At 73.8% G+C, this 56,427-nt stretch carries 51 protein-coding genes and 1 pseudogene; 26 read left to right on the top strand and 26 right to left on the bottom strand.

From position 1 onward, the window contains the following. The first annotated feature begins 207 nt into the window (after positions 1 to 207). Together IH45_RS1000000145080 and IH45_RS0106960 are read left to right on the top strand one after the other, a co-directional pair. Positions 208 to 651, top strand: coding sequence for an ATP-binding protein (locus IH45_RS1000000145080; protein WP_050514599.1), 444 nt, complete (start codon positions 208 to 210; stop codon positions 649 to 651). Next, a complete protein-coding gene (locus IH45_RS0106960) occupies positions 648 to 1,505 on the top strand; it encodes an RNA polymerase sigma factor SigF (RefSeq protein ID WP_030663010.1) in 858 nt (285 codons plus the stop codon). The genes IH45_RS1000000145080 and IH45_RS0106960 overlap by 4 nt, the downstream gene beginning before the upstream one ends. Before the next feature lie 91 nt (positions 1,506 to 1,596). Here IH45_RS0106960 and IH45_RS1000000148600 read toward each other — a convergent pair whose 3' ends face one another. Further along, a complete protein-coding gene (locus tag IH45_RS1000000148600) occupies positions 1,597 to 1,803 on the bottom strand; it encodes a DUF5133 domain-containing protein (RefSeq protein WP_030663009.1) in 207 nt (68 codons plus the stop codon). 289 nt (positions 1,804 to 2,092) lie between these two features. Between IH45_RS1000000148600 and IH45_RS0106950 the strand changes: the two genes are divergently transcribed. Together IH45_RS0106950 and IH45_RS0106945 are read left to right on the top strand one after the other, a co-directional pair. Continuing rightward, positions 2,093 to 3,310, top strand: coding sequence for an FUSC family protein (locus IH45_RS0106950; protein ID WP_158812952.1), 1,218 nt, complete (start codon positions 2,093 to 2,095; stop codon positions 3,308 to 3,310). Beyond that, on the top strand, positions 3,282 to 4,283 hold the full coding sequence (locus IH45_RS0106945; RefSeq protein ID WP_050514598.1) for a PP2C family protein-serine/threonine phosphatase: 1,002 nt from the start codon (positions 3,282 to 3,284) through the stop codon (positions 4,281 to 4,283). The genes IH45_RS0106950 and IH45_RS0106945 overlap by 29 nt, the downstream gene beginning before the upstream one ends. Positions 4,284 to 4,310: 27 nt before the next feature. Here the strand turns inward: IH45_RS0106945 and IH45_RS0106940 are convergent, their stop codons facing one another. Together IH45_RS0106940 and IH45_RS0106935 are read right to left on the bottom strand one after the other, a co-directional pair. Then, positions 4,311 to 4,829 carry a DinB family protein gene (locus tag IH45_RS0106940; RefSeq protein ID WP_030663005.1) on the bottom strand — a complete coding sequence of 173 codons (519 nt, stop codon included), beginning with the start codon at positions 4,827 to 4,829 and terminating at the stop codon, positions 4,311 to 4,313. Positions 4,830 to 4,946: 117 nt separating this feature from the next. Next, positions 4,947 to 8,714: an nSTAND1 domain-containing NTPase gene (locus IH45_RS0106935; RefSeq protein ID WP_078897314.1), complete on the bottom strand. Its 3,768-nt coding sequence runs from the start codon at positions 8,712 to 8,714 to the stop codon at positions 4,947 to 4,949. Positions 8,715 to 9,034: 320 nt separating this feature from the next. Between IH45_RS0106935 and IH45_RS0106930 the strand changes: the two genes are divergently transcribed. Beyond that, entirely contained in the window at positions 9,035 to 10,318 is a 1,284-nt protein-coding gene (locus IH45_RS0106930; protein ID WP_030662999.1) for a DUF6986 family protein, read from the top strand. A 7-nt stretch (positions 10,319 to 10,325) separates the two neighbouring features. Here IH45_RS0106930 and IH45_RS1000000148595 read toward each other — a convergent pair whose 3' ends face one another. Next, positions 10,326 to 11,495 carry a TolB family protein gene (locus IH45_RS1000000148595; protein ID WP_030662996.1) on the bottom strand — a complete coding sequence of 390 codons (1,170 nt, stop codon included), beginning with the start codon at positions 11,493 to 11,495 and terminating at the stop codon, positions 10,326 to 10,328. A 320-nt stretch (positions 11,496 to 11,815) separates the two neighbouring features. Here IH45_RS1000000148595 and helR point away from each other — a divergent pair, with 320 nt between their 5' ends. The 5 genes from helR (at position 11,816) to IH45_RS0106900 (ending at position 17,670) form a co-directional block, all read left to right on the top strand. Next, positions 11,816 to 13,987: an RNA polymerase recycling motor ATPase HelR gene (gene helR, locus IH45_RS0106920; RefSeq protein WP_030662993.1), complete on the top strand. Its 2,172-nt coding sequence runs from the start codon at positions 11,816 to 11,818 to the stop codon at positions 13,985 to 13,987. 173 nt (positions 13,988 to 14,160) lie between these two features. After that, complete coding sequence (locus IH45_RS0106915; RefSeq protein ID WP_234440444.1) at positions 14,161 to 14,958, top strand: alpha/beta fold hydrolase; 798 nt, start codon at positions 14,161 to 14,163, stop codon at positions 14,956 to 14,958. 196 nt (positions 14,959 to 15,154) lie between these two features. After that, positions 15,155 to 16,345, top strand: coding sequence for a TolB-like translocation protein (locus tag IH45_RS0106910; protein WP_030662987.1), 1,191 nt, complete (start codon positions 15,155 to 15,157; stop codon positions 16,343 to 16,345). An 81-nt stretch (positions 16,346 to 16,426) separates the two neighbouring features. Further along, a complete protein-coding gene (locus tag IH45_RS0106905) occupies positions 16,427 to 17,170 on the top strand; it encodes an alpha/beta fold hydrolase (protein WP_030662985.1) in 744 nt (247 codons plus the stop codon). Beyond that, positions 17,167 to 17,670: a hypothetical protein gene (locus IH45_RS0106900; protein WP_030662983.1), complete on the top strand. Its 504-nt coding sequence runs from the start codon at positions 17,167 to 17,169 to the stop codon at positions 17,668 to 17,670. Before IH45_RS0106905 ends, IH45_RS0106900 begins: the two co-directional genes overlap by 4 nt. Positions 17,671 to 17,704: 34 nt before the next feature. Here the strand turns inward: IH45_RS0106900 and IH45_RS0106895 are convergent, their stop codons facing one another. Then, positions 17,705 to 18,748 (bottom strand): LacI family DNA-binding transcriptional regulator, encoded by a 1,044-nt coding sequence (locus IH45_RS0106895; protein WP_030662981.1) that lies wholly within the window; start codon positions 18,746 to 18,748, stop codon positions 17,705 to 17,707. Positions 18,749 to 19,070: 322 nt separating this feature from the next. Here IH45_RS0106895 and IH45_RS0106890 point away from each other — a divergent pair, with 322 nt between their 5' ends. Beyond that, positions 19,071 to 20,027, top strand: a complete 957-nt coding sequence (locus IH45_RS0106890) for an ROK family protein (RefSeq protein WP_030662979.1) — start codon at positions 19,071 to 19,073, stop codon at positions 20,025 to 20,027. 73 nt (positions 20,028 to 20,100) lie between these two features. Continuing rightward, a complete protein-coding gene (locus tag IH45_RS0106885; protein WP_078897312.1) occupies positions 20,101 to 21,942 on the top strand; it encodes a serine/threonine-protein kinase in 1,842 nt (613 codons plus the stop codon). 135 nt (positions 21,943 to 22,077) lie between these two features. Here IH45_RS0106885 and IH45_RS0106880 read toward each other — a convergent pair whose 3' ends face one another. Further along, entirely contained in the window at positions 22,078 to 24,183 is a 2,106-nt protein-coding gene (locus tag IH45_RS0106880; protein WP_030662973.1) for an NPCBM/NEW2 domain-containing protein, read from the bottom strand. A gap of 269 nt (positions 24,184 to 24,452) precedes the next feature. Between IH45_RS0106880 and IH45_RS0106875 the strand changes: the two genes are divergently transcribed. The 5 genes from IH45_RS0106875 (at position 24,453) to IH45_RS0106855 (ending at position 29,114) form a co-directional block, all read left to right on the top strand. Further along, on the top strand, positions 24,453 to 25,712 hold the full coding sequence (locus IH45_RS0106875) for an ABC transporter substrate-binding protein (RefSeq protein WP_030662970.1): 1,260 nt from the start codon (positions 24,453 to 24,455) through the stop codon (positions 25,710 to 25,712). A 13-nt stretch (positions 25,713 to 25,725) separates the two neighbouring features. After that, positions 25,726 to 26,676, top strand: coding sequence for a carbohydrate ABC transporter permease (locus tag IH45_RS0106870; protein WP_394298660.1), 951 nt, complete (start codon positions 25,726 to 25,728; stop codon positions 26,674 to 26,676). Beyond that, positions 26,673 to 27,578, top strand: coding sequence for a carbohydrate ABC transporter permease (locus tag IH45_RS0106865; protein ID WP_030662961.1), 906 nt, complete (start codon positions 26,673 to 26,675; stop codon positions 27,576 to 27,578). Before IH45_RS0106870 ends, IH45_RS0106865 begins: the two co-directional genes overlap by 4 nt. A gap of 134 nt (positions 27,579 to 27,712) precedes the next feature. Beyond that, complete coding sequence (locus IH45_RS0106860) at positions 27,713 to 28,006, top strand: hypothetical protein (protein ID WP_030662958.1); 294 nt, start codon at positions 27,713 to 27,715, stop codon at positions 28,004 to 28,006. A gap of 73 nt (positions 28,007 to 28,079) precedes the next feature. After that, on the top strand, positions 28,080 to 29,114 hold the full coding sequence (locus tag IH45_RS0106855; RefSeq protein WP_030662955.1) for an NUDIX hydrolase: 1,035 nt from the start codon (positions 28,080 to 28,082) through the stop codon (positions 29,112 to 29,114). A gap of 81 nt (positions 29,115 to 29,195) precedes the next feature. Here the strand turns inward: IH45_RS0106855 and IH45_RS0106850 are convergent, their stop codons facing one another. Continuing rightward, a complete protein-coding gene (locus IH45_RS0106850; protein ID WP_030662952.1) occupies positions 29,196 to 30,569 on the bottom strand; it encodes a dipeptidase in 1,374 nt (457 codons plus the stop codon). Positions 30,570 to 30,778: 209 nt separating this feature from the next. On the opposite strand from IH45_RS0106850, the gene IH45_RS0106845 reads away from it, so the two are divergent. From IH45_RS0106845 to IH45_RS0106835, 3 genes are all read left to right on the top strand, one after another. Continuing rightward, positions 30,779 to 31,984, top strand: a complete 1,206-nt coding sequence (locus IH45_RS0106845) for a geranylgeranyl reductase family protein (RefSeq protein ID WP_030662949.1) — start codon at positions 30,779 to 30,781, stop codon at positions 31,982 to 31,984. Between the two features lie 151 nt (positions 31,985 to 32,135). Beyond that, on the top strand, positions 32,136 to 33,533 hold the full coding sequence (locus IH45_RS0106840; RefSeq protein ID WP_030662947.1) for a sensor histidine kinase: 1,398 nt from the start codon (positions 32,136 to 32,138) through the stop codon (positions 33,531 to 33,533). Next, entirely contained in the window at positions 33,530 to 34,195 is a 666-nt protein-coding gene (locus IH45_RS0106835) for a response regulator transcription factor (protein ID WP_030662944.1), read from the top strand. Before IH45_RS0106840 ends, IH45_RS0106835 begins: the two co-directional genes overlap by 4 nt. Before the next feature lie 39 nt (positions 34,196 to 34,234). Here IH45_RS0106835 and IH45_RS0106830 read toward each other — a convergent pair whose 3' ends face one another. From IH45_RS0106830 to IH45_RS0106815, 4 genes and pseudogenes are all read right to left on the bottom strand, one after another. Next, positions 34,235 to 34,480, bottom strand: a complete 246-nt coding sequence (locus tag IH45_RS0106830; RefSeq protein ID WP_030662941.1) for a DUF6332 family protein — start codon at positions 34,478 to 34,480, stop codon at positions 34,235 to 34,237. 176 nt (positions 34,481 to 34,656) lie between these two features. Further along, on the bottom strand, positions 34,657 to 35,091 hold the full coding sequence (locus IH45_RS0106825; protein WP_030662938.1) for a hypothetical protein: 435 nt from the start codon (positions 35,089 to 35,091) through the stop codon (positions 34,657 to 34,659). A gap of 196 nt (positions 35,092 to 35,287) precedes the next feature. Further along, a pseudogene (locus IH45_RS01000000143215) lies at positions 35,288 to 36,043 on the bottom strand (maleylpyruvate isomerase family mycothiol-dependent enzyme). Further along, on the bottom strand, positions 36,030 to 36,413 hold the full coding sequence (locus IH45_RS0106815; RefSeq protein ID WP_030662936.1) for an SCO4225 family membrane protein: 384 nt from the start codon (positions 36,411 to 36,413) through the stop codon (positions 36,030 to 36,032). Before IH45_RS0106815 ends, IH45_RS01000000143215 begins: the two are co-directional and overlap by 14 nt. A gap of 348 nt (positions 36,414 to 36,761) precedes the next feature. Between IH45_RS0106815 and IH45_RS0106810 the strand changes: the two genes are divergently transcribed. After that, the gene (locus IH45_RS0106810) at positions 36,762 to 37,997 is read left to right on the top strand and encodes an ROK family protein (RefSeq protein WP_030662933.1); all 1,236 of its coding nucleotides are present in this window, start codon (positions 36,762 to 36,764) and stop codon (positions 37,995 to 37,997) included. Positions 37,998 to 38,018: 21 nt separating this feature from the next. Here the strand turns inward: IH45_RS0106810 and IH45_RS0106805 are convergent, their stop codons facing one another. From IH45_RS0106805 to IH45_RS0106780, 6 genes are all read right to left on the bottom strand, one after another. After that, positions 38,019 to 38,282 (bottom strand): VOC family protein, encoded by a 264-nt coding sequence (locus IH45_RS0106805; RefSeq protein ID WP_030662931.1) that lies wholly within the window; start codon positions 38,280 to 38,282, stop codon positions 38,019 to 38,021. Between the two features lie 18 nt (positions 38,283 to 38,300). Beyond that, on the bottom strand, positions 38,301 to 39,032 hold the full coding sequence (locus tag IH45_RS0106800) for an aspartate/glutamate racemase family protein (protein WP_030662927.1): 732 nt from the start codon (positions 39,030 to 39,032) through the stop codon (positions 38,301 to 38,303). A 148-nt stretch (positions 39,033 to 39,180) separates the two neighbouring features. Further along, the gene (locus IH45_RS0106795) at positions 39,181 to 40,212 is read right to left on the bottom strand and encodes a phosphotriesterase family protein (protein WP_030662925.1); all 1,032 of its coding nucleotides are present in this window, start codon (positions 40,210 to 40,212) and stop codon (positions 39,181 to 39,183) included. Further along, positions 40,212 to 40,793, bottom strand: coding sequence for a DUF4865 family protein (locus IH45_RS0106790; protein ID WP_030662922.1), 582 nt, complete (start codon positions 40,791 to 40,793; stop codon positions 40,212 to 40,214). Before IH45_RS0106790 ends, IH45_RS0106795 begins: the two co-directional genes overlap by 1 nt. A gap of 35 nt (positions 40,794 to 40,828) precedes the next feature. Beyond that, positions 40,829 to 41,221, bottom strand: a complete 393-nt coding sequence (locus tag IH45_RS0106785) for a (R)-mandelonitrile lyase (protein ID WP_030662919.1) — start codon at positions 41,219 to 41,221, stop codon at positions 40,829 to 40,831. A gap of 38 nt (positions 41,222 to 41,259) precedes the next feature. Beyond that, positions 41,260 to 41,841, bottom strand: coding sequence for a TetR/AcrR family transcriptional regulator (locus IH45_RS0106780; RefSeq protein ID WP_107058585.1), 582 nt, complete (start codon positions 41,839 to 41,841; stop codon positions 41,260 to 41,262). 253 nt (positions 41,842 to 42,094) lie between these two features. Here IH45_RS0106780 and IH45_RS0106775 point away from each other — a divergent pair, with 253 nt between their 5' ends. Continuing rightward, positions 42,095 to 42,409, top strand: a complete 315-nt coding sequence (locus IH45_RS0106775) for an SHOCT domain-containing protein (protein WP_030662912.1) — start codon at positions 42,095 to 42,097, stop codon at positions 42,407 to 42,409. A gap of 70 nt (positions 42,410 to 42,479) precedes the next feature. Here the strand turns inward: IH45_RS0106775 and IH45_RS1000000145075 are convergent, their stop codons facing one another. Continuing rightward, positions 42,480 to 43,028 (bottom strand): ATP-binding protein, encoded by a 549-nt coding sequence (locus tag IH45_RS1000000145075; RefSeq protein WP_234440443.1) that lies wholly within the window; start codon positions 43,026 to 43,028, stop codon positions 42,480 to 42,482. A gap of 171 nt (positions 43,029 to 43,199) precedes the next feature. After that, positions 43,200 to 43,490, bottom strand: coding sequence for a hypothetical protein (locus tag IH45_RS0106765; protein WP_030371383.1), 291 nt, complete (start codon positions 43,488 to 43,490; stop codon positions 43,200 to 43,202). A 244-nt stretch (positions 43,491 to 43,734) separates the two neighbouring features. Here IH45_RS0106765 and IH45_RS0106760 point away from each other — a divergent pair, with 244 nt between their 5' ends. After that, positions 43,735 to 44,892: a PLP-dependent cysteine synthase family protein gene (locus IH45_RS0106760; protein ID WP_030662906.1), complete on the top strand. Its 1,158-nt coding sequence runs from the start codon at positions 43,735 to 43,737 to the stop codon at positions 44,890 to 44,892. A gap of 46 nt (positions 44,893 to 44,938) precedes the next feature. On the opposite strand, the gene IH45_RS0106755 is transcribed toward IH45_RS0106760, so the two are convergent. Further along, positions 44,939 to 45,781, bottom strand: coding sequence for a DeoR/GlpR family DNA-binding transcription regulator (locus IH45_RS0106755; RefSeq protein WP_030662903.1), 843 nt, complete (start codon positions 45,779 to 45,781; stop codon positions 44,939 to 44,941). Positions 45,782 to 46,019: 238 nt separating this feature from the next. Here IH45_RS0106755 and IH45_RS01000000143205 point away from each other — a divergent pair, with 238 nt between their 5' ends. After that, complete coding sequence (locus IH45_RS01000000143205) at positions 46,020 to 48,401, top strand: membrane protein (protein ID WP_032916925.1); 2,382 nt, start codon at positions 46,020 to 46,022, stop codon at positions 48,399 to 48,401. 7 nt (positions 48,402 to 48,408) lie between these two features. Here the strand turns inward: IH45_RS01000000143205 and IH45_RS0106745 are convergent, their stop codons facing one another. Continuing rightward, entirely contained in the window at positions 48,409 to 50,865 is a 2,457-nt protein-coding gene (locus IH45_RS0106745; RefSeq protein WP_030662900.1) for a right-handed parallel beta-helix repeat-containing protein, read from the bottom strand. A gap of 224 nt (positions 50,866 to 51,089) precedes the next feature. Beyond that, positions 51,090 to 51,698, bottom strand: coding sequence for an Rv1733c family protein (locus tag IH45_RS0106740; RefSeq protein WP_234440442.1), 609 nt, complete (start codon positions 51,696 to 51,698; stop codon positions 51,090 to 51,092). 252 nt (positions 51,699 to 51,950) lie between these two features. Here IH45_RS0106740 and IH45_RS0106735 point away from each other — a divergent pair, with 252 nt between their 5' ends. Next, positions 51,951 to 52,676 carry a CBS domain-containing protein gene (locus IH45_RS0106735; RefSeq protein ID WP_030662894.1) on the top strand — a complete coding sequence of 242 codons (726 nt, stop codon included), beginning with the start codon at positions 51,951 to 51,953 and terminating at the stop codon, positions 52,674 to 52,676. A 51-nt stretch (positions 52,677 to 52,727) separates the two neighbouring features. Here IH45_RS0106735 and IH45_RS0106730 read toward each other — a convergent pair whose 3' ends face one another. The 4 genes from IH45_RS0106730 to IH45_RS0106715 form a co-directional block, all read right to left on the bottom strand. After that, complete coding sequence (locus tag IH45_RS0106730; protein WP_050514608.1) at positions 52,728 to 53,165, bottom strand: ATP-binding protein; 438 nt, start codon at positions 53,163 to 53,165, stop codon at positions 52,728 to 52,730. A 14-nt stretch (positions 53,166 to 53,179) separates the two neighbouring features. Next, entirely contained in the window at positions 53,180 to 54,022 is an 843-nt protein-coding gene (locus IH45_RS0106725; RefSeq protein ID WP_234440441.1) for an MEDS domain-containing protein, read from the bottom strand. Between the two features lie 205 nt (positions 54,023 to 54,227). Continuing rightward, positions 54,228 to 55,067, bottom strand: a complete 840-nt coding sequence (locus IH45_RS0106720; protein WP_030662885.1) for an MOSC domain-containing protein — start codon at positions 55,065 to 55,067, stop codon at positions 54,228 to 54,230. Positions 55,068 to 55,160: 93 nt separating this feature from the next. Continuing rightward, positions 55,161 to 55,613, bottom strand: coding sequence for a DUF6643 family protein (locus IH45_RS0106715; RefSeq protein WP_030662884.1), 453 nt, complete (start codon positions 55,611 to 55,613; stop codon positions 55,161 to 55,163). A gap of 259 nt (positions 55,614 to 55,872) precedes the next feature. Between IH45_RS0106715 and IH45_RS0106710 the strand changes: the two genes are divergently transcribed. Beyond that, on the top strand, positions 55,873 to 56,427 hold a 555-nt coding region (locus tag IH45_RS0106710; RefSeq protein WP_032916923.1), incomplete at its 3' end, for a TerD family protein.

Raw genomic sequence — 56,427 nt, 5'->3', positions numbered from 1 at the left:
TGAAACCTGGGGCCCGTACGCACACCGCGTACGGGCCCCAGGCGCGTTCCGGGGTGACGACGGGCGGGCCCGCGGCCGGGTCCTAGGTCCCGCACGCGGGGACACAAGCCCCGGGTTTCGCGTGCCCCGGCGGGCACACCGAGGGTGCCGGACACCAACCGCGGAATCCGGAGCGGAGCCCGCGGAACCCGAAGGAAGGCCCGCACGATGTCCCTGCCCGAAGCCCCGGCCGACTCCTGCGTACGCGCCCTGCGCATGCGCCTGCCGACGAACCTCCAGGCGCCCCGCCTGGCCCGCGAATCGGTCTGCGCCGTCGTGGACCCCGACCGCTACGCGCTCGGCGACGGCGAGACCTGCCTGTCCGAGGTGGTGGCCAACGCCGTCCAGCACTCCGCCGCCCCCGACATCCCGCTGATGCTGATCGGGGAGGCGGACGGCAGCCTCTTCGCGGCGGTCAAGGACACCGCCCGAACGGTCCCGATGGCCGCGGGCGACGGGGACGGGCCGCTGTCCGAGGACGGCCGGGGCCTGGAGGTCCTGGGGGCGCTCGCGGACGGCTGGGGCTTCGACCGGACACGTTCCGGGAAGTGGGTGTGGTTCCGCGTGCGCCACCCGCGCTCGGACGCCGCCGAGGGGAAGGTGGCCGCGTGAACACCGCACTCACGTCCGTACGGGAGAGATCCGCGACCGGACCGGCCGGGCTGCCCCTGCTGGAGGACGCCGGCGCGGTCACCCCGGAGGACGCCCGCGAGGTGTCCCAGCTTTTCTTCGAGCGGCTGGCCGGGCTGCCGGAGGGCGACGCCGCCCACGGGTACGCGCGCGACTGCCTGATCGAGATGAATCTGTCCCTGGTGCACTACGCGGTCCGCCGGTTCCGCAGCCGGGCCGAGGAGACCGAGGACATGGTCCAGGTCGGCACGATCGGGCTGATCAAGGCGATCGACCGGTACGACCTCGCGCGCGGCACCCCGTTCAGCGCCTTCGCCGTCCCGTACATCGTCGGCGAGATCAAGCGGTTCTTCCGGGACACCAGCTGGGCGGTCCACGTACCGCGCCGCCTCCAGGAACTCCGTATCGACCTGGCCAGGGCCCGCGAGAAACTCGCCCATGAACTGAACCGCGCGCCCACCACCTCGGAACTGGCCCGGTACCTGGAAATGGACCAGGAAGAGGTCATCGAGGGCCTGTACGCCGGAAACGGGTACTCCGCCGATTCCCTCGACGCGCCGCCGGAGGAGGGCGACGCGCATTCCGCGGGCGGAACCCTGGCCGCGCGCCTGGGCGGCGAGGACCCCGCCCTGGAAAAGGCCGAGAACATCCAGGCGCTCAAACCGCTGCTGGACGGCCTGGAAGAGCGGGACCGGCGGATTCTGCACATGCGGTTCGGTGCGGAGATGACACAGACACAGATCGGTGAATCCCTCGGCATCTCCCAGATGCAGGTGTCGCGGCTGCTGACCCGCATTCTCGCGAGCCTGCGGGAGGGGATGCTGGAGGTGAATTGAGGAACGCCGACGAAACCGACGATGGGCCCGCCTCCTGCCATATGGCAGGAGGCGGGCCTTTCCTGTGCCCAGGTGCGCCCAGGACCCGTGCTCAGGCCGCCCGCCGGTATTCCGCGTCATGCGCGCGCAGGAGGCGGCGGGCCTCGCGGAGAGCGGTGGCCGGGTCGCGGTGGCCGGTGTAGACGCCGAGGGTGTAGGAGATGTCGTCGAGGCGGGCGGCTGCCGGGGCGCCGCCCCGGGTGAGGTGCTGGTGTTCGTGGACGAGGTCGCGCAGCACCTGGTAATTGATCAGTCGCATGGGGTTCCCTTTTCTGTGCGGGGAGAACGGGGTGATCGTCGCCGGTAAATGCAGATCCATCCGCCTGCTGCTTTTCCGGTGCCCCGCGAGGGGAGGGAGCGGCGGGACTTCGGGCCCCTTGTCCGTGGGACTTCCGTCGGTACGGGGAAGGCGAACGGCACCTTTTCCCGCCGCGCCCATAATTTGTCGCCGAGAGCCGCATAACCCGTGTACGTGACGGACACACCATGGTCTCGGAGGCCGTCATCGAAGGCCGGAAAGGCCGATGCGGCGGACGGAAGGGGAGCATGTGCGGGAGAAGAGGACGGCGCGCTGGGCGGGTGCCGTGCGCCCGGCGCGCCTGCGGGACGGGCCCTGGGCCGTACGGTGGCTGGTCGCGGTCCGCGCGAGCGTCGCGGCCGCCCTGGCCTGGCAGCTGTGCTCCAGCGTGTGGGGGACGCCGCGGCCCGCCCCGGCGGTCGTCGCCGCGCTGCTCGTCGTCCACCCGACGGTGTTCCGGTCCTGCACGGCGGGCCTCCAGTACGCGGCCGGGTGCTCCCTCGGCGCGCTGATCGCGCTGCCCGCCGCGGTCCTCGTCGGGCCGACCTGGCTGAGCATGAGCGCCGTACTCCTGCTGTCCCTGCTGGCCGCCGGGCACGAACGGCTGGGCGCGCACGGCCTGCACGTACCGATCACCGCGGTGTTCGTCCTCCTGCTCGGACCGAGCCACGCGCGGGAGATCGGGCCGCACCTGCTGCAGATCGGGGTGGGCATCTCCGTCGCGGTCCTCTTCAACGCCCTGCTGCCCCCGCCGCTGCGGCTGCGCGCCGCCGAGACCGCCCTGGACCGGCTGCGCGCCGAACTGGCGGGGGTGCTGGACGGGGTGGCCGACGCGGTACGCAAGGCCCGGCACCCGGACGATGTGCTCGACCCCGACTGGCGCGATCGCCTGGCGGAGCTCACCGCCCAGGCCCGCAGCGCCCTCGGCCAGGCGCACGAGAGCCTGCGCTGGAACGTGCGCGCGCCGAACCGGCACACCGTCTGGCACCTGGACCAGCGGGTCCTGGAGAGCCTGGAGCGCGTCGCGCACGACGCGGAGGCGGTCGTCGCGGCGCTCGACGACCTTGCGGCGCAACGCCCGGCCGCCGTGGCGCCTGATCCGTACGGCACAGCGCGGACCGACGCCTGGGACCAGGAGTTCCGGGCCGGGTACGGGCGGCTGCTGACCTGTCTGGCCCTGTGCGTCCGCGGCTGCCGGGGCGGCAGCCCGCACCCCGTCCTGCCCGCCACCCGCCGCGTCTGGCGGGAACTCGCCGAACGCTGCGGCGACCGGCACGACAGCCTGGACGCACGGCTGGCCGAGTGCCGCCTTCTGATGCTCCTCGACCGGTCGCTCCAGCACGTGGCGGGCGGGCGCCACCGTACGGCGCGTGCGCCCCGGAGCCGTACCGCCACCGCCGAACTCACCGTCGTTGCCGGGGAAACCAGGGAAGAGACCCATGCGCAAGCTGATGCCCGGCACCGCTGAGCATCCTGCCGGACACACCCGCACCCGGTGCGCGCTCCTGCTGCCGCGCGCGCTGTTCGTCCTGGCCTTCGCCCTGTTCGTCCTGGCCATCGTGGCCGTGTCGATCGGCTCGCCGAATCGGCTCACCACCGGGCCGGTGTCCGAAGCGGCAGTGTGTACGGCACTGGCCGTCGCGCCGGTGGCCGTCGTCGGCGAGGCGGTACGGCAGCGGCGACGGCGCGCGCTGAACCGGGCGGACACCTCGGCCGCGACCGCGCAGCGGGTCCTGCTGCGGCCGCTCCCCGGCCGGATCGGGGACCTGCGCCTGCGCGGCACCTACCTCCCGGCCCGGACCGCGCCCCGCAGCGGCGGCGATCTCTACGACGCGGTGCGCAGCCCGTACGGCACCCGGCTGCTCATCGGCGACGTACGCGCCAAGGGGATGCTCGCGGTGGAGGCGTCGGCGGTGCTGCTGCGCGCGTTCCGCGAAGCGGCGTACGAGGAAGAGACGCTGAGTGAGGTGGCCCGGCGGCTGGAGGGCGACGCGCGGCGGCACATTGCGCGGCTGCCGGGCGCGGAGACACCCGAACGGTTCGCCACCGCCCTGCTGGTGGAGATCCCGTCCGGGCCGGTGGCCCGGGTGGTCCACTGCGGGCACCCGGAACCCCTGCTGGTCCGGGACGGGCGGGTACGGGTCTGCCCGCCGGAGCGGCCCGGTGCCCCGATCGGCATGGCCGACCTGGTGGGCGCCGGGCACGCGGTCCATACGCTGCCGTTCCGGGCGGGGGAGCGGCTGGTGCTGTACACCGACGGGTTCACCGAGGCGCGCGATGCGGCGGGGCGCTTCCTTCCCTTCGCCGAGCGGGTCGCGGAGCGGGCCGCCGCGCCGCTGGACGACCTGGCCGACGGGCTCCGCGCGGACCTGGTCCGGCACACGGGCGGGGAACTGCGGGACGACGCGGCGCTGCTCGCCGTCGAGCGCGTCCCCGGGTGAGCGGGCCCGCCCGTCCGGGTCCGGCCGCTACTCGCCCGTCGCGCCGTCGATCCGCTCGCGCAGCAGGTCCGCGTGCCCGTTGTGCCGCGCGTACTCCTCGATCATGTGGACGTACACCCACCGGAGGCTGATCGTCCGGCCGTCCGTCGTGGTGAAGGTGTCGTCCAGGCTGCGGTGGGCCACGGCCTGGTCGGCGGCGTCGATCTCGGCGCGCAGGGTGGCGAAATCGGCCTCGGCCCCGGCGGTGTCGAGCACCTCGAAATCCGTGTCCGGCCGCTCGTCGGTGTAGTACAGGGGGCCGACCTTCTGGCCCGCGACCCGGAAGCGGAACCAGCTGCGCTCCACCTCGGCCATGTGCCGGACGAGGCCGAGCAGCGTGAGGTTCGACGGTTCGGCGCTCGGCCGGACGAGCTGTTCCGGCGTGAGGCCGGCGCACTTGCTCAGCAGGGTGTCGCGGTGCCGGTCCAGCCAGCCCTGCAGCATCGTGCGTTCATCCGCCACGTACGGCTCGGTGCGGCGGTCAACTTTTGGTGCGGTCCATGTCATGCCGGAGAGTGTCACCTGACAGGTGCGCGGAACGCCACACCTTATTTTCCGGGCGTCCGGGACCGCCGTGGCGGCAGAGCCCGGGTACCGAACTCCGGCCGGTGTGCATCCAGGTTCTCAGGGGTCGCAGATCGGCTCGTACGGCACATTGGGCAGCAGCTCCTGCCAACGCGCGGGCCCGGTCCTGCCCACCAGCGGGCAGATGCGCCCGGCCACCCGGTTCGCGTCCAGGTCCCACAGCCGCACCGAGCCGTCCGCGCCGGTGGTCGCCAGCGTCCTGCCGTCCGGCGCGTAGGCCACCGACCACAGCACATCGGTGTGCCCGGTCAGGGTGGCGGTCTGCGTACGGGCGGCGGTGTCCCAGATCCGTACGGTGCTGTCGAAGCCGACCGTGGCCAACTGCCGCCCGCGCGGGGCGAAGGCGATGCCCCGCACCGACCCGGTGTGGCCGCGCAGCACACCGGTGCCCCGCTGCCGGCGCACATCCCACAGGCGCACCGTCCGGTCGTTGCCCGCCGAAGCGAGCGTGCGCCCGTCCGCGCTGAACGCCACTGCCCACACCGCGCCCGTATGCCCGCGCAGCACCCCGGCCCGACGGTGCGTGGCGACATCCCACAGCCGGACCGTACGGTCGTCGCTCGCGCTCGCCAGCAGCCGCCCGTCCGGGCTGAACGCCACACCGTTGACGAAGTCGTCGTGGCCGGTCAGGACGGTGGACCGGCCCCGCGTGAGGTCCCACAGCCGGACCGTGCCGTCCTCGCTCGCCCCCGCCAGCAGCCGCCCGCCGGGGGCGAAGGCGACCCCGAACACCGAACCGCCCGGCCCCGTCAGCAGCCGTTTGCGGGCGCCGCTCGCCGCGTCCCACAGGCGTGCGGTCCCGTCGGCGCCCGCGGTGGCGAACGTCCTGCCGTCCGGGGCGTAGGCCAGGTCCCGCACCGGCCCGTGGTGGGCGCGCAGCGGCGGCCCCAGCTGCGTACGCGCGCGGACGTCCCACCGCTGGACCGTGCCGTCGACGCCCGCGGCGACCAGCCGCCGCCCGCCGGGGGCGAAGGCGACGGCGGAGCGGCCGGACACCGGGCGGGCGGTCAGCGCGGCGCCGGCCGGGTTCCACAGGGCGATGGTCCGGTCGAAGCTGCCGGTGGCCAGCGTGTGGCCGTCCGGGGAGAAGGCGACGGCGAGGACGTAGTCGCTGTGCCCGGTGAAGGCGGCGACGGTACGGCGGGTGGCGACCTCCCACAGGCGCGCGGAGCCGTCGCCGGACGCGGACGCGAGGGTGTCGCCGTCGGGGCAGAACGCCAGCGCGTTGATGTCGTCGTTGTGGCCGGTGAGCCGGGCGCGGACGGTCATCCGGCGGGTGTCGTAGAGCGTGACCGTACGGTCCGTGCCGCCGACGGCCAGCGTCGCGCTGTCCGGGCTGAAGGCCACGGCCACGACGCCGTCGCCGTGCCCGGAACGGTCGGCGAGGACGGTGGGGGCGGCGGGACGGCCGGTGGCGGACAGGGCGCTGCCGGGGGCCGACGCGGTCAGCGACGGCGGCAGCCGCCAGACCCGGAGCCGGCCGCCCGCGTCCCCGCGGGCGAGCAGGCGGCCGTCCGGGCTGAACGCCACCTTGCCGGTCCCGGCGCCCCCGCGGCCCGGCAAGCGGGCCATCGGCCGCATGCGGGGCGCGTCCCACAGGGTCACGCTGCCGCCGGGGCCGGTGGAAGCGAGCACGTCGCCGCGGGCCGCGCCGCCGCGGCCGGCGGGCGCGAAGGCCACCTCGCCGCCGTCACCGTCGCCGGGCACGGTGACGGCGGGCGTACGGCGGGCGGTGTCCCGGACCCGTACGGAGCCGTCCGCGGCGCCCGCGGCCAGGAGGCGGCCGTCCGGGCTGAAGGCGACACCGCGGATCCGCGGCGCACCGGTGGTGAGGGCGGTGACCGGCGGGCGGCGGGTGCGCCGGTCCCAGAGCCGGACCGTGCCGTCCGAGCCGCCGCCCGCCAGGAGCCTGCCGTCCGGGCTGAACGCGGCGCCGTTGACCGGCCCCTGAATGCCCGTCAGGCGCCCGGCGAACGGCCGGGCCTGCGTGCTCAGCAGTGCGCTGCGGGAGGCGGGGGAGGGGCGCATCCGGTATGCCTCGGCGGCGAGCAGCATGGCTGCCTCGGGCTGCCCGGTGGCCACCTGCCCTGAGCGGGCGGCCAGTTCACCGGCGTACGCGTCGCGGCGCCCGGCCTCCGCCGTACGCCACTGCTGCACCGCCAGCACCCCCGCGCACACGGCGAGCACGAGCAGCACGGCGAGGGTGCCCGCGAGCCTGCGGCGGCGCCGCACCCGGCGGCGGCCGGCCCGGGCCGCGGCCGCCTCGCGCTCCTGCGAGGCGTGCAGAAACTCCTCCTCCAGCGGGCTGAGTCCGGCGTTCTCCCCCTGCTGCCCGGCCCACTCGCGGGCCACCGCCAGCCGCGTGCCCCGGTACAGCGCCGCGGTGTCCCGCCCCTCCCGCTTCCAGGCCCCGGCCGCCTCCGTGAGCCGCTGGTGGACGACGAGCCCGGCCCGGTCGGCGCGGATCCAGCCGCGCAGCCGCGGCCAGGCCCGCAGCAGCGCCTCGTGGGTGATCTCCACGGTGTCCGCGTCGAGGGTCAGCAGCCGGGCGCGGACGAAGACGTCGATCACGGCGGCGGTCTTCTCCGGGTCCGGCAGATGCTCCAGCAGGCGGTCGTGCGGCACCCGGCGGCGCGTCTCGCCCGCGATCTCGCCGACCTGGACCAGCCGCAGCAGCACCTGCCGCGCCGTGCGCCGCTCCGCCGGGTCCAGGCCGGCGTGCACCCGCTCGGCGGTGGTGGCGACGGCGCCGTGCAGACCGCCGGTCAGCCGGTAGCCGGCGACGGTGAGGGTACGGCCGGAGCGCTGCTGCCAGGTGGCGAGCAGGGCGTGCGCCAGCAGCGGCAGCGCGCCGCCGGCCACCGGCTCGTCGTCCCCGTGGATGCCCAGGTCGGACAGGAGCAGCTCTTCGAGGCCCGCCTCCAGCTCCAGCGCGGCCTCCCGGGCGGGCCGGGTGATCGCCGCGCGGACTTCCCGTACGGACATCGGGCGCAGCGCGAACACCCCGGCGGACAGGGCCGGGGCGAGCGCGGGGTGGTCCAGGCACTGGCCGTAGAAGTCGGCGCGGACGCCGAGGACCACGGCGCACGGGGCCTCCCGGGCGGCAGCGCACAGCGCCGTGACGAAGGCCCGCCGCTCGTGGGCGTCCTCGCAGGCGGTGAAGACCTCCTCGAACTGGTCGACGACGAGGACCAGGCGGGGACGGGAGCCGAGCGCGGCGCGTACGGCGGCGGGGCACTGCTCGGGAGCCCCGGACAGCTCCTCGGCGGTGACGGCGGGGGCCGTGCCCGGGGCCGCCGGTCCGGCCAGCGCCGCGGCCAGTTCGGTGAGCGGGTGCGCGCCGGGCGTCAGGACGCGGACCGGCCAGTGCCGGGAGCCGGGCAGGGCCCCGGCGCGCAGGGCGGGCAGCAGTCCGGCCCGCAGCAGCGAGGACTTGCCGGCGCCGGACGGGGCCGCCAGAACCAGCGGCCCCGCGCTGTCCACGCGCTCGGCGAGGCGGCCGACCAGGGCTGCGGTGGCCCGCTCCCGGCCGAAGAACCACGGGGCGTCCGCGGCGGTGTAGGCGGCCAGTCCCGGATACGGGCAGCGGTCGCCGGGGGTACGGGCGGCCAGCAGCCGGCTGAGCGTGCCCTGCGCGGCCAGGGCCGCGTCGCAGCGGCGGGCCACGTCGGCGGTCGGCGGCTTCTCACCGTTCTCGATCTTGCTGAGGTAGCCCTTGCTGTAGTGCACCAGCTGGGCGAGAGACCGGAGGGAGACCTCCCGCTCCCGCCGCAGCCGCCGCAGCGCGTCCCCGAACTCCTCCGGCATGCAGCCCCCCACGCCTCGTGCGGGCGGCCGGGCTCCCGGCCACCCGCACCGCGCCGGTGATGCTACGCACGGGCGTTCCGGCCCGGCCGGTGATCGCGGGGGAAGCACTGAAAGGGGTGAAACGGGATACCTCGGTACGCGGGCGCACGGCGCGCGAGACGGGGAACGCTCCCCATGCGGTGCCTGCTCGATCCGCTCGCCGAAGGGTGTTGACCTGCGGTCTAGGCCCGGATAACTTCGCTCTACGGATTGTTGATTCCGTAACGCGGAAACGTGCGGAAACTCTGCGGGGCGGGCGCGAACCACTGGGAGGGTGTCGGATGGGGCAGCACGAGACGGTGGCGACGAGCCTCGCGCCCACCGTACGCGAGGAGATAGGAACCGCACTCGCGGACGTGGACGCGGACCTCGCGCGGCGCTACCCGGGCGACCCCGGCACCCGGCAGCCGGTCCACACGGTCTACGTACCCGGCGACGCCGTCACCGCCGGCACCCTCCGCGAGTGGGGCGATGCCGCCCTCGCCGCGCTCGACGAGCACGCGCCGGACGCCGAGGCGTTCGCCGGCGTTCTCGGCCTCCCGGACGACCTGGCGGAGCCGGTGTACGAGCGGGTCCGGGCCAAGCTGGAGCGCGAGCCCGTCGAGGACCTGCGCATCGACTTCGAGGACGGCTACGGGCCGCGCCCCGACGCCGAGGAGGACGAAGCGGCCGCCCGCGCCGCCGCCCTCGTCGCGGGCGCCTTCAAGGACGGCACCGCGGCGCCTTACATGGGCATCCGCATGAAGTGCATGGAGGCCGCCGTCCGCGACCGCGGCATCCGCACCCTCGACATCTTCCTCACCGGCCTGATGGCGGCCGGCGGCCTCCCCGACGGGCTGGTCCTGACCCTGCCCAAGGTCAGCTATGCCGAGCAGGTCACCGCCATGGCGCGGCTGCTGGAGGCGTTCGAGAAGACGCACGCGCTGCCCGACGGCCGGATCGGCTTCGAGATCCAGATCGAGACCCCCCAGTCGATCCTCGGCGCCGACGGCCGCGCCACCGTCGCCCGCATGATCGAGGCCGCCGGGGGCCGTGCCACCTCCCTGCACTACGGCACCTTCGACTACAGCGCCTCCTGCGGCGTCAGCGCCGCCCACCAGGCCCCCGACCACCCGGCGGCCGACCACGCCAAGGCCGTCATGCAGGTCGCCGCGGCCGGTACCGGCGTGCGCCTGTCCGACGGCTCGACCAACGTCCTACCGGTCGGCGCGACCGCCCGGGTGCACGACGCCTGGCGGCTGCACCACGGCCTGGTGACCCGTGCGCTGGCCCGCGCGTACTACCAGGGCTGGGACATGCACCCGGCCCACCTGCCCACCCGCTACGCCGCCGTCTACGCCTTCTACCGCGGCGGACTTGAGCAGGCCGCCGCCCGGCTCACCGCGTACGTCTCCAAGGCCGGCGGCGACGTGCTGGACGAGCCCGCCACCGCCAAGGCGCTCAGCGGTTACCTGCTGCGCGGCCTGGACTGCGGCGCCGTGGACCCGGCCGAGGTCGCCCGCCTGACCGGACTCACCCGCGCCGACCTGGACGCCCTCGCGGGCCGCCCGGCACCGGCCGCCTGACGGCCCGTCACCAGCGGCGTACGAACACGTCGTACGCCGCGTTGGTGTCCCCGGGCACCAGATCGGCCGCGTCCGAACTGAACGCCACCGCCCGGCCCTCGCCGTCCACCGCCCCGCTGCCCGCCCGGTCGCCCGGGCCCACGTCCCGGCGCTGTCCGTTCCGCGCGTGCACGAGGACCAGCCGGCCGCCCTCCGCGACGAGCACCCACCGGCCGTCCCCGCTGACCGCCTTCGCCACCGCGCCGTCGCCCGCCACCTGCCAGGTGCGTCCCGCGCGCAGGTCGCGGACGTAGGCATGCGGGCCGGGCTTGGTGCCGCCGGGCACGACGTTGCCGGCGGTGGACGTGAAGGCCGCGAACCGGCCGTCGGCGCTGAGCTGCGCGAGCCGCGCCGGGCCGTCGGCCGGGGAGCCGTCGTGCGTGGTGTCCACCTGCTCGACCTCGCCGGTGTCCCGGTCGCGCACGAACACGTCACCGGTGTCCGGGCCGCTGCCGCCGCGCCGGTGGATGCCGTACGCCGCCACCCGGCCGTCCCCGGAGAGCGAGCCGCCGTCGGCGAGCGGATAGCCGGAAGGCCCGGCGGGAGTGAGGAGTTCGTCGGTGCCGCGGTCCAGGTCGCGGACGTACAGCAGCACGGGGGCGTTGCCGTGCCGGTTGGTGATGGTGTACGCGAGGTGCCGCCCGTCGGCGCTCAGCCCGGCGACGTCGCTGATCTCGCTGCCGACCGGCGGGTCCTTCGGGCGGACCTGCTCCGTCGTCCCAGTGCGGCGGTCGTGGACGTACGGGAGCGGATAGCGCGTCCCCGTGGAGAACGCGACGTACCGCCCGTCCGCACTGATCGCCAAGGGCCCGCCGCCGTACCCCTGCGGCTTCGGGACCTGCGTGAGCTGCCCGGTGACCGTGTCCTTGACCAGGAGCACGGGGAAGTAGCCCGCGCCCAGATTCGGGGCGGCGGACCAGAAGACGACGTAGCGCCCGTCCGCGCTGACGGCGGCGGGCCCGGATGCGCCGTCGGCCTGCGCACCGTCGGAAGCCGTGCTGACCCGCTGGACGGAGGACGCGGGCGCGGCGGCGGTGGATGCGGGCGCGGCGGCCCGCGCCGGGCCCGGGGCGCACAACCCCACCACGGCGGCACCCACCGCACCGACTCCGACGACCGCACGCACCGACCGTGACATGCCTCGCCCCATGCCCGCCCCCAAGCCCGCCCCAAAAAACGAAAAAGCAAGGAGTTGCCCACTCCTTGCCACTCTCAACTTATAGCGCACAGGGGGGCTTGCGGCAAGGCCCCGGTCATGCCGCACAATCGCTCGCCGAAGGGCCAGAACCTGCGGGAATAGGAGATAAGCGAAGTACGTACGGGGATGTCGGCGTACGGGGGGTGCGGTGACGGCGGGCCGACGGGGGAACCCGCGCCGCGGTCACAGGTCTCCGGCGCCGCGCCGCGGGCGTACGCGCGGCAGGACCCCGCGGGCGGCCCAGGATCGGAGCTGACACCATGCATTCCCTGACCACCGGCGTGTTCGACCTTCCCGACCGCCTCGCCGCCAAGGCCGACCCGAAGCTGACGGCGGCCGACGAACGGCACTTCGCGGCCATCGCGGAGAGCCTGGACCGGACGATCACCGAACTGTCCGACCGCCTCGACGCCGAACTCAAGGCGCCCGGCGGCACCGGCCGGCAGGCGATGGACCGCGACGCGGAGGTCCACCGGCTGACCGGACGGCTGCGCGCGCTGCGCCGCTTCGGTCTCGACCTGTGCCTCGGCCGGATGGCCGGCGCGGACGGCACCGATCCCGTGTACGTCGGACGGCTCGGCCTCACCGACAGCACGGGCCGCCGGCTGCTGGTCGACTGGCGGTCCCCCGCGGCCGCGCCGTTCTTCGGCGCCACCCACGCCGACCCGATGGGGCTGACGAGCCGCCGCCGGTACCGCTGGACCCGCGGCCGGATCACCGACTACTGGGACGAGGTCTTCACCGCCGAGGGCCTGGAAGGGCACGCCGCGCTCGACGACCACTCCGCCTTCATCGCCAGCCTGGGCGGCAACCGCTCGGCGCGGATGCGGGACGTCCTCGGCACCATCCAGGCCGACCAGGACGCCATCATCCGGGCCGGGTCCCGCGGCGCCCTCGTGGTCGACGGCGGACCCGGCACGGGCAAGACCGTCGTGGCCCTGCACCGCTCCGCCTACCTCCTGTACTCCGACCCCCGCCTCGGACACCGCCGCGGCGGCGTGCTGTTCGTCGGCCCGCACCGGCCCTACCTGGCCTACGTGGACGACGTCCTGCCCAGCCTCGGCGAGGAAGGCGTACAGACCTGCGTCATACGGGACCTCGTCGCCGAGGGAGCCGAGGCGGTGGACGAGAGCGACCCGGAGGCGGCCCGCCTGAAGTCGTCCGCCGGCATGGTGAAGGCCATCGAGAAGGCCGTCGGCATCTACGAGGAACCGCCCGCCAGGGGGATGACGGTCTCGACCGACTGGGGAGACGTCCGGCTGACCGCCGACGACTGGGCCGAGGCGTTCGAGGCGCCGGACCCCGGCACTCCGCACAACGAGGCGCGCGAGCAGATCTGGGAAGAGCTCGTCGCGATCCTGCTCGACAAGCTCGACGGCGACGTCCCGGGCCACGACTTCGAGCGGGCGCTGCGCCACGACGGGGAACTGGTCACCGCCCTGCACCGCGCCTGGCCGCTGCTCGAAGCCACCGATCTGGTCTCGGACCTCTGGACGGTCCCCGCCTACCTGCGGCTGTGCGCCCCCTGGCTCAGCACCGACGAAGTGCGCAGGCTCCAGCGCAAGGACGCGCCCCAGGCCTGGACGGTGTCCGACCTGCCGCTCCTGGACGCGGCCCGGCAGCGCCTCGGCGACCCGGAGGCGGCCCGCACCAAGCGCCGGCACGCGGCCGTCCTCGCCGCCCAGCGCGAGCGCATGACGCAGGTCGTCGACAACCTGATAGACGCCGCCTCCGCCTCCGGCGCCGACCTCGACGAGGGCGAGGGCCTGGTGACGATGCTGCGCGGCCAGGACGCCCAGGTCAGCCTGGTGGACGAGGCCGAACTGACCATCGCGGAACCGGACCGGCTGGCCGGCCCGTTCGCGCACATCGTGGTGGACGAGGCGCAGGAACTGACCGACGCGGAATGGCAGATGCTGCTGCTCCGCTGCCCGTCCCGGAGCTTCACCATCGTCGGCGACCGCGCTCAGGCCCGGCACGGCTTCACCGAGTCGTGGCGGGAGCGGCTCGAACGGATCGGCCTGGACCGGATCGACGTGGCCTCCCTGAGCATCAACTACCGCACACCGGAAGAAGTCATGGCGGCGGCCGAACCGGTCATCCGGGCCGCCCTCCCGGACGCCAACGTGCCGACCTCCATCCGCCGCGGCGGCATCCCGGTGGTCCACGGCCCCGTCACCGACCGCGACGCGATCCTCGGCCACTGGCTCGCCACACACGACGACGGGATCGCCTGCGTCATCGGCGACCCCACGTTCCGGGCGACGCCGCGTGTCCGGTCGCTGTCCCCGGAGCTGGCGAAGGGGCTGGAGTTCGACCTGGTCGTCCTCGTCGATCCGGAGGACTTCGGCGGGGGCGTCCAGGGGGCGGTCGACCGCTATGTCGCGATGTCGCGTGCGACGCAGCAGCTCGTGATCCTGACGAGCTGCTAGGGCCGGTCCTCCGACGGCCTCGCCGGCCCCGCTCGACGACGGGGCCGGCCGGGTCGGGGTCGGCCGGGGCCGTCGGAATCCCGGGTGCATGTGCCTGTGCGCCGTGAGCGCCACGGCGTACGGTGCTCAGAGCAGCCGGGATCGTGCCGGGCACACCGCCAAGGAGTCCCGCAGTGAATGCCACCCCCTCGCCCCCTGTGCGCGCCGAACTGATGCTGGACGGCCGCCGACTGTCCTACCTGGACTTCGGCGGGAACGGTCGGCTGCTGCTCGCCTTGCACGGGCACCTCGACGAAGGGCGCACCTTCTCCCGTCTCGCCCGGGACCTGGCCCCCGACTGGCGCGTCGTCGCACCCGACCAGCGAGGCCACGGTGATTCGGACCGGGCACCGCAGTACACCCGCCAGGGTTATGTCGACGATGTGGCGGCGCTGATCGAACACCTCGCGGCCGGTCCGGCGGTGGTCCTGGGGCACTCACTGGGTGGGCTCAACGCCTATCAGACGGCTGCGTGGCACCCGCATCTGGTGAGCGCTCTCGTGGTGGAGGACGCCGGTGCCGAGATGGGCGTCTCGGGGGGCGCGAATCCGTTCCTCTTCTTGAGCGGCTGCCCCTACCGGGCGGACACCCCCGAGCAGTTGACCGCGGCGCTGGGCGCAGCCGGACCGATGTTCGCGGACGCCTTGCGGCAGCTCCCCGACGGCTCGTGGCGGTTGCCGTTCCACCCGCAGGACACGATCGACTCCTATGCGGACAATGAAGGCGATCACTGGGCCGACTGGCAGGCGAGCGACTGTCCTGCCCTGCTGCTGTACGGGGCACGCAGCCCCGTGGTCGGTCCGGCCCGGGCACAGGTGATGGTTCGGCGCCGTCCGGGCACCGAGGCGGTGGAGCTGGATGCCGATCACTTCCTCCACCGCGACCGCCCGCTGGAGTTCGCCCGCGCCGTCCGCCTGTTCCTCGGCGCATGACGTGCCTGCTCGCGCGAACGGTTCACAGCCGTCTGCTCGCGGAAGCACAGAAGCGGCTCAGGCGGCCGGACCAGGCCGCCGACGCTTCACCCGTACCGGACGTTGTACGGAGAACGGCTGATTGCGGGCGTCCCTCCTGGCGCGCTTGTATGCGCGTATCCCGCACGGGCGGGGTGGCGGAGATTCAGGGGGGAACATGTCGAAGCGGGTGCATGCGGGGCTGAGTGCGGCCGTCGTGGTGGGAGTGCTGGTGTCGGGGGGCGTGGCGTGGGCCGGTGACGGGGCCGCGTCCACCGTCACACGGGTGAGTACGGCGGCGGACGGCGGTCAGCTGACCGGCCCCTCGCACATCGCCTCGATCAGCGCCGGCGGCCGGTACGTCGCCTTCTGGACCGGCGCGCCGGAGCTGGGCGGCGGGGGCGATTCGACGCACGTGCCGGCCGTCAAGGACCTGCGTACCGGGCGGGTCGAGCGGATACCGGGCGCCCGGCGCGAGGACGGGGCCGGGATCGACAACGTCCCGCTCATCAGCGCCGACGGCCGCTTCGTCGCGTACTCCACCGGATACGTCGGGCACCGTTCCGCGTACCTGCACGACCGCCGGGCCGGCCGCACCACCCACCTGGTCCCGCCGGCCGGCTCCCCGGCCGGCGGCGGGAGCGGCGAGGTCACCTCGCTGAGCGCACACGGCCGTTCGGTCGCCTTCCGGGCCACGGGCCCCGCGCCGGGCGGCCCGGTGCTCGACTACGTATACGACACGGTCACCGGCCGCACCGAACTGATCACCCCCAAGGCGCCGGGCGACAACGCGAAGTACGGAATCGTGCGCGGCGTCTCGCTGAGCGGGACGGGCCGGTGGGTCGCGTACGTGCTCGACGAGCCGGAGGGCGGCGGGCAGGACCTTTTCGTACGGGACCGCCGGACGGGCGCCGTGCGCCGGGCCGACATGAACCCCGACGGCACACCGATGGACGAACGCCGCCTGCGGCTGGGGGAGTTGAGCGACAACGGCCGCGCCGTGACGTTCGCCGCGGACTCCCGCCGCGCGCCGTCCCGGTCCGGGGCGCCCGGCTGGTACGGCTACGTGTACGACCTGCGCGCCCGGCACACGCGACAGGTGGGCCGGGAACGCGGCTTCCCCACGGCGGTCAGCGGCGACGGGCGGCGCGTGCTGGAGAACTACGACGGCCGGCTGACGCTGCACGACCTGCCCACCGGCGAGCAGTACCCGGTCGCGGACGGCTACCTGAACCACGCCGCCCAGCACGCGCTGAGCCGGGACGGCCGGAGCGTGGTCTTCGGCTCGGTCCTGCCGGACCTGGTGCCGGGGGACACCAATGGTGCGTACGACGTGTTCGTGCGGCGGTTCGGGCCCGGGGCGGCGTGACGGACGGCCATTCCGGCCGGAGGTGGATTTGCCCGGTTGGAACCGGGTTGTACGGAAGGCGATGGCGGGCATGTGGATCACATGACTGACGCCGGATTCTTCGCCCGCAGATACGGTCCTCCACCACGCGAGGACCGTCCGGCCGTGGTGCTCGTCCACGGGCTCGGACTCTCGGGGCGGTACTTCGTGCCGCTCGCGCGCCGGCTGGCCGCGGGCGGGGCGGGTGTGGTGGTGCCGGATCTGCCGGGCAACGCGCGTTCCCGGGCCGTCGTGTACCGCGCCCCCGAGGTCGGGCAGCTCGCCGACGCCCTGGCCGGCCTGCACCGGCGGCTGTCCCCGGGCCCGAGCGTGCTGGTCGCCAACTCGGTCGGCTGCCAGGTGGCCGCGGCCCTGGCCGCCCGCCACCCCCACCTGGTCAGCCGCCTGGTGCTGGTCGGCCCGGCGCTCGAACCGGGGGTCTCCGGGTGGCGTCAGTTCGCCCGGCTCGTCGCGGACGCCCCCAAGGAGCCCCTCGGCCTGCTCTCCCTGGCCGCGTTCGACTACCTGGTGACCGGCCCCCTGCGCTGCGCCGCCTCCTTCGGCCGCGCGCTGCGGGACGCGGCCGGGTCATTCGAGGGGAACCTGTCCCGGGTCCGCGCGCCCACGCTCGTCGTACGGGGAACGGGTGACACCATCGCCACCGGCACCTGGACCCGGCGCGTGGCAGGCATGGTCGCCGACGGGCGCGCCGAGGAGATCCCGGGCGCGGCCCACGGGGCCCACTACAGCGCGCCGGACGCCATGGCCGCACTGATCGAGAAGTTCACGGTGGGAGAGACCGGTTGAAGTCCGCGAAGAAGTCCGGCCGCGCGCCGTCCGGGCACCGGGGGCGCCGCTCGCTGTGGCTGCGCCTGCTGCCCGGCATCTCCCGCAAGCGCCGGGGCTTCGTCCTGGCCTGGTGGGGGTTCGCCCTGACCTTCGGCGGGATGCGCCTGCTGACCTGGCTCATCCACATCGACGTGGCCGGGGTCGGCGACGTGCAGGCCGGCGGGGTGCACCTGCACCACTACGTGTGGGGAATCCTGCTGCTCGCGGTGGTGGGCGCGGCGAGCCTGGCCGAACGCTCGGCGCGGGCCCGCGCCTGGCTGGGGCTGGCCTACGGGGTGGGGCTGGCCCTGACCGTCGACGAGGCGGCGCTGCTGATCAGCCTGGAGGACGTGTACTGGGACACGGAGGGCGGCATCAGCATCGCCCTGGCCATCGCCCTGATCGCCGTCGTCGGCAGCGTCCTGGCGTTCACGCGGGGGCGGCGTGCTTCCAGGAACGATCCGGCGGAGGACGGCTGACGCCCGCGGGCGACGGCGCGGACGGCGGCGCCGCTCAGCTGCCCGCCGGCGGCGGCAGTTCGCCCGAGCCGCGCGGGATCAGGCGGGTGGGGATCTCCTCGCGCCGCGGCGGCCCGTCCACGCCGTCGAGGCGGCGGAAGAGCATCGTGGCGGCGGTACGGCCGAGCCGCGCGGCGTCCTGCGCCACGACGGTGATCGCGGGGGAGATCAGGTCGGCCAGCTCGAAGTCGTCGAAGCCCACCAGGGCGACCGGGCGCGGGCGTTCGGCGAGCACCCGGACCGCGGTGACCGTCACCCGGTTGTTGCCCGCGAACAGCGCGGTGACCGGCCGCGGCCCGTCGAGCATGGCGGTGGCCGCGAAGCGCACCCGGTCCGGCGCGGTCGAGCCGAGGGAGACCCACGCCTCGTCCACGGGCAGACCGGCCTCGGCCATCGCGGCGCGGTAGCCGCGCAGCCGTTCGGCGGCGGTGTGGATGCGCGGCTGGTCGCCGAGGAAGCCGATGCGGCGGTGGCCGTGCGCGATCAGGTGCGCCACCGCGTCGCGGGCGCCGCCGAAGCTGTCGGAGAGCACCGTGTCCGCCTCGATGCGGCCCGCCGGGCGGTCCACGAAGACGGTCGCCACGCCCGCCGCGATCTCCGGCTCCAGATAGCGGTGGTCGTCCGCCGCCGGGATGATCACCAGCCCGTCCACCCGGCGCGCGCACAGCGCCAGCACCAGTTCCTGCTCGCGTGCGGGGTCCTCGGCGCTGGACCCGTTGATCAGCAGCGCGCCGTGGTCGCGGGCGACCTCCTCGACGGCGCGGTTCAGCGGCCCGTAGAAGGGGTCGGCGAGATCTTCCAGGACCAGGCCGATGCTGGCGGTGCGGCCCTTGCGCAGGATGCGCGCGGAGTCGTTGCGGCGGAAGCCGAGGGCGGTGATGGCGTCCTGGACGCGGCGTTCGGTGTCGGGCGTGACGCCGGGTTCGCCGTTGACCACCCGGGAAACCGTCTTCAGGCCGACCCCGGCGCGCGCCGCGACATCCTTCATCGTCGGCCGGCTGCCGTAGCGGCGGGAGGTGCCCCGGGCGGTGTCGGTCACGGTGCGCGGTCCTGTTCCTGTCGGCGGCGGGAGGACGCCGGGGCGGGCGCGGCGGCTCCGGCGCCCGCTCCGGTTGTTGCTGGAGAGACGGGCGGGGCCGGTGTGGCGGTTCCCGGTCCGGTACGCCGATGATGGTTCATGGCGTGACCGAGCGGCCGGTGTGTGGGGCCGGCCGGACGGGACGCCCGGCGGTGCCGCGCGACGGTGCGCGGTACGGCGACGAGCATAACCTCTGGACAACGTTGTCAAACGCGACGAGACTGGCGTTCCCGTGCCGGGCCCACGCCCCCCGGCCCCCGCGCCACCAGGAGATTCGACACCGATGCAGACGGACCTCAGCGCAGCGCTGGACATCGGCGGCACCAAGATCGCCGGAGCGCTGGTGGACCAGCGCGGCAGGCTGCTCGTGCGCACCACCCGGCCCACCCCCGCCGACCAGGACGGCGCCACCGTCCTGCGCGCGCTGGCCGAGGTCGTGGCGGACCTGACCGCGCACCCCGAGTGGGCCGGGGTGGCGGCCGTCGGCATCGGCAGCGCGGGCCCGGTGGACGCCCGGCGCGGCACGGTCAGCCCGGTCAACATTCCCGGCTGGCGCGACTTCCCGGTCGTCGCGGAAGTCCGGGCGCTGGTCGGCGGGCTCCCGGTCGTGCTGGTGGGCGACGGCGCGGCGATGACCGCCGCCGAACACTGGCAGGGCGCCGCCCGCGGCTACGCCAACGCCCTGTGCATGGTGGTCTCCACGGGCGTCGGCGGCGGCCTGGTGCTGGGCGGACAACTGCACCCCGGCCCGTCGGGGAACGCCGGGCACATCGGCCACATCAGCGTGGACCTCGACGGCGACCCGTGCCCGTGCGGCGCCCGCGGCTGCGTCGAGCGCATCGCCAGCGGCCCCAACATCGCCCGCCGCGCCCTGGAGAACGGCTGGCGGCCCGGCCCCGACGGCGACACCAGCGCCGCCGCCGTGGCCGCCGCCGCACGTGCCGGTGACCCGGTGGCCCGTCACTCCTTCGAGCGGGCCGCGCAGGCCCTGGCCGCCGGGATCGCGGCCACCGCGGCGCTCGTCGAGATCGAGATCGCGGTGATCGGCGGCGGCGTGGCCGGCGCGGGCGACACCCTCTTCGTCCCCCTGCGCCGCGCCCTGGACGACTACGCGACGCTGTCCTTCGTCCGTGGCATCACCGTCGTACCGGCACAGATGGGAACGGACGCCGGAGTGGTCGGCGCCGCGGCGGCCGCCGCGCAACAGTCCCGTCTCGATGCCTTCGCCCCCACCGTCTGAACGGTTCGCGCCGCCCGGCGCGCCCCTAGTCTGTTGCCGACCATGACCGGGGACGAGCAGTGCGAACGGGGCGATGGGCGTGGACGGTGTGGACGAGCCGGGTGACGTGGGCGGCGGGGGCCGTGACGCGGGCTCCGGCAACGGGGGCTCCGGCAACGGGGACCTGACGGGGCGGGTGCTCGGCGGGCGCTACCGGGTCACCGGGCAGATCGGACGCGGCGGCATGGGCGTGGTGTGCCGGGCCGTGGACGAGGTGCTGGGCCGGGAGGTCGCCGTCAAGGTGCTGCGGGCCTACACCGACGCGTCCGCGCCGGAACTGGCCGACCTGCGCACCCGTATGCAGCGCGAGGCGCGCGCCGCGGCCCGTATCCGGCACTCCGGCGTGGTCACCGTGCACGACGTGATCGACGAGGCCGGGCGGCCGGTCATCGTCATGGAACTGGTCGACGGCCCTTCGCTGGACGACGCCCTCGACCGGTACGGCGCCATCGGCCCGCGCGACATCGCCGCCATCGGCGCCAAGGTGATGGACGCGCTGGACGCCGCGCACCAGGTGGGCGTGCTGCACCGGGACGTCAAGCCCGGCAACGTCCTGCTGGAGGGCTGGGCGCGGCGGGCGGGCCGTCCGGACGCCGGGGTGGGCCGCGTGGTGCTCACCGACTTCGGCATCGCCAGCATCGAGGCGCCGGACGACGGCGCGACCACCCATCTGACCCGCAGCGGCGAACTGGTCGGCTCGCTCGACTACCTGCCGCCGGAGCGGGCCCAGGGGCAGCCGCCCTCGCCCGCCTCGGACATCTGGTCGCTGGGCATGACGCTGTACGCGGCGGTGGAGGGCAACGGCGCGCCGTTCCGCCGGACGTCGGTGTGGTCGACCCTGACGGCGATCGTCTCCGAACCGCTGCCCGAGCCGCGCCGGGCCGGTCCGCTGACGCCGGTGCTGCACGCGCTGATGGCCAAGGACCCGGCTGCCCGGCCGAGCGCGGCCGAGGCGCGGGCGATGCTGACGGCGGTGGCCGACGGGCGGGCCACGACGGCGCCGGGCGCCACGCGGACGCCGACCGCGCCGGACGTCCGGTCCGCGCCGCTGCCATCCGGTGGGCAGGCCGGGGCCGGGCCCGTGGCGTCAACTCCCGTGCGGCCAGGGCTGGTTGGCGTACCGGCGCCATCGCTTGGCCTGGGGGAGCGGGAGACCAGCGCCGTACCGGTCCCGGATGACCGTGCGCGGCAGGGCAGGCGCGGACGCCGCCCCGCCGTGCTCGCCGCAGCCGTGGCCGCGGTACTGCTGGCGGGCGGCGGAGTGACGTACGCGCTGATGGACCAGGACTCCGGCCGTACGCTCGCCGAGCGGCGGCCCACCGGCTCCCCGCAGGAGCAGAGTGGGCGGGCTGGAGCGTCGGGCGCTCCGAAGGAGACCGGGGAAGCGGAAGAGGGCGGGAAGACGGGCGGGAAGGCCACCGGGGGCGGCTCGGACAAGGCGAGCGCGTCGCCCACCGCCTCCGGCAAGCCGTCGCCGGGCGGCTCCTCGTCCGGGAAGCCCGTGCCCGGTGGCGGCAGCAGCCCAGGGAAGGGGGCTGCCACCGGCGGTGCCACCGCGCCGGGAGGCGGTGGTCCCGCCGGCGAGCCCAAGCCCCGCTCGTGCGTGCCCATCGGAGCCGGCAAGTTCGACTGCGAAGTGTGGCGCGCCGCCGGCTCGTACACCGCCTCCTTCCAGCGCGTCGGCACGCTGAACGCGGGCACCAACTACTTCTACTGCCAGGCGGATCTCGGCCGCCGCGAGACCTTCAGCCGGTGGACGAACACCTGGTGGGCCAGGACGGACGACGACAGCGGCAACTCCGGGGTCTACGTCAGCGTCGTCTACGTCAAGGGCGGAAAGAACGACGGGCCGGTGCCGGGACTGCCGACCTGCTGACGGTGCCGGGACTGCCGGCCTGCTGACGGTGCCGGGACTGCCGGCCTGCTGGCACGGAAGGCCCGACACGGTGGCCGAACGCCGATGGCCGGGCGGCCCGGAAGGCCCGCCCGGCCACCACGGCCGTGCCCGGTGTCAGCAGTTGAACTTGGCGTCGGCCCAGTCGGCGTGGTCGTAGTAGAGCCCGTCACCGACGTCCTGCACCACCAGCCGTACGGTGGTCGCCCCGGTGACCGACGCGCTGATCGCCTTCGCCGGGTCCGCGCCGGTCAGCTTGCCGCTCTCGGCGACCCGCTGCCCGTCGGCCCACACCTCGAAGGCGACCGATCCCTGGTCGCCGGTCTCGTCGTCCACGCCGACCTGCGCGCTGAACGCCGAGCACTGCCCGCCGGTGTAGTACGTGATCTCACTGGGCGCGTGGGCGCCCAGGCCCTTGGTGTAGGTCACGCCGCCGATGCGGATCGGCGTGCCGTCCCCGGCCTGTGGCCCGCCCACGCTCATGTCCCGTTCGACCGGCCCCCAGCCGTTGGTGGCGGTGACCCAGGCCAGGTCGCTGGCGTACGAGGTGCCGGCGGGCGGCGCCTGTACGGCGATGACCGGCACCGGCAGCGTCTGGGTGACCCGCTGCCCGCGCGCCGAGCGGTAGTCGGTGGTCAGCGTCAGCTCGTACGCGCCCGGCTTCGTCCCCGCCAGCGGCGCGATCTTCCAGGCGGTGACCAGTTCCTTGTCCGGCGGCAGGGCGGGGGCCCCGGTGGACGTGACCGGCTCGACGCGCCAGCCCTGCGGGCCCTTGAGGGAGACCTTGACGTCGAACGCCGGGGTCCGGCCGAGGTTGCGGGTGAGCGTGGCGGTCCGGGCCTCCTTGCCGACCTCGATCGGGTCGATGCCGTCCGCGCCGGTCTCGACGGCCGGCGGGTAGTGCGCCCAGCGGCGGTCGGCGGAGACGCGGTACACCAGCGTGCCGTGCGCCGGTACGGTCGCGGCGATCTCACCGGCGGTGTGGGTGTCCTCGTGCTTCCACAGGTCCCGCAGCCGGTAGCCGCTCGCCTGCGGCAGGCCCGCCTCCTTCGCCGTGGTGGTGATGCGCTGCGGCCGGTCGGACTCGTTGAACAGCGCCACCGCGCGGTCGCCGTCGGCCAGCGGCTTGCTCAGCACCCACCGGCCGCCCGCCGACTTCAGCACCTCGGCCTGCTGGCCCAGCGGGTCCTGGTCGAGCCCGATGACCTCGCGGTTGCCGAGGATGTCGTACGTTGCCTGGGAGGCCTTGCGCAGGTCGGTGCCGATGAGCAGCGGTGCGGCCATCATCGACCACAGGGAGAAGTGGCTGCGGTACTCGGTGTCCGTCATGCCGCCGTTGCCGACCTCCAGCATGTCCGGGTCGTTCCAGTGGCCGGGGCCGGCGTACTTGGCCAGCGGCGCGTTCGCCTTGAAGATCCCCACCGCGCTGTCCCACACGTCGCCGATGTCGCCGGTGGTGCGCCACAGGTGTCCGACATCCGCCGCCCACTCCCACGGCTTGTTCTCGCCCCACTCGCAAATGCTGTAGACGATGGGGCGGCCCGTCGCCTTCAGGGCGTCGCGCATGGTGGTGTAGCGCTTCTTCGCGTCCACCCCCTGGTTGTTGCAGTTGTCGTATTTCAGGTAGTCCACTCCCCAGTCGGCGAACTGCCGGGCGTCGGAGTACTCGTGGTCCAGCGCGCCGGGCATGGCCCGGGCACAGGTCGTGGTGCCGGCACTGGTGTAGATGCCGAGCTTGAGCCCCTTGGAGTGGACGTAGTCGGCCAGGGCCTTGATGCCGTTGGGGAAGCGGGTGGTGTCCGGGACGAGTTTGCCGTTGGCGTCCCGGTCCTTCCGGGCCCAGCAGTCGTCGAGGTTGACGTACTCGTAGCCCGCGGCCTTGAGGCCCTTCTCGACGAAGAGGTCGGCGATCCCCTTGATCATCGCCTCGTTGAAGTCGGCTCCGCAGTGGGTGGAGTTCCAGTTGTTGAAGCCCATCGGAGGCGTCCTGGCCAGGCCGTCGGGCAGCCGCGGGGCGGCGGACGCGGCTGATCCGGCGGTTCGGGCGGCGGGTGCGGTGGCGGGTGTGGCGGCAGGAGGTGCTGCCCCGGCCTCGGCCGTACGGGCCGCGGCGGGCAGGGCTGTGACGCCCGCGGCGCACAGGAACGCCGCGGACAGCGCTCCGACGACTCTTCGCCGGGTGCGCCGGGTGCGCCGGGGGGTGAGGGGGGTGTGCGGGTGCATGATGCGCGTCCTCCGTTCTCGGAGAGAGCAGTGAAGTCATGTACCAGTCAATAGCGAGTGTTTACGGTAAGGCTTGTTGGACTGTGTTGGAAGACAAAAGGCAGCGGTCGGGGAGCAGCCCGCCAAAAGCCTTGACGGATACCCCCGTTGGGAGTGAGATCCCAGCACTCGCGTTCGGTTCTGTTCGGTTCCATCGCTGAGGAGGGGGAGACATGGTCCACTCATCGGGAAACGGCCCGGGCGGGTGCGCCCACCGGGCGGTACGCGGGGTGACCCGGAGGTCCCTGTTGCGCGGCGCGGCGGCCGGTGCGGGGGCGGTCGCCGTACCGGCGCTGCTCACCGCGTGCGGCGGCGGGCCGGGCGGCGGCGTCACCCTGGGGTCCAACGCCTCCGACGCGGTGCCGAAACGGGCGTACGCCGACGCCTTCGCGGCGTACGAGAAGAAGTCGAAGAAGGACGTGAAGGTCAACACGGTCAACCACGAGAACTTCCAGGAGAACATCAACCGCTACCTCCAGGGCACGCCCGATGACGTCTTCACGTGGTTCGCCGGTTACCGCATGCAGTACTTCGCGCGAAAGGGCCTGCTCGCCGACATCAGTGATCTCTGGAGGGAGTTCGACGGGTTCTCCGAGGCGGTGAAGAAACAGTCCACGGGCGAGGACGGCAAGCAGTACTTCGTGCCGTACTACTATTACCCGTGGGCGGTCTTCCACCGTAAGAGCGTTTTCCGGACGCGGGGTTACGAGATCCCGAAGAACCTCGATCAATACCGTGCCCTCGCCCGGCAGATGCAGAAGGACGGCCTCACTCCATTCGCCCTGGGCGACAAGGAGGGCTGGCCCGCCATGGGCACCTTCGACTACCTGGACATGCGGGCCAACGGATACGACTTCCACATCGCGCTGATGCGCGGGGAGAAATCCTGGACGAGCCCCCAGGTACGGCAGGTCTTCGACCTGTGGCGCGGCCTGTTGCCGTACCACCAGAAAGGCGCGAACGGGCGGACCTGGCAGGAGGCGGCACAGTCGCTCCAGCAGAAGAAGACCGGCATGGCGGTGCTCGGCCTGCCGCACCCGGGCCAGCAGTTCACCGCGGAGAGCCGCGCGGACCTGGACTTCTTCCCGTTCCCCGAGATCGATCCGGCATTCGGGCAGGAGGCGGTCGAGGCGCCGGTGGACGGGTTCCTCATGGCGAAGAAGGCACGGAACCGGGCCGGGGCCGAGGACCTGCTGGCATTCCTCGCCACACCGCGGGCCGAACTGATCTATCTCAAAAGCGACCCGAACAACGTGGCGGTCAACAGCGGGGCCGGCACCGGCTCGTACGGCGCCCTGCAGAAGAAGGCCGTCCGGCTGGTGTCCGGCGCCCGGCAGATATCGCAGTTCATGGACCGCGACACCCGCCCCGATTTCGCCTCGACCGTACTGATCCAGGCGATCCAGCAGTTCATCGGCGACCCGGACGACATCGACGGGCTGGTGAACGGCATCGAACGGCAGAAGAAACAGATATTCGCCGCGGACTGACGCCGTGACCACCGTGAACCGGACGACCGGCACCAGGCCGGTGAACCCGCCGAAGGCCGGGCCGCCGCGCCCCGCACGGCGCCGCGGCCCGCGCCGCCACACCCGCCGCGACATCGCCGTCCTGTGCGTCCTCCTGGGCCTGCCGATCCTGCTGGACCTGGCCCTGGTCTGGGGGCCCACCCTCGCCTCCGTCGCCCTGTCCTTCACGACCTGGGACGGGGTCGGCGACATCGAATGGGCCGGATTCGGCAATTACGCGGACCTCTTCGCCGATTACCCGCAATTCTGGCCCGCGGTCCGCAACAACCTGCTGTGGCTGGCCGCCCTCGGGCTGCTCGCCACGCCGTTCGGGCTGCTGCTCGCCGTCCTCATCGACCGCGGCGTGCGGTTCAGCCGCTTCTACCAGTCCACGCTCTACATGCCGGTCGTGCTCTCGCTCGCCGTCGTCGGCTTCATCGCCCAACTGGTCCTCTCCCGCGACCAGGGCGCGCTGAACGCCCTGCTGGGCCGTCAGGACGACCCCGTCGACTGGCTCGGCGACCCGGACCTCAATATCTGGATGGTCCTGCTGGCCGCCTGCTGGCGGCACACCGGATACGTGATGATCCTCTACCTCGCCGGGCTGAAATCCGTCGACCCGGAACTCAAGGAGGCCGCGGCGATCGACGGCGCGAGCGAACGGCAGGCGTTCTTCCGGGTGGTGCTGCCGGCGCTGCGCCCGGTCAATGTCATCGTCGGCGTCATCACCGTCATCGAGGCGCTGCGCGCCTTCGACATCGTCTATGCCGTCAACAAGGGCCGCAACGGGCTGGAACTGCTGTCCGTGCTGGTGACCGACAACATCATCGGCGAGGCGAGCCGGATCGGATTCGGCTCGGCCATCGCGGTCGTCCTGCTGCTGGTCTCCCTCGGATTCATCATCACCTATCTCGTCCAGGAACTGAGGGGGGAACAGCGGCGATGACCGTTTCCGCGGTACGCGCCCGGCGCCCGGCGCGCCCCGGCGGCCCGCCCGGCCGCCGTGGCCGTTCCGGCGTGCACGCCTTTCTGCTCGCCGTCTCGCTCGCCTTCCTCGCCCCGCTGCTGCTGGCGGTCTACGCGTCGCTGCGCCCGTACGAGGAGACCGCCCGGGACGGGTATTTCTCCCTGCCGAGCCGGCTCTCCCTGGACTATTACCGGCAGGCGTTCACCGATTCCGGCATGGGCCGGCACTTCCTGAACTCGCTCCTGATCACGGTGCCGGGCGTGCTGATCACCCTCTTCCTGGCGTCGTTCACCGCCTTCGCGGTGGCCCGGCTGCGGCTGCGCGGTTCCCTGGTCCTGCTCATGGTCTTCACGGCCGGGAACCTGCTGCCGCAACAGGTCATCGTCACCCCGCTCTACGTGCTCTTCAACAAGGTGCCGCTGCCGTACCGGATGTCCGACTCGCTGATGCTCTACGACTCGCTGTGGGCGGTGCTCGCCGTACAGGTCGCCTTCCAGCTGGGCTTCTGCGTCTTCGTGCTCGCGAATTTCATGCGGACCCTGCCGCGGGAAATCCTGGAGGCCGCGATCGTGGACGGCGCCGGGGTGTGGACCCGCTACCGGCACGTGACGCTCCCGCTGTGCCGCCCGGCCCTCGCCGCCCTGGGAACCCTGCAATTCACCTGGATGTACAACGACTTCCTCTGGGGCCTGGTCTTCCTGTCCACCGGTGACAAACTCCCGGTCACCTCGGCCCTGAACAATCTGCGCGGGCAATTCTTCACCGACTACAACCTGCTGGCCGCGGGCTCGGTCATCGTCGCCCTGCCCACGGTCGTCGTCTTCCTGCTCCTGCAACGGCACTTCATCGCGGGGCTCACCCTGGGCGCGAACAAAGGGTGACGCGGCGGTCCGCCGCCGGGTGCGCCGGTGTACGGAAAGTCCGTGCGCGGGCGGGCAATCCGTGCGCGGGCCCTTGCCGGGTACGGCCGGGGCGGCGACGCTCCGGCTACATCCCGAGCGGGAAGGGAAAGGTCATGACGAACGCACAGATGTGGGCGCTGATCGTGGGATTCGCGTCACCGATGCTCATCTCCGTCATCAACCGGCCCGAGTGGTCGCAAGCCGCCAGAACACTGGTGCAGGTGGTGGTGTCGGTGCTGGTGGGGCTGGGGAGCGCGCTCTTCGCCGGGGACTTCGCCGGAAAGGACGTGGTGACCAGCATCCTGGTCGCCGCCGTCGCCGCCATCAGCGCGTACAAGGGCGTCTTCAAACCTGCCGGGATCGCGCCGAAGGTGGAAAAGGCCACGTCCCCGGCCGCACGGTCCTAGGCCGGGCCCCGCAAGAGTTTCCGTGGCAGGGTGTTACGGGCAATTCACAGGGGTCTAGGGACAAGGGGGCAATGTGATCGTCTGGCTGAACGGCGCGTCCGGTGCGGGAAAGTCCACCGCGGCCCGGTACCTGCTGGACCTGCTTCCCGGAAGCACGCTCTACGACCCCGAACTGGTCGGAAGTGAACTGCGGCTGATGCTGCCCGCCGCGCGGCTGGAGGAGATCGGCGACTACCAGGACCTGCCGGCCTGGCGCCGGCTCGTTGTGGACACCGCGGCGGCCCTGCTCCACGAGGTGCCGGGGCCGCTGGTCACCCCGATGCCGCTGCTGCGCCAGGAGTACCGGGACGAGATATTCGGCGGCCTCGCCTCGCGCCGGGTGCCCGTGCGCCACGTTCTGCTGCACGCCGAGGAAACGATCCTCCGCGAGCGGCTGGCGCGGCGTACGGCCCAGGACGGGGACGGCGCGGGCGGCCCGGCCGCACGGGAACGGGACCTGGCACGCCTGGAGTCGTACGAGGACGCGCTGGGCTGGCTCAAGCAGGACGCGCACGTCATCGACACCGCCCGGCTGACGCCCAGGGAAACCGCCGAGCGGGTCGCGGAGGCGGTCCGGGCCGGGGCCGGGGCCTGCGACATCGTGCAGACACCGGAACCCACGGCGGAGACCCTGGCGGCCGGGGTGCTGCTCTTCGACGACGCCGACCGGGTGCTGCTGGTGGACCCGACGTACAAGCCGGGCTGGGAGTTCCCGGGCGGCGTGGTGGAGCCCGGTGAGCCGCCGGCCCGCGCCGGGCTGCGCGAGGTGACCGAGGAACTGGGCATCCGGCTGGACAGCGCGCCCCGCCTGCTGGTGCTGGACTGGGAGCCGCCCAAGCCGCCCGGCTTCGGCGGGCTGCGGATGCTCTTCGACGGCGGCCGGCTGGCCGGCGAGCAGATCCGGGACCTGCTCCTGCCGGGACCCGAACTGCGCGGCTGGCGGTTCGCCACCGAGGACGAGGCGGCGGACATGCTGCCCCCGGTGCGCTGGAACCGGCTCCACTGGGCCCTGCGCGCACGCGAACAGGGACGCCCGCTCAATCTTGAGGCGGGCGTTCCTGTGGGATGAGCGCCTGCCGGACAGGGATTCCGGAGCGGCGGCACCGGCCGGGGGCGGCGGGAGGGCTCCCGGCCGGTGCCGTACGGGCCGTCAGCTGCCGGCGGCCGCGGACTGCTCGGCGTAGCGCTGGAGGAACAGCGCCTCGGCGAGCGAGAGGCGCTCCAGCTCCTGCGGCGAGACGCTCTCGTTCACCGCGTGGATCTGCGCCTCCGGCTCGCTCAGGCCGATGAGCAGGATCTCCGCCTCCGGGTAGAGCGCGGCCAGGGTGTTGCACAGCGGGATCGAACCGCCCATGCCGGATGTCTGCATCTCCGTACCGTCGTACGCCTCGCGCATCGCCGACGCCATCGACGCGTACGCCGGGCTGCCGGTGTCCGCGCGGAACGGCTGGCCCTGCCCGATCTGCTCGACCGAGACCCGCGCGCCCCAGGGCGCGGCGTTCTCCAGGTGGGCGGTGAGCAGCTCGGTCGCCTTCACCGCGTCGGTGCCCGGCGGAACGCGCAGGCTCACCAGCGCCCGCGCGCCCGCCTGCACGGACGGCGTGGCGCCGATCACCGGGGGGCAGTCGATGCCGAGGACGGTGACGGCGGGCCGGGCCCAGATGCGGTCGGCGACCGTGCCGCCGCCGGTCAGCCCGACGCCGTCGAGCACCTTGGCGTCCTGGCGGAACTCCTCCTCCGGGTACTGCAGGCCCTCCCAGGTCGCGTCGGCCGCCAGCCCGTCGATCGTCGTCGAGCCGTCCTCGCTCCGCAGCGAGTCCAGGACGCGGATCAGCGCCGCCAGCGCGTCCGGGGCCGCACCGCCGAACTGGCCGGAGTGCAGATTGCCCGCCAGGGTGTCCACCTGGACGCGGACCAGCGTCATGCCGCGCAGCGTCGCCGTGACCGTCGGCAGGCCGACGCGGAAGTTGCCGGTGTCGCCGATGACGACGGTGTCGGCGGCCAGCAGCTCGGGGTGGGCCTCGGCGTACCGCTCCAGGCCGCCGGTGCCCTGCTCCTCGGAGCCCTCCACGATCACCTTGACGTTCACCGGGACGCCGCCGTGCTCCCTGAGCGCCCGCAGCGCCGTCAGGTGCATGATCAGGCCGCCCTTGCAGTCGGCGGCACCGCGCCCGTACCAGCGGCCGTCCCGCTCGGTCAGCTCGAAGGGCGGCGATATCCAGGCGGACTCGTCCAGCGGCGGCTGCACGTCGTAGTGGGCGTACAGCAGTACGGTCGGCGCGCCCGCCGGGCCCGGCAGGAAGCCGTACACCGACTGGGTGCCGTCCGGGGTGTCCAGCAGCCGCACATCCGTGAAGCCGTCGGCCCGCAGCGCGCCCGCCACCCACTCGGCGGCGGCCTCGCACTCGCTCCGGGGGAACTGCGCCGGATCCGCGACGGACTTGAAGGCCACCAGTTCGGCCAGCTCGGTCCTGGCCCGGGACTGCAGCGAGGCGACGGTGTGCGCGAGCGGGCTGTCAGGCATGGAACGCTCCTTGTGGGCGCGGCGTTGTACACGTGGGTGCACGCGGGGTCGCGTGCGGATCACGCGCGGGTCCGTCCGGCGCGCCGCACCGGACCAACCGTACGTACGGGCGATTGTGGGGCCGATCTTCCCACAGGACGCCCGCCGGAGGGCGGCCCGTAGGATGCGGGCGGTACGCGGCACGGCATCGAACGGGAGCAGAAGCACAGGTGAGCAGCGACAGCGCAGCCGAGGGGAACCAGCAGGTGTGGGACGTCGTGGTGGTGGGCGCGGGGCCCGCCGGAGCCTCGGCCGCCTACGCCGCGGCGTGTACGGGACGCCGAGTGCTGCTCCTGGAGAAGGCCGAACTGCCCCGGTACAAGACCTGCGGCGGCGGCATCATCGGGCCGTCCCGCGACGCCCTGCCGCCCGGCTTCGACCTGCCGCTGCGCGACCGGGTCCACGCGGTCACCTTCTCGCTCAACGGGAAGATGACCCGCACCCGCCGCTCGAAGCACATGCTCTTCGGGCTCATCAACCGCCCCGAGTTCGACGCCCAGCTGGTCAAGACGGCCCAGGACGCCGGCGCCGAGCTGCGCACCGGCGTCACGGTCTCCCGGGTCGAACAGCACGGCCCGGAGGTGCCGGACCGGCGGACCGTCGCCGTGGTGCTGGGCGACGGCGAGGTGGTGCTGGCCCGCGCGGTGGTCGGCGCGGACGGCAGCGCCGGCCGGATAGGCGCGCACGTCGGGGTGAAGATGGACCAGGTCGACCTGGGCCTGGAGGCGGAGATCCCGGTGCCGCCGACGGTCGCCGAGGACTGGGCCGGGCGGGTGCTGGTGGACTGGGGCCCGATCCCGGGCAGCTACGGCTGGGTCTTCCCCAAGGGCGACACCCTCACCGTCGGCGTGATCTCGGCCCGCGGCGAGGGCGCCGCGACCAAGCGCTATCTGGACGACTTCATCGGCCGGCTCGGCCTGGCGGGCTTCGAGCCGGCCATCTCCTCCGGGCACCTGACCCGCTGCCGCGCCGACGACTCGCCGCTCTCCCGCGGCCGGGTCCTGGTGTGCGGCGACGCGGCCGGGCTGCTGGAGCCGTGGACCCGCGAGGGCATCTCCTTCGCGCTGCGCTCCGGGCGGCTCGCGGGGGAGTGGGCGGTCCGCGTCTCCGAGGCGCACGACGCGGTGGACGCACGGCGCCAGGCGCTGAACTACGCCTTCGCGATCAAGGCCGGGCTGGGCGTGGAGATGGGGGTGGGCCGCCGGATGCTGACGATCTTCTCGCGCCGCCCCGGCGTGATCCACGCGGCCCTGACCGGCTTCCGGCCCGCCTGGTTCGCTTTCGCGAAGATCGTCCGGGGGACGACGACGCTGGCCGAGATCGTCCGGACGCACCCGGTCGCGCGGCGGGCGCTGGGGGCCATGGACCGGCCGTAAGGGCGCTGGAGCAGCCGTAGGGACGGGGTCCGGGGCCGGGCTGGTGCCTTCGCCGTACGGTGCCTTCGCCGTCGGCTACTCCCTGTGGAGTACATCCGGTGACCGCGCCGGGCTGACGTCCCGGTGCGTCGCCCCGGTCTAGCGTGGCGGGATGGAGAACGGACGGCCGCCGTGGGCGCGGCTCTGCCACGGCGGCCGGGACGGCCACGGCCCGGACCGGTGGCGGCCCCGGTCCGACGAGGACGACCAGCTGCCGGGCGGCCGGTTCGGCGCGCGGCTGTTCCGGGGCTCCGCCGCCGGTACGCGGCTGCCCTGGGCCTCCACGGCCGCCCTCACCGTCTTCGTGCTGGTCGGCACACGGTTCGCGGGGCGCAACCAGCCGGACCGCGCCGAACTCGACGCGCTCGCGTACGCGCTGCTGTTCGCGGGCATGGTGCCGCTGCTCTGGCGGCACCGCCTCCCCCGTACGGTCGCCCTCGGTACCGCGGCCGCCACCGCCGTCTACCTTGCCGCCGGATACCCGTACGGCCCCTTCCTGCTCTCCGTCGCCCTCGGCTGCTTCGCGGCCGTCGTCGCGGGGCAGCGCGTGACGGCCTGGACGGCCGTCGGCCTGGTCTGGGCGAGCCATCTGCTGGTCGGCCACTGGCTCTACCGCCGGCTGCCGCCTTCGGGCGACGGGCCCGCGCCCTGGGGGGAGCAGCTGTTCGTCACGGTCCTGGTGGTGGCGGTCGTGGCGGTGTCCGAGCTGGCGCGCGTACGGCGTGAACAGTTCGCCCGTATGCGCGCCGAGCGGGCGGCCGCCGCGCGGCGGCGGGCCGACGAGGAGCGGCTGCGGATCGCCCGCGAACTGCACGACGTGCTGGCACACAGCATCTCCGTCATCAACGTCCAGGCGGGCGTCGGACTCGCCCTGCTGGACGAGGACCCCGAACAGGCGCGTACGGCCCTGACCACCATCAAGGCCGCCAGCAAAGAGGTACTGGGCGAGGTACGGCAGGTCCTGGCCACGCTGCGGGCCCCGGGCGACGCCCCGCGCTCCCCGGCGCCCGGCCTGGACCGGCTGCCCGAGCTGTGCGAGCAGGCGAAGGGAGCCGGGCTCGCGGTACGGGTCACCGAGCAGGGCCGCCGCCCCGGGCTCGCACCGGGTGCCGACCTGGCCGCCTTCCGGATCGTCCAGGAAGCGCTGACCAACATCGTCCGGCACTCCGGCTCCCGCACTGCCCGGGTCGGGCTCGTCCACCTCTCCGGCGCGCTGGAGATCACGATCGACGACGACGGGCCCGCGACCGCCGCCGGGCGGGCCGGGGACGCCGGGGCCGTCACCGGGGGCGGCAACGGCCTGGTCGGAATGCGGGAACGGGCCGCCGCCCTCGGCGGCACCGTCGAGGCGGGCCCGCGGCCGGACGGGGGCTTCCGGGTGCACGCCCGCCTCCCGCTGCGCCCGGCGACACCGGCGCCGGGCGCCCCCGGCCCGGCGCGCGCTACGGATACGGTGAATTCCACCGCGAATCCCACCGTGCACCCCACCGCCACCGAGGAGGAGTCGTGATCCGGGTACTGCTCGCCGACGACCAGCTGCTGGTCCGCGCCGGGTTCCGGGCCCTGCTGGACGCCCAGCCCGGCATCGAGATCGCCGGCGAGGCGGCGGACGGCGAGGAGGCGCTGATCGCCCTGCGCGAGCAGCGCCCCGACGTGGTGCTGATGGACATCCGGATGCCGGTGCTGGACGGGCTCGCCGCGACCCGGCAGATCTCCGAGGACCCCCGGCTGACGGACGTGAAGGTCGTCATGCTCACCACCTTCGAGATGGACGAGTACGTCTTCGAGGCGATCCGCGCGGGCGCCGCCGGATTCCTGGTCAAGGACACCGAACCGGAGGAACTGGTGCGGGCCGTGCGCGCCGTGGTCGACGGCGACGCGCTGCTCTCGCCGGGCGTCACCCGCCGGCTGATCGCCGAATTCGCCGCCCGCTCCAAGGAACCGGCCGCGGGCGGCACGCTCTCCGCGCTCACCGAGCGGGAGCGGGAGGTGATGGCCCTCGTCGGCCTCGGGATGTCGAACGAGGAGATCGCCCGCCGTCTGGTCGTCAGCCCGCTGACCGCCAAGACCCACGTCAGCCGCACGATGACCAAGCTCGGTGCCCGCGACCGGGCCCAACTGGTCGTGCTGGCCTACGAGTCGGGGCTGGTGCGGCCGGGGTGGCTGGGGTAGCGGGCCGCGCGGCCGGCGTAACCACCGGGCGGCGGCGTGCTATCCGGCCCGCCGCCCCGTGAACCGGCGCAGCACACGCACCACCCGCCAGACGAACGCCACACCCGCCGCGCACCCGGCCACCGCCGACAGCACACCGGCCCCGGCCCGGCCCAGGTCCGTGAACAGCAGCGGGCTCACCACAACGCCGAAGACCAGAGCGGCCACGAACACACCGGTCAGCAAAGCGAAGCCGATCTCGACGGTCATCGCGTCACGTTCGGCCTGGGAACGGGTGGGAGACATGGGGGGAGTGTGGCATGTGGGGGTGGGGGTATGTGGTGGATCGGCTGGAAATCTCCCGCTTCCCCGGCCGCGGTTCCTACCTCCTCTCCCCGCCCCGGCTCCGCCCCTCCGGCCTCGGACGCGAGACGGGCTGATGCCCGGGGTGGCGATGCTGGCGGCGTCGGAGGGCCTCGACATCAGGACGGTACGCACACCTCTTTGCCTTTGAGAGTGTCCATCCCACCACCAGCGATGACGCCGATGAGCGGATATACACAGCCGGCGGCGAGGTAGGTGGACCATTTCTTGGTACCGGTGTTACCGCCGGAAAAGATCTCTTGCGGCGGCCCGCTCGCCCAGTTGGCACCGCCGCCGGTGTTGTTCTGCCAGCCGAGCTTCACCCAGACCGGGTCGCCCTTTCTCTTCCAGTAGCCCACCCCGATGACACCGACCTGCCCCACCTTTCCGGTGACGTCGATGCACAGGTCACCGTTACCGAGGTCGGTGCAACGCTGCACGTACTCCTTGAGCGGGGGCGCGGCCTCTGCGGCCTGCGCGGTTCCGGCCGTCGTGGCGAGCAGGAGAGGGGCAGCCACCGCGAGGCACAAGGCAGTGGTCATCGGTGCACGCATGTCTCCTCGATTCCCCTCGCCACAGTGACGAGGTGTGTGGTGAGTGACACCAGTTCTGCCGTTCGCGGATTTTGCTGCTGTCGCGCCCTCCGCACAAGGACAGCCTTCGGCCATCATCGGGCGGAGCGGCGAGGGGCCGGTCGACCAGGGACTGCGTGCGGTTGTGATCAATAGCCGTGCAGTTGCACCCCCCGACTCAGATCACGAACCGCTCCCGCCACAGCCGGGCCAGCGCGGTGTCACCCGTGATGGTGAGGTCGTCCAGTGGGCGGCGGTTCCACAGGGCCAGGTACAGGTCGGGGGCCGGGGCCTCGATCACGCAGTCCGGTGTGACGGCGTCCGCCGCCGGGGCGTCCGCCGCGCGTTCCACCTGCGGCTTCGTTTCCGACAGGCGTATCGTCCAGGCTCCGGTGGCCTCGCCGGTGGCCCGTATCCGAAGCGTGCGCGGCGCGTCCGTCCGCAGCGCCTCGTGCCTGAGCGGGACCATGCCCAGCAGCAGTTCGTCGATGCCGTCCACGGCGAAGGCGGGCGCGGAGGGGGTGATGCCCGCGCCGAGCGCGGACTCGGCGTCGGCGCGGTGGATCGCCGTCTCGTGCGCCTGGCGCCGCGCCCAGAAGGACAGCGGGGACGGAGCGGGCAGGAAGGTCCAGCAGGACAGGTCCGCCGGGGCGGCGCGCAGCGTCGACACCAGCTTCCGGCAGCCGTCGCGCACCCAGTCGGCGAGCGCCTCGTCGGCCGGCTGCGGGCCCTCGGCCGGCCGCACCATCTCCTGGACGGAGTTCGCCACGAAGTTCGTGGCCCAGCGGTGCACCCGGCCCGTGTGGACGAGCAGGTCGCGCACCCGTCACTCCGGACAGGTGGGGACCGGGGCGTCGGCCCCGGCCTTCTCGGCGGCGTCGGCGAGGAGTTGGCCGTCGTGCGCGAGCGAGTCGATGAAGTCAGTGGTCTCCATGCCGCTGAGTGTGCCAGCCACCACTGACAACGGCCCCGCGCTGCACCGGCCGGCCGCGCAGCCCCCGGTGGACCAGCCCGAGGAGCAGCGCGTTGACCAGCGCGGCGACGACCAGCGTCAGGGCCGGGTACCACGACGGCGAGCCGGAATCGCTCCACAGCGCGTCACCCGCGAACCACAGCGGGAAGATCGTGGGCGCGGTGAGCAGCACCGCCCAGATGCCCGCGAAGGAAGCGTCCTGATGCTCGACGAAGACCATGTCCACCAGGGCGAAGAGCACCGCCGCGACCACCAGGGCCAGGTAGACCAGCGAGACCGGATTGCCGAACGTCAGCCGCGCGAGGCCGCGCAGCCGGGGTGTGGTGTTCATGCCGCCCCCACGTGTCGGGGTGGCCGGACGGCGGTGGCGCGCGCCGCGCACGCCGGCGCCCTCCGGCCGGATGCCCTGGCCGAATCCGTGACCAAGTAGCCCATTATGGTCCGCCGTCGGTCCCTTTCGGCAGGCCGGGTACCCGTCATCCGCGTATCGACTCCCGCGTACGCGGCGGTACGCGCTGCGCGGTAGCCGTACCCGGCCGTCGGCGGTACCCGCCACCCCGCTTCCGGCCGTACGCGATGCCCGCCGCGCCCGCCGTGAGCGGCCCGGCCGTCCGCTTGCGGGCGCGCGGAACGGCGGCCCGTGTTTTGTTCACCGTCGGTACAAAGCAAGAATGGGGGCGTGACCCACACTCGGACAACCAGGCTGGAGCGGGGCCGCAGCGCCCTCGGCCCCGCGCTGGAGCTCGTACACACCGGGCGCGCGCCCACCCGTGCCGTGCTCACCTCGGAACTCGGCGTGACCCGGGCGACCGCCGGCGCGGTGGCGGCGGAGCTGGAAGCGCTCGGCCTGATCACCGTCGACTCCCGCCCGACCGCCTCGGCGGGGTCCCAGGGCCGCCCCTCGCACCGGCTGTTCCTCGACGAGAACGGCCCCGTGGTCCTCGCCGCGCAGATCCACGCCGACGGCTACCGCACCGCGCTGGTCGGCCTCGGCGGGCGCATCGTGGCCACCGAGAGCGGCTGCGACACCATCCCCGCCGACCCGGCCCACGTACTTGCCGAAGTCGTGGCGTCCGGGGCCGGGATGCTCGAACGGACCGGGCGGCGCTGCCTCGGCGCGGCCCTCGCCATCCCGTCCGCCGTCGCCGAACCCGACGGTGAGGCGCTCAACCCGCTGCACCTGGCCTGGCCCACGGGCGCCCCCGTACGCCGTCTCTTCCGGCGCGCGCTCGCCGACGCCCGTATCCCCGGGGTCACCGCGGGAATCGGCTTCACGGGCAACGATGTCAACCTCGCCGCACTGGCCGAACACCGGCACGGCGCCGGCCGCGGCGCCCGCGATCTGCTGTGCGTCGCCTCCGGGCACCGGGGCGTCGGCGGCGCGCTGGTCCTGGACGGGCGGCTGCACAGCGGCAGTTCGGGCCTGGCCCTGGAGGTCGGCCACCTGACCGTCAACCCGGAGGGCGCCCCCTGCCACTGCGGCAGCCGCGGCTGCCTGGACGTCGAGGCGGACCCGCTCGCCTTCCTCGGCGCCGCGCGCCGCGCGCCGGGCCCCGAGGGCTCGCTGCTGCGGCAGGCCACCGACCTGCTGCGCGAGGAGTACGACGACCCGTCCGTACGGGCCGCCGCCGACCTGCTGATCGACCGGCTCGGCCTGGGGATCGCCGGGCTCGTCAACATCCTCAACCCGGACCGCATCATCCTCGGCGGCCTGCACCGCGAACTCCTGGGAGCCGACCCGGAGCGACTGCGGGCCGTGGTCGCCGACCGCAGCCTGTGGGGACGCAGCGGCGGCGTACCGATCCTGCCCTGCTCGCTCGACCACAACAGCCTGGTCGGCGCGGCGGAGCTGGCCTGGCAGCCGGTGCTGGACGATCCGCTGGTGGTGCTGGAGGAGGGGGCCGCGAGCGGCTGAGCGGCCGCCGCCCCGGGGTGGTCAGCGGCTTTGGGCGGCCCGCTCGATCAGCTCGATGACCGGCCCGTGCGCCAGGCCGTCCAGGTACACGAGGCGGGCCCGGTCCGCGATGGCCCCGTCGAAGACGACATCCGGGCCCTCGCCCGCCTCGCGCAGAGTGGCGAGATGCCGGGCGATGCTCTCGACGGCGTACGCGAGATGGTGGACGCGAGATGGTGGACGCCCTCGCCGTTGGCCTCCGGGAACGGGGAGGAAGGGCGGGGGCATGGTGTTCGTGTTCTGCATGGTGCGTTCCGGGAGCCCTCAGAAGGGACCTGGCGGCCCCCCGCGCCACACTGGTGCGGGCCGCCGGCCGACGGCGGTCTCGAAGGCGGCGCGCGCCAGCAGCCGTGTCGAGTCCAGCGTCGGCAGCGGCGCCGCCTCCGGGGGCACCAGCAGCGGAATCTCCGTACAGACGAGGGCGGCCGCGTCGCAGCCGCGTGCCGCCAGCCGCTCGATGACGCGGACGTACTCCTGGCGCGCGGGCCCGGAGAACACGCCGTTCACCAGCTCGGCGAAGATGATCTCGTGGACGGTGCGGCGGTCCCGCTCGTCCGGTACGTCGGCCGTGATACCCCGGGCGCCCAGCGCGTCCCGGTAGAGCGGGCCGTCCATCGTGTACGCGGTCCCCAGCACGCCGACGCGCCGGTGCCCCTCACGGGCGGCGCGTTCGGCGACCACCTCGGCGATGTGCAGCCCGGGCAGCGGCAGTTCCGCGCCGGGCAGTCCGAGGGCCAGGTGGGCGGTGTTGTCGGGGCAGACGAAGAAGTCCGCGCCCGCGCGGGCGAGCCGCGCCGCGCTCTCCAGCAGGACGCCCCGGATCGCATGGTGATCACCGGCCTCCCAGGCGGGCATGGAGCGGGCCATGCTGATGCAGTCCAGCGTCACGTCCGGATGGTCGTACGGGCCCAGTTCGGCGAAGCCCTCCTGGCAGAACGCCCGGAAGCACAGGGCCGCGCCTTCGGTGCTGTGCGCGAGGATGCCGAGGTGCCGCACGGTGCCTCCCGGGGCCGGTGGATGTGCCCGTCGGCCCGAAGCCGGTGGGTGTGCCCGCCGCCATTGTCACCCGGGCCCCGGCGCCGGGACACTCCCCGCCCGACCGCTCACTCCCTGCCAGCCCGCTCGCTCACTTCCCGCCGTCCGCTCATTTCCACGCCACCGCGAACGCCCGCGCCGGATTCGTCGTGAAGACGCGCCGTACCAGCGCCTCGTCCAGCGCGAGTTCGAGCCGCGGGCGCAGCCGTCGCAGCAGATGGGGCATGCCGGGACCGCCGTTCACCGAGCGGGCCGCCGCGGTCGTCGTGTCGCCGCCGATCAGCAGCCGGTCCCCGTACCCGGCGTCCGCGAGCGCGGCCAGCGCGTCCGGGAGCCGCCAGTCCGTGGCGTGGTTGGCACGCGAGGGCCCGTCGAAGGCCAGGTAGGCACCGGCCGCGGCGGCCTGCCGGTGGACGACGAGGTCGGGCGAGCGGTTGAGGTGGCCCAGGATCACCCGCTCCGGCGGCACCGCCAACCGCCCGCACAGCAGGTCGAGCACGTCCGCCGCGCCGGTGCCCAGCTCCAGGTGGACGCCGATGGGTGCGCCGGTGGCGTGGTGGGCCTCGGCCGCGGCGGCCATGGTGTGCCGGGCGTGCGCGTCCAGGCCGTGGAAGCCGCCGGCGACCTTGATCATGCCGGCCCGCACGGTGGCGCCGGCATCCCCGTGATCACGCCCGGGTCGGCCCCCGGAAGTGCCCGAGTTCCCGCCCCGTCCGCCGATCCCGTCCGTCAGCTCCGCCACGAACAGCCCGGCAAGGCCCCCGGGGACAGCCGCGCCGGCGGCCTTCCCCATCACCCGCTCCAGCACCTCGGGCGCGTAATGCACCGCCTGGTGCAGTCCGGTCGCGGCGACGATCCGTACGTCCGACTCCGCGGCCAGCCGCGGCAGTTCCGCCGCGCGCCGCCCCATCCCGTACGGCGTCCACTGGATCACCGTGCCGCCGCCCGCCTCACGGAACGCCCGCAGTTCGGCAGCCGCCGCGCCGGTGTCGGCCAGTTCCTGGCCGGGGAGCTGCGGGCTGCGCAGGAAGAGGTGGTCGTGGGCGTCGCAGACGCCGAGGCCGGTGGGGGAGACGTCGCCGGAGACGGTGCGGACGGTGGGTTCCGGGCGGGCGCCGGCGTCCTTCGGGGGCTCGGTCATCACTGTGCGCCCTCCGGCAGCCGGTCGGCGCCGGGCGCGGACAGGTGCAGCACCTGGAAGCGCTCTCCGTCCGCCTCGGGGGCGGTGTCCTCCCAGAGGGTGAAGTGCACCAGTTCCCAGTGCCGGGGGTCGATCCCCAGCGCGGTGGTGTGCACCCCGTCCGTACCGGCCAGCCGCCGCTGCTCGGTCACCGCTTCCTCGACGGCGGTGGCCGGATCCGTACCCTCGGCCAGCGTCTGCGTGCGGCGTACGAAGCAGCGGGGGGCCGCTCCGGCCGCCGGGCCGCGTGCGTGGTGGACGCCCATCCAGTGCCGTACGGCCGGGCGGCCGAAGTCGCGGATCACGCCACGGAACCCGTCACCGAGGAGGAAACGGTGCATCGCCGGGGCATCGGCCCAGAGGTAGAACGGCGCATATTGATTGACGGGCGAACCGTCGATCCCGCGTTCGCGGACGCCGTACGCCTTCATCCCGAGCCCGTCGTAGGTGTCGAGGAGATGGCCCCGGGCCCGTACCCGGTCGCGGATGATGCCCATGTCGTAGTCGGCGGGCAGGGTGACGGCATACTGCAAGGCGTGCACGTGAGCTCCTGAAGAGGGGTGGGGGAGAGGGGCGTTCACTCGGGGCGGGCCTCGTCGACCAGACAGCCCCATTCGGTGGTCGTGCCGTCGGCCGCCGCCTCGACCACGGCGAGGTGGGTCATGAAGGTGCCGGGCGCGGCACCGTGCCAGTGCCATTCGCCCGCGGGGGTCCACACCGTGTCGCCGGCCCTGATCTCCTCGACCGGGCCGCCCCGGCGCTGCACCAGGCCGACGCCCTCAGTGACGTACAGGACCTGACCGTGCGGGTGGCGGTGCCAGGCGGTACGGGCGCCGGGCGCGAAGTGGACGCTGAACATGCGCAGCCGGGACGGCGCGGGCGGCGCCGCCAGTTCGTCGAGCCACACGGTGCCGGTGAACTGCTCGGCGGGTCCGCTCCGGCTGTCCGGGCGGCTGCGGGTGATCTCCATGGGTGACGCCTTTCCGGTTTCGGCTAGCTGGTGGGCCGTCAGGCGCCGGCAGCGGTACGAGTGGTACGGGCCGCGAGGAGGGTGAGTACGCCGTGTACGGCGGTGTCGAAGGGGGCGGGCGACTCCGCGGCGCGGGCCAGTACGTAACCGCCCTGCACGGTGGCGACCACGGCCGCGGCCGTGCCTTCCGGGTCCAGCTCCGCGTCGAACTCGCCCTGCTCCAGGCCGTCCCGGAGGATTCCGGCGATCCGGCCGCGCAGCCAGTCCAGCGTCTCGAACACCGGCTGACGCAGCGCCGGATCGGCGATGACGTCGGGGTCCATGGTCAGCCGGCCCACCGGGCAGCCGCGCAGCACGTCCCGCTCGCGGAGCAGGTAGGCGCGCACCCGGTCGTACGCGCCGCCCTCGCCGGACAGGGCCGTCTCGGCAGTGGCCCGCATGCTCTCCGCGGTCCGGCGGATGGCGGCGAGCGCGAGGTCGGACTTGCCCGCGAAGTGGTGGTACATGCTGCCCTGGCCGACGCCCGCGCGCTGCAGGATCGCCTTCGGGCTGGTGCCGGTGAAACCGCGCTCCCACAGGAGCTCCCGGGTGCTCTCGATGAGCCGTTCGGAGGTGGTCATGACCTCACTGTACATACCAGTAGTTACAGAGATCAACAGTGGTGGCCGGCGGATGCCGGGCGGAGGTCGGAGCCGTGCGTGTACTTCCCCGGTGGTACGTGCGGTGCCGCCGGCCGTACGACGCCCCGCGGCCCCCGGCGGAGCAGGCTCGACAGGGAGAACACCGGCTTCCCGGAAATTGCCGAGAGGCGAAAACCGAGAAGCCAGAAAACCGAGAAGCCGAGAAATCGGGAAACTCAGAAGGAGTTGACCCATGTTCGACCTGGCGCACCCATGGACCGGCGGCCCCGGCCCCTGGTTCCTGCTCTTCCCGCTGTTCTGGGCGGCCGTCGTATTCGGCGTGATCACGCTGCTGCGGCGCACCGTGTGGCGCGGGCGCGGGCCCTGGCAGCGGTTCGGCGGCTCCCGCGGTGCGGCGCCGGGACCGGCGGGCGGCGCGGACCCGTCACCGATCGACCTGCTCGCCCGGCGCTTCGCCACGGGGGAGATCGACGAGGACGAGTACTGGCGCCGGCTCTCCGTCCTGGACGAGCGGTTCGGTGCCGGGCAGAAGGGCGGCGCGGTGTGAGCGCGGTGCCCCGGACGTCAGCCGCGCACCGCACCGGTGCGCGGCGGACCGGGCCGGTGACCGGCCCCCTTCAAACGACCCCGGCGCCCCGTACCCGCGGACGGGTGTCCAGCGGTGCGCGCAGGGGCGGTTCGACGGGAGGGTGCGCCGGTTCGCGCGGCAGCGCGCCGCGGGCGCATGACGAGCGCCCCGCCGACGTGCGGCGCACGGACTCCTCGGGCGCGAGCGTGAGCGTGGGGAGCGTGAACCACACGACCTTGCCGCCGCCGTCGGGGCGTACCCCCCAGCTCTCGCTGAGGGCCGCGATCAGGGACAGTCCGCGGCCCTCGGTATCGAGGGCTCCGGCCGCCCGTACCCGGGGCAGCCGCGGGTCCAGGTCGCGTACCGAGACCGTCAACTGGTCCAGGAGGACGAGCAGTTCGACGGTGCACTGCTTGCTGGGCACGGCGTGCTGGTGCACATTGGCCAGTAGCTCGGTCACCCCGAGCGCGGCCGGGTCTATCAAGGCGTCTAGACGCCAGTAGCGGAGCTGCGCCGATACGATGCGGCGCACCTGGCCGATCCGTGCCGGAAGGGCCTGTAGCTCCACCGTGCAGTGTCTGCTGGGCTGCCTGATCACGACCGCGACTCCCTGATGAGGTCGGGCGCCCTCGTACGACGGGGGCGAAGATCGGATCCAGCGATGCCGCCTTCCACCACAGTGTCACCGCTGGTGAACCCTCAGTGATACGAGTCCAGGGTCGTCCCACCAGTGCGCTCCCGCAACCGCACCGTCCCCCGAAAGACCCTGTCAGGCGCGCGCGGAGCGCGCCGCGCGTACGGCATCCAGGAAGCGGTCCGGAGTGCCCAGCGTCAGCGAGTAACGGTGCCCGTTCATCGTGGCGAGTGCCCGGTCGCGGGCCGCGAACAGCGGTTTGTGCGCCTGTACGGCCTGGACCGGCGCGCTGTCTATCTCGGTGCCGTAACTCGTGAGCAGGGCCAGCCTGCCATCCTTGATCACTACCTGGCCCGCCCGGGTGAGCGACCGGAGCAGCCCTCTCTCTATGCGCACCCCGGTGGCGTTGAATTCGGGCTCCGCCATGGCGATCTCCTCCTTGGCACGACGGCGTGCGGTCCGCACCCGCACCCTCGGTGCGCAGTCTGCCTCCGTCGTGCCCTGCGCACCAGTACCCCTTGGCCAAAGCTCGCCGCCAGCTTTTCCCCAGGCGCTGCTTGGGGCTGCCCAAAGGGTTGTTTATGCAGGTGAGAAGCGTGTTGCGGGTGGTTATAGTCGGGGCAGGCCCGGCGGTCCGCGCGGGCTGACGTACGACGTCGGGAGCACGGCGATGAGCACCGCACAGTCACCAGCCGACCGCCCGGAGCGGGTGCCGGGAAGCGGCTGCCCGATGCCGACCGTGGACATCGACCGCAGTGATCCGGACTACCGGTCCTGGCTCAAAGAAGCCGTCCGCAAGGTCCAGGCGGACGCCAACCGGACGGCGGACACCCATGTGCTGCGCTTCCCGCTGCCGGAGGAGTGGGGCATCGACCTGTACCTGAAGGACGAGTCGACGCATCCGACCGGCAGCCTCAAGCACCGGCTGGCCCGCTCGCTTTTCCTCTACGGCCTGTGCAACGGCTGGATCCGGCCCGGCAAGCCCGTCATCGAGGCCTCCAGCGGCTCCACCGCGGTCTCCGAGGCGTACTTCGCGAGCCTGATCGGCGTGCCCTTCATCGCGGTGATGCCCGCCACGACCAGCCGCGAGAAGACCCGGCTGATCGAGTTCCACGGCGGCACCTGCCATCTCGTGGACGATCCGCGGACGGTGTACGCGGTCTCCGCGCGGCTCGCCGCCGAGTCGGGCGGGCACTACATGGATCAGTTCACCTACGCCGAACGGGCGACGGACTGGCGCGGCAACAACAACATCGCCGAGTCGATCTACCAGCAGCTGCGGCTGGAGCGCTACCCGGAGCCCGCCTGGATCGTCGCCACGGCCGGCACCGGCGGCACCTCCGCGACCATCGCCCGCTATGTGCACTACATGCAGTACGACACCCGCATCTGCGTGCCCGACCCGGAGAACTCCTGCTTCTTCGACGGCTGGCGCACCGGCGACGCGAAGACGGACTGCGCCACCGCCTCGCGCATCGAGGGCATCGGCCGCCCGCGCATGGAGCCCAGTTTCGTGCCCGGCGCCGTCGACCGGATGATGAAGGTCCCGGACGCGGCGAGCGTGGCGGCCGTACGCGCCCTGGAGCGGGCCATCGGGCGCAAGGCGGGCGGCTCGACGGGCACCGGTCTGTGGAGCGCGCTGAAGATCGTCGCGGAGATGGTCGCCGAAGGGCGCACCGGCTCGGTCGTCACACTGCTCTGCGACCCCGGCGACCGCTACCTGGACAAGTACTACTCGGACAGCTGGCTGGAGGAACAGGGCCTGGACATCGCGCCGTACGCGGCGACGATCGACCACTTCCTGGAGACGGGCGTCTGGTCCGGCTGAAGGCGGCCGGCCCCGGGGCGGCGGCTCCTTCGTACGCGGCGGCCCCTCAGAGGTCCGTACCGTCGCCCGGCTCGCCCGCGACCACCAGCTCCGGCGGCAGCTCCGCGATCTCCTCACGGGCCTGCGCCGGCAGCCCGCGGTCGGTCACCAGCACATCCACGTCCTCCAGCGAAGCGAAGGAACTGAGGCCGACCGTGCCCCACTTCGTGTGGTCGGCCACCACCACGACGCGGCGCGCGGAGCGGACGAAGTGGCGGTTGGTCTCCGCCTCGGCGAGGTTGGGCGTGGACAGCCCGGCCTCGACGGATATGCCGTGCACGCCCAGGAACAGCACGTCGAAGTGGAGCGAGCGGATCGCGGCGTCCGCGACCGGCCCCACCAGGGTGTCCGAGGGGGTGCGCACGCCGCCGGTCAGCACCACCGTCGCCGCGCCCGCCCGGGGCGCGGCGCCGCCGGCCGCCGCCCGCTGCGCGTTGTAGAACACGTCGGCCACCCGTACCGAGTTGGTGACCACCGTCAGGTCCGGCACCTCCAGCAGCTGCTGGGCCAGCGCGAACGCGGTGGTGCCGCCCGCCAGGGCGATCGCGCCGCCCGGCGCGGCCATCCGGGCCGCCGCCTTGGCGATGTCCTCCTTGGCGCTCAGCTCCAGCCCCGACTTGGCCTCGAAGCCCGGCTCGTGGCTGCTCGGCTCGCTGACCGGCACCGCCCCGCCGTGCACCTTCTCGATCATGCCCTGCCGGGCGAGCGCGTCCAGGTCGCGCCGGACCGTCATGTCCGAGACGTTGAGCCTGCGGGTCAGCTCGTTCACGCGGACCCCGCCGCGCCGTCTGACCTCGTCGAGGATCAGAGCGCGACGCTGCTCCGCGAGGAGGTTCTGGTTGTCGCTCACCCCGGCCTGTCCCTTCCGCCCGGCTGCCGTTTCGCCCACATCCTCGCACGCGCTCGCGGGGCATCCGCCCCGATGGGGTGGGGTGCGCCTGTGCGGAAGCGGGAAAGAGGCAGGCGCGAGGGGCACCGGGGCCGCGGCGCGGGCCCGGGAATGCCCTTGAGCATGACATGACAGTCGCTCCGCCGCCGGGTACCGTGCAGGCGCCGGACGGCACGTACGGCATCGGGGGAAGGACCACGTGAACAGCGCAAGCGAGACGGCCGCGGCCACTTCGGACAGAGCGGACGGGGCGCCGCCACGGCGGCAACCGGCCCTGGAACTCCTCGTGCACGGCGTGGGCGGCACCACGCCCGAGAGGATGCTGGGCGATCCGCGCACCGTTCTGGTCACCGGCGACGACACCGCCGCCGTGTACCGCCGGGCCGTCGACGCCGACGCCGAACAGCGGCCCGACGACTACCGTGCCGAACCGGTGCGCGAGGCGTACTGCTGGTGCAACCTCACTTCCGGCAACGGAGCCCGCGCCCTGTGGCTCATCCTGCTGCCCTTCATGGTCGCCAACCTCGCCCACTGGATGCGCCCCGCCGCACCCTCCCGGCACAAGGGCCACCGCGTGTACGACATCCTCGTCCGCCTCCTCGCCCTGAGCCTGACCGTCCTGCTCGTCGCCGCTGCCTGCGAAGTGGCGCTGGACCTGACGGCCTGGCAGTGCGCGGGCAGCGCCGCCTGTGCGGCGGGCAAGTCCTGGATGGGCTTCCTCAGCCCCGCGCAGGGCGGCGCCTGGAGCGGACCGGGCCGCCGCATCGTGGTCGCCGCCGCCTTTCCGCTGCTGCTCGTCGGCTTCCTGTGGTGGCTCTGCCGCCGTACGTGGAGCGCGTACGAATCCGCCTCCCCGCCACCGCGCCGCCCCGGCACCTCCCGCGACGTACCGCCCGCCCAGCGCCCCGTGCTGACCCGCCCCGGATTCTGGTACGGCCGCCGGGTAGTGGCCCGGCTGCGCGCCGCGCACACCGCCGCCGGACTGCTCACCATCGCCGCCGCCCTGCTCACGGCGGCCGTGGACCACGACCGGCGGACGGGCGCCGACGGCTTCCTGCCCGCCGCCGGGTGGGCCCTGCTCACGCTGGTCCTGCTGCTGGCCGCGGTGACCGTCTGCATCGTGTGCCGCACCGCCCGCTCCGAGGCCGAACCGGACGAACACCGCGACCGCTTCCTCGTCAGGGCACTGCCGTTCGCCGCGCTCGGCGCGCTCTTCCTGTCCGCCGTCCACACGGCCTGGGCGCGGCCCGGCTGGACCAGCGGCGACCGGCTGCCGGGCACCGGAGCCTTCGGCGGCATCGCCGTCCTCCAAGGACTGCTGGTCCTCGGGCTCCTGTGCACCGCGGCCTTCCTCCAGGCCGCCGCCCGCCGCCACGGTCACGGCGACGGCCGCGCGGCGCTGAAGGGACTGCACGGCGCAGCCGTCGCGCTGCTGGGGTGCGGACTGGGCGGCGTGCTGACCGGGGGAGCGGCGCAGCGGCTGGCGGACTGGCTGGACGGCGGCTCGACCCCCGGCCGCCCGGGCGACCCGATCGCGGGCCCGCCCGTCCTGCTGTCCTGGCAGGCGTCGGTGCTGCCGGTGCTGCTGGTGGTCGTCGCGGCCTTCGCGCTGCTGGCCGGGGTGCAGATCCTGCTCGTACGCCGCAAGGTCGAGCCGGACATCCCCGGGCTGTACGACAAGCAGGAGCGGCCCGACGAGGAGCGGGTGCGCCGTATCGCGGGCACCATCGCGCGGGCCGGGCTCACGGACTCCGCGCCCGTCCTGATCGGCGCCGTCTGTGTGGTGACCCTGGTGCTGGGCGCCGGTGCGGTGGCCGGCGCCTGGCTCACCGACCGGGCGCCCGGCCGGGCCACCGAAGGCGCGCCGGTGCTCGTCCACACGGCCGCCGCGACGGCCGAATCGCTCGGCTCCTGGCTGATGGGCGCCGGAGTGCTGCTGCTCGCCGTCATGGGCTGGCGCGCCTACCGCGACCGCTCCACCCGCCGCACCATCGGCATCCTGTGGGACGTCGGCACGTTCTGGCCGCGCGCCGCGCACCCCTTCGCCCCGCCCTGCTACGCCGAGCGCGCCGTCCCCGACCTGACGTGGCGGATGGCCACCTGGACCGAGAACCACGACGGCCGCCTGGTCATCTCCGGCCACTCCCAGGGCAGCGTGCTGGCCGCGGCCGCCGTCTGGCAACTGGACCTGGTCACCCGCAGCCGGGTCGCGCTGCTCACCTACGGATCGCCGCTGGAGCGCCTGTACGGACGGTGGTTCCCGGCCTGCTTCGGCCCCGAGGCGCTCACCGGGCTGCACCGGGAGATGGACGACTGGCGCAACCTGTGGCGGCTGACCGACCCCATCGGCGGCCCCGTACGGCTCACCTGCGACGGCGGCCCCGACATCGACCTCGGCCCGCTGCGCGACCCGCTCGCCTTCGGCCGGACCCTGCAACATCCGCTGCCCGCCCAGGTCCTGGGCCACGGCGACTACCAGGCCGACCCGGTCTTCGAGCAGACCCGCGCCGAACTGATCGCCCGGCTCGGGTCCGGGATGCCGCGCCAGCGCGGCGAAACGGGGACCGTCCCGCTCTGCTGACGTGCCGTCACGGCAGGTCGGGCAGGTCCTCCGCGTACAGCAGTGTGAGATCGTCGGTGTCCGGGTCGGCCAGCAGGGCGACCCGGCCCGCGTGCCGCTCGACCATCGCCTCGAAGGTCTGCCGCGCGGTCCGGCCGTTGCCGAACGACGGCCCCTTCGGCAGCGCGGTGAAGTACTTCAGCAGGGCCTCGCCCGCACCCTGGGCCAGCCGGTACTCATGCTCCTCGCCCTGCTGCTCGACGATGCGCAGCAGGTCCTCCGGCGCGTAGTCGGCGAAGGTGATGGTGCGGGAGAAACGCGAGGCCACGCCCGGATTGACGGCGAGGAAGCGCTCCATCTCGGCGGTGTACCCGGCCACGATCACCACCACCGCCTCCCGGTGGTCCTCCATCAGCTTCACCAGCGTGTCGATCGCCTCGCGCCCGAAGTCCCGCCCGGAGTCCTCCGGCGAGAGCGCGTACGCCTCGTCGATGAACAGCACCCCGCCGCGCGCCCGGTCGAACGCCTCCTGCGTACGGATCGCCGTGGAGCCGATGTGCTCGCCGACCAGGTCCACCCGGGACACCTCGACCAGGTGCCCGCGCTCCAGCACGTCCAGCGAGGCCAGGATCTCGCCGTAGAGCCGGGCGACGGTGGTCTTGCCGGTGCCGGGGGAGCCGGTGAAGACCAGGTGGCGGCGGACCGAGGCGGCCTTGAGGCCGGCCTCCTGGCGCCGCCGCCCCACCTCGATCATGTTGATCAGGCTGCGCACCTCGCGCTTGACGCTCTCCAGGCCGACCAGCCGGTCCAGTTCGCCGAGCACTTCGTCGGAGGGCCGGTGTTCGGCGGCGGGCGCCGCGGCCTCCGGAGCGGGCGGCGCGGTCGGCGCGGGCTGCGCGCTCTGCACCGGTACGTTCCCCAGCAGCCCCGCCGTCCGTGTCTCCGGTGCCGCCGCCGGCGCCCGCACCGGGACCAGCGGCTCGCCCACCGCGCGGCTCTCGTCGCTGGTGCAGTCCCGCACGGCCGGCCCGCCCGCGTGCCCCGCGCCCTGCGCGCCGCCGTCCGCGAACTCGTACCCGCCGCGCGCGCACCGCTCCGTACGGCAGCGCGTCAGCGTCGCCCGGCACCCGTCGATGATGTGGAACCCGTACCCGGAACTGCCCGTCACCCGGCAGGCGTCGAACGTGCCGCGGCCTTCGGCGGAGACGTAGAAACCCGCCTCGACCGGGGAGTCGACCGTGCACCGCTCGACGGTGGGATCGGCGCCCTTGGTCACGATCACGCCGGTCTGCGCCGCGTCGATGGTGCAGTTGGCGAGCGTGCCGCCGCTGCCGTGGTCGCGGAACCAGGCGCCGGTCGCCGCCTCCCGGATGCGGCAGTCGTCGAGCTGCACGGTCGCCCCGTCGCTCACCGACACCGCCGTGTTGCGCACCTGCGACAGGTCGGAGTCCACCACGTCCGCGCGCGAGCCCCGGTCCAGCACGAACAGCGCGTCCGGTACGTCGTGCACCCGCGTCGAGTCCAGTACGGCGGTGGCGCCGTCGCTGATCCACACCGCCGGGTAGTCGCCCGTACTGTCATGGATCTCGCACTGGTTGGCATCCACCCGGGTGCCCGGGTCCCACACGGACAGCCCGTTGCGGCCGAAGCGGCGCACCGTGCTGCGGGTCAGCGTGAGCACCGACCGGGACCGCAGGTCCACGGCGTTCTCCGGGATGTCGTGGATGTCGCAGTCGGCGAGCGTGAGCACCGCGTCGGTGTCCAGGGTGATGCCGTCCGCCGAGGTGCGGTGCACCGTGCAGTCGGTCAGCTGGCCGCTCGCCCGGTCGGCCACCTGCACGCCCGCACCCTTGATCTCGTACAGCTCGCAGCCGACCGCCTCCACGCCGCTGCCCTCGCCGTTGACCGACAGGCCCGCGCCCGAGGCGTGCCGCACCCGGCAGTTCTCCAGCCGCGGATGCGCGCCGCCGCGTACCGCGACCCCGGACTGCCCGGCGGCCACCACCTCGCACTCCTCGAAGATGCCCCCCGCGCCGTCCAGCACGCTGATGCCCACGCCGCCCGGGTTGTCCACCGAACAGCGGCGCACGGTCGGGCGCGCGCCCCCGCGCACCTCGATGCCGGACGCCGAGCGCGTCACCACCCGCAGCCCGTCCAGCTCCGGCGCCCCGTCCTCCACCAGCACCGCGGGCACGGTGGAGTCCTGCCCCTCCACCTGGATGTCCTGGACCGTCGCGGAGGCCCGTACGGTCAGCGCGACGCCGTCGGCGGGCGCGATCCGCACCGACCCGCGGGCTCCGTCCGGCCCCCGCAGCGTCACCGCGCGCACCAGCACCAGGTTCTCGCGGTACGTGCCGGCGCCCACGGTCAGCACGTCACCGTCCCCGGCGGCGTCCAGGGCCGCGGCCAGCGAGCTGTACTCGCCCGTGCGGCGCCGCCACCGCGATGTGCCCGTGTGCGTCACCTGGACCGAGCCCTGTGCCATGGCGCTGTCGTGCCCCCACCTCGTGCGGCTGTTACCGGCCCGGCAGTTGTACGTCCGCGTATGTCCGCGTTCGTATGCCCGGGACCCCAGCCGGGAGGCTGGACGCTCCACCGTAGCGCGCTCGAAGGGCGCCGGATGACATGGTCAGCCTGTATGTCCGGGTGCTCCCGGAGGGGATGTTCCGGTGCCGTCCGGCGGCCCGTTCCGGTGCCCGCCGCGGTCGTTCAGCTGCCCGCTCCGGCCCGTCCCCAATCCTGGCCGGCGCGCTCCCACTCCCGCTCCCAGCGCCGGTACCGGCAGGTCAGCAGCCGCCGTACGACCAGCCGCCGGCCGCCCTCGACCGCGCCCGCGGCGACGCCCGCCGCGGCGAATCCGGCGAGCACCGCGTGCGCCCCGGCCGTTCCGGCGTCCATCGGCCGCGGCACGGCCCGGCCCTGGGCGTCCGTCCAGATACGGAACCGCTCGCCGACCCGCACGGCGTGCGGCGCGGCGAGCTGGCCGCGGTGCCCGCTGCCGTCCCGGCCGGTCCAGTGGGCGTCCACCCGGCGGTGCACGTTCCGGCCGGAGGAGGAGGTGTCGGAGTCCGGGTCGAGGGAGGCGCGGGGGAGGGCCCGGTCCGCCGTCGCCCAGACCTGGTGCCGCTCCCGCGCCTGCGTCCGTACGGACCTGAGCAGCGCGTCCTTCGCGACACCGCCCACGGCCAGCCCGGCCAGGACGCCGCCCAGCGCCATCAGCGCGACGGCGGCCAGCGCCACCCACGCCTCCAGCAGATCCGTCGTCCGGCGCAGCGGATTGCGCCGCCAGCGCCACACCCCGGCGATGACACGTACCACTTCGTACCCCCTCTCCCTGTCCGCAGGTACCTCGTCAGGCCCACGTCATGCACGGAACGGACGGCGGATCCCGGGCGCGACGGACAGCGGCACACATCGGGCCGCCGTGGAAGAGGGGGAGGGCCGCATACGGTCACGGGCCCGTACGGCACTCCGTCACCTGCCGGGCGCGGGTCGTATCGCCGTGTGCGCGACCTTCAGGGTCCCGGGGCGGCGGCCGACACTGTATCCCTGCTCGAGGGAGGCCCCGCGATGGATCACCGACAGGTCGGCCGGCTCATGAACACCGAGGTCGTCAAGGCCCGGTCCGGCACCTCGTTCCGGGAAGTCGTCAATCTGCTGAGCCGGCACCGCAAGACGGGGCTGCCGGTCGTCGACGCGGACGGCAAGGTGCTGGGCGTCATCTCCGAGACGGACCTGATGTTCCGCCAGGCCGCGCAGGACATGCTGCAGAACCGCTGGTACAACCGCCGTCGGCTGACCGGCAGCGCCCGCGCCGCTCGCGCCCAGAAGCGCAGCCTGCGCGCGGGCCAGCTGATGACCTCGCCGCCGGTGACCATCGGCCCCCACCAGAGCGTCACCGAGGCCGCCCGGCTGATGGTGACCGGAAAGCTGGACCGGCTGCCGGTCGTCGACGCGGAGGGCCGGCTGTGCGGGCTGGTGACCCGCACCGACCTGCTGAAGGTCTTCCTGCGCCCGGACGAGGAGATCCGCGAGGAACTGGTCACCGAGGTCCTCGTGCGCACCCTCGCCCTCAAGCCCGGCGCGATCGGCGTGTCCGTGCGGGCGGGGGTGGTCACGCTGTCCGGGCGGCTGACGCGCAGCAGCGAGGTGCCCCTGGCGCTGCGGCTGGCGGGCCGGATCGACGGGGTGGTGGCGGTGATCGACCAGCTGGAGTACGCGCACGACGACGCGGCCGAGCAGCAGGGCGAACAGACCGTACGGGACCGGGCGCAGGAGTGGCTGCGGCGGATGTGACCGGGCCCGCACGCGCTGACCGGCACCCGGCCGGGGCCCGGACGCGCGGTCCTACCGCACCCGTACCGCCAGGGTGACCTCCGCGCCCCGGGCGCCGGACGCGCCGTCGGCGCCCGCCCGGACCGCGAACCGGTCCGCCACCAGGCGCGCGAGCCACAGCCCGCGCCCGTTGTGCGCTCCGTCGAGCCCCGGCAGCAGTTCGGGGATCACCGTCTCGCTGAAGCCGGGGCCGGAATCGCTGATACGGCACTCCAGTTCGTCGCCGACGCGCCGCAGCACCAGCCGCCCCGAGCCGCCCGCGTGCTCCACCGCGTTGCCCGCGATCTCGTCCACGGCCAGCACGAACTCGCCGCGCCGGGGCTCCGCGAGGCCCTCCCGGACCGCGCACTCCTCCACCAGCAGCCGCAGCTGCGGCAGCAGCCGCGCGGTGAAGCGCCGCTGCAGCAGACAGATGGCGGTCCGCGTATCCACGGGCCCCTCCTCGGACATGGCCGGTTCCGGTGTCAGCACGGCCGTACCACCTCCGTCACGAACAGCCGTGACACCGAGTCCGCGCCGAGCCGCTGGAGCGTGCGCGCCTGCGGGTGATGACAGCGGACCTCGACCGCGTCGTGCCCGGCGGCCCGTTCGGCGAGCGCGAGCAGCGTGGCGGCGCAGCCCACCGACAGGAAGTGCAGCCGGGTCAGGTCGACGGTGAGCCGGCGGGCGCCGGCGCTGCCGGACAGGGCCAGCTCCAGCGCGACGGTGAAGTCGGCCCGGGCGCCGGCGTCCGCCTCGCCGACGAAGCACAGGCTGCCGTCGGCGCCGCGCACCGTCCGCAGGGTGCCGAGCCGTTCCACGAGGCTGCGCGGATGCGCCCGGTCCATGGCGTACAGCACCTCGCGGTCGAACCAGCGGCGGTCGTAGGCGCAGATCTCGCTGTACGGACGGCCCTCGAACAGCGCGTCCGCGTGCGTCTCACGGTGCATCATCACCCGTACGTCGGCGTGCAGGTCGGGCACCCACCGCATGTCGATGAAGGACCGCAGTCCGGTGAAGCCCTCGTCGGCGGCGCGCGCGGTCTCCGCGGACAGCCGCCCCAGCTGCCGCTCGGGCGTGAACCGGACGTCCGGGCGGATCAGCCCCCGCATGCTGCTCAGCACCAGCTGTCCCCGCTCACGGGCGGTGACCGTGCTGCGTCCGGTGAAGTCGAGCCGGGCCAGCACCTCGGACTCCGGGAGCCACGGATCGGGGAAGAGGATGACCTTCTCGCCCTGGGCGAGACCGAGCCGCACGAAGGCGGTCACGACCTCCCAGCGCACCTCGTCATCGTCGTAGCTCACGAAGGCGTGGTCCCCGGGACGCATGTGCTGCACCGGAATGAGATGGTCCCCGGGCACTTCCCAGGACGGCATCGTCACCTGGACACTCCCGCTGTCGGCATGGCCGTGCGCTCACTGTAGGCAGCCGGACACGCGCCCGCAATGCGGCCCGCCCGCCACCGGTGGCGGGCGGGTGCAGAAGGCGGACGGGGAGTCAGCGGACCGGCGCGCGGGGGCGGGCGACGGGTCCTCAGGCGCGCGGGCGGCGGGCGAGCACCTCGAAGGGGTCGCCGACCCGGAGGGTGCCGGTGTTCTCCGGGATCAGGTTCTGGCCGAAGACGAGCTGGTCACCGACGCGGCGGTGGCGGGCCAGGGTGCGCAGCGGTTCCTTGCCGCGCTGCCCGGTGAGCTGGTCGGTGGTGGTGATGACGCACCGGCCGCACGGCTTCACCACGCGGAAGGCGACCTCCCCGATCCGTATCCGCTGCCAATCGTCCTCGTCCCAGGGCGCGGTGCCCTCCACCACGACGTTCGGCCGGAAGCGGTTCATCGGCAGGGGGCCCTCGTCCGGGTGTCTGCCCTGGGCGACGAGGGAGTTCAGGGCGTCGAGCGAGGAGGTGGTGGTGAGCAGCAGGGGGAAGCCGTCGGCGAAGCCGACGGTCTCGCCCGGGCGCGCGTAGTCGGGGTCGACCGGCCGTCTCGTGGCCGGGTCGTCCAGGTGGACCAGCCGCACGGGCACGTCCAGATACGTGCTGAACCACTCGGCGGCGGCACCGGACGCGGGCACCGCCTCGACCTTGTCCCGCCAGACCTCGACCGTGACCGTGGCACCGGGCTCCGGCACCGGGACGGTCAGCGGTGGCATGTCCGGCGCGGTCAGCCGGAGCGTGCCGTCCGCGCGTTCCGCGGCGGCGACGGCCGCCAGGCGCGGCCGGGCGCGCTGGGTGACGAACCGGTACTCGGCGTCGACCAGCATCCAGCGGCGGTCCCCGGCGATCCCCCACGGCTGTACGACCGCTTCGCCGAGGCCGGACCCCGCCACGGATTTGACCGGATAGCGGTGGATGGAGTGGAGGAAAGGTTTCAGCACGCCCCCATCCTGCCAGCCGCCCCCCATGTCCCGGTGGCCGGTCCCGCACCGGAGTGCGGGACCGGAACTCCGCCCGCGTACGGTTCGCCCGGGTCAGTACCCGCGCGGGTACTGGCGGCCGTACGGATCGTCGTACGGGGACGGCGCGGGCCGGGGCGCGACCGGGCCCGCCGGGCGCATGGCGTCGTAGCCGACGTTGTTCCCGGCGGGGCGCGGGGGCTGTTGCTGCTGGGGCTGGTAGCCGCGCGAGCCCGCCTGCTGCGGGATGTACGGCGCCGGGGTGCTCTGCAGCGGCGCCACCGGCTGGGCCGCGGCGCCCGGATACCCGGGGCCGGGCTGCGGCTGGGACGGCGCGGCGGGCAGCGCGGGCAGGGCCGACGGGAGGGCCGGCATGTACGAGGAGCCGGTGTCGTAGGGCAACTCGACGCGGATCGGGGCAATCTGCGGCGTGCCGCGCTCGGCGACGAGGGAGTCGTAGATCGGGGTGTCCGGGAAGGACGGCGAAGCGTAGTAGCCGCCGCCGTAGGTAGAGCGGGGGGAGGTCATACCTCATAAGTTAAGCCCACGATGTGCCGGTTGGGGAGCCTGAAAAGAGGGTTGTTTCACGTGTCGTGTGAAGCCCGCGATCCGTAATGTGAGCGAACTTGGCAAAATCGGTCGCGAACGCCCGTAGGAATCGTGTAAAGGCCGTGTCCACATCAGATGAACGGCGGACATTTTTCGGCAAGTAGGTTGGAACCTGCCACCGTGCAGTAGGGGGCGCCGCACAGCGGCCCGGCGAGCGAAGGAGAGGAAGGGCGCCACGATGTCGATGCCCAAGGGGAGCAACGTCGCGGTACCGGCCACGTCGGTACGGCTGGAACTGGGCTGGCGCACCGGCCCCGGCACCCCGGACGTGGACGCGTCCGCGCTGCTGCTGACCTCGGCCGGGAGGGTCCGCGACGACGCGGACTTCGTCTTCTACAACCAGCCCGCGCACGCCTCGGGAGCCGTCCGCCACGAGGGCAAGCGCCCCGCCGGGGACACGGTGACCGACAGTCTGGCGGTCGACCTGGCCCGGCTGGAGCCCGCCGTGGACAAGGTGGTGCTCGCCGCCTCGGCCGACGGCGGCGCCTTCGGCCGGGTCGCCGGGCTGCACATCCGGGTGCTCGACACGGGCAGCGGCGCCGAACTCGCCCGCTTCGACAGCCAGGACGCCACCGCCGAGACGGCCTTCGTGCTCGGGGAGCTGTACCGGCGGCAGGGCGCCTGGAAGTTCCGGGCGGTCGGGCAGGGGTACGACACCGGGCTGGCCGGGCTGGCCACGGACTTCGGCATCAGCGTGGAGGAGGAGCCCCCGGCCGCCGCCCCGGCCCCACCG

The organism is Streptomyces rimosus subsp. rimosus, from assembly GCF_000720725.1.
Lineage (GTDB): Bacteria > Actinomycetota > Actinomycetes > Streptomycetales > Streptomycetaceae > Streptomyces > Streptomyces rimosus_A.
The sequence above is the reverse complement of the archived record's forward strand: the minus strand, read 5'-3'. Positions and strand labels throughout refer to the sequence as shown.

What these genes read in the sequence shown, in the direction of transcription:
- IH45_RS0106780 (WP_107058585.1), bottom strand. Translation starts at nt 41,841, where the DNA reads ATGACCACCTCCGAACGGCTCATCGAGAGCACCCGGGAGCTCCTGTGG.
- IH45_RS0106885 (WP_078897312.1), top strand. Translation starts at nt 20,101, where the DNA reads ATGGGCGTGGACGGTGTGGACGAGCCGGGTGACGTGGGCGGCGGGGGC.
- IH45_RS0106775 (WP_030662912.1), top strand. Translation starts at nt 42,095, where the DNA reads ATGTTCGACCTGGCGCACCCATGGACCGGCGGCCCCGGCCCCTGGTTC.
- IH45_RS0106730 (WP_050514608.1), bottom strand. Translation starts at nt 53,165, where the DNA reads ATGTCCGAGGAGGGGCCCGTGGATACGCGGACCGCCATCTGTCTGCTG.
- IH45_RS0106765 (WP_030371383.1), bottom strand. Translation starts at nt 43,490, where the DNA reads ATGGCGGAGCCCGAATTCAACGCCACCGGGGTGCGCATAGAGAGAGGG.
- IH45_RS1000000148595 (WP_030662996.1), bottom strand. Translation starts at nt 11,495, where the DNA reads ATGTCACGGTCGGTGCGTGCGGTCGTCGGAGTCGGTGCGGTGGGTGCC.
- IH45_RS0106840 (WP_030662947.1), top strand. Translation starts at nt 32,136, where the DNA reads ATGGAGAACGGACGGCCGCCGTGGGCGCGGCTCTGCCACGGCGGCCGG.
- IH45_RS0106850 (WP_030662952.1), bottom strand. Translation starts at nt 30,569, where the DNA reads ATGCCTGACAGCCCGCTCGCGCACACCGTCGCCTCGCTGCAGTCCCGG.
- IH45_RS0106945 (WP_050514598.1), top strand. Translation starts at nt 3,282, where the DNA reads ATGCGCAAGCTGATGCCCGGCACCGCTGAGCATCCTGCCGGACACACC.
- helR (WP_030662993.1), top strand. Translation starts at nt 11,816, where the DNA reads ATGCATTCCCTGACCACCGGCGTGTTCGACCTTCCCGACCGCCTCGCC.
- IH45_RS0106805 (WP_030662931.1), bottom strand. Translation starts at nt 38,282, where the DNA reads ATGCAGAACACGAACACCATGCCCCCGCCCTTCCTCCCCGTTCCCGGA.
- IH45_RS0106890 (WP_030662979.1), top strand. Translation starts at nt 19,071, where the DNA reads ATGCAGACGGACCTCAGCGCAGCGCTGGACATCGGCGGCACCAAGATC.
- IH45_RS0106905 (WP_030662985.1), top strand. Translation starts at nt 16,427, where the DNA reads ATGACTGACGCCGGATTCTTCGCCCGCAGATACGGTCCTCCACCACGC.
- IH45_RS0106760 (WP_030662906.1), top strand. Translation starts at nt 43,735, where the DNA reads ATGAGCACCGCACAGTCACCAGCCGACCGCCCGGAGCGGGTGCCGGGA.
- IH45_RS1000000148600 (WP_030663009.1), bottom strand. Translation starts at nt 1,803, where the DNA reads ATGCGACTGATCAATTACCAGGTGCTGCGCGACCTCGTCCACGAACAC.
- IH45_RS1000000145080 (WP_050514599.1), top strand. Translation starts at nt 208, where the DNA reads ATGTCCCTGCCCGAAGCCCCGGCCGACTCCTGCGTACGCGCCCTGCGC.
- IH45_RS0106725 (WP_234440441.1), bottom strand. Translation starts at nt 54,022, where the DNA reads ATGCGTCCCGGGGACCACGCCTTCGTGAGCTACGACGATGACGAGGTG.
- IH45_RS0106865 (WP_030662961.1), top strand. Translation starts at nt 26,673, where the DNA reads ATGACCGTTTCCGCGGTACGCGCCCGGCGCCCGGCGCGCCCCGGCGGC.
- IH45_RS0106935 (WP_078897314.1), bottom strand. Translation starts at nt 8,714, where the DNA reads ATGCCGGAGGAGTTCGGGGACGCGCTGCGGCGGCTGCGGCGGGAGCGG.
- IH45_RS0106860 (WP_030662958.1), top strand. Translation starts at nt 27,713, where the DNA reads ATGACGAACGCACAGATGTGGGCGCTGATCGTGGGATTCGCGTCACCG.
- IH45_RS0106745 (WP_030662900.1), bottom strand. Translation starts at nt 50,865, where the DNA reads ATGGCACAGGGCTCGGTCCAGGTGACGCACACGGGCACATCGCGGTGG.
- IH45_RS0106910 (WP_030662987.1), top strand. Translation starts at nt 15,155, where the DNA reads ATGTCGAAGCGGGTGCATGCGGGGCTGAGTGCGGCCGTCGTGGTGGGA.
- IH45_RS0106785 (WP_030662919.1), bottom strand. Translation starts at nt 41,221, where the DNA reads ATGGAGATCACCCGCAGCCGCCCGGACAGCCGGAGCGGACCCGCCGAG.
- IH45_RS0106795 (WP_030662925.1), bottom strand. Translation starts at nt 40,212, where the DNA reads ATGACCGAGCCCCCGAAGGACGCCGGCGCCCGCCCGGAACCCACCGTC.
- IH45_RS0106735 (WP_030662894.1), top strand. Translation starts at nt 51,951, where the DNA reads ATGGATCACCGACAGGTCGGCCGGCTCATGAACACCGAGGTCGTCAAG.
- IH45_RS0106715 (WP_030662884.1), bottom strand. Translation starts at nt 55,613, where the DNA reads ATGACCTCCCCCCGCTCTACCTACGGCGGCGGCTACTACGCTTCGCCG.
- IH45_RS0106815 (WP_030662936.1), bottom strand. Translation starts at nt 36,413, where the DNA reads ATGAACACCACACCCCGGCTGCGCGGCCTCGCGCGGCTGACGTTCGGC.
- IH45_RS0106930 (WP_030662999.1), top strand. Translation starts at nt 9,035, where the DNA reads ATGGGGCAGCACGAGACGGTGGCGACGAGCCTCGCGCCCACCGTACGC.
- IH45_RS0106940 (WP_030663005.1), bottom strand. Translation starts at nt 4,829, where the DNA reads ATGACATGGACCGCACCAAAAGTTGACCGCCGCACCGAGCCGTACGTG.
- IH45_RS0106825 (WP_030662938.1), bottom strand. Translation starts at nt 35,091, where the DNA reads ATGCGTGCACCGATGACCACTGCCTTGTGCCTCGCGGTGGCTGCCCCT.
- IH45_RS0106880 (WP_030662973.1), bottom strand. Translation starts at nt 24,183, where the DNA reads ATGCACCCGCACACCCCCCTCACCCCCCGGCGCACCCGGCGCACCCGG.
- IH45_RS0106830 (WP_030662941.1), bottom strand. Translation starts at nt 34,480, where the DNA reads ATGTCTCCCACCCGTTCCCAGGCCGAACGTGACGCGATGACCGTCGAG.